General features: G+C 65.7%; 62 protein-coding genes (1 of these 62 only partly in view). 35 read left to right on the top strand and 27 right to left on the bottom strand.

Annotation, left to right across the window (positions count from 1 at the left end):
• Position 1 carries a 1-nt sliver of a hydroxymethylbilane synthase gene (gene hemC, locus EU800_RS17355; RefSeq protein ID WP_129634293.1) on the top strand. It extends 956 nt beyond the left edge of the window, so just 1 of its 957 coding nucleotides falls inside the window; its start codon lies off the left edge, out of view; the stop codon is cut by the window's left edge — 1 of its three bases falls inside, at position 1.
• Between the two features lie 389 nt (positions 2-390).
• Here hemC and ald read toward each other — a convergent pair whose 3' ends face one another.
• A complete protein-coding gene (gene ald, locus EU800_RS17350) occupies positions 391-1,512 on the bottom strand; it encodes an alanine dehydrogenase (protein ID WP_129634292.1) in 1,122 nt (373 codons plus the stop codon).
• 131 nt (positions 1,513-1,643) lie between these two features.
• On the opposite strand from ald, the gene EU800_RS17345 reads away from it, so the two are divergent.
• A complete protein-coding gene (locus EU800_RS17345) occupies positions 1,644-2,102 on the top strand; it encodes an Lrp/AsnC family transcriptional regulator (protein ID WP_129634291.1) in 459 nt (152 codons plus the stop codon).
• 26 nt (positions 2,103-2,128) lie between these two features.
• Here EU800_RS17345 and EU800_RS17340 read toward each other — a convergent pair whose 3' ends face one another.
• Positions 2,129-3,130: a polyprenyl synthetase family protein gene (locus tag EU800_RS17340; protein ID WP_129634290.1), complete on the bottom strand. Its 1,002-nt coding sequence runs from the start codon at positions 3,128-3,130 to the stop codon at positions 2,129-2,131.
• Positions 3,131-3,185: 55 nt separating this feature from the next.
• On the opposite strand from EU800_RS17340, the gene EU800_RS17335 reads away from it, so the two are divergent.
• The 3 genes from EU800_RS17335 (at position 3,186) to EU800_RS17325 (ending at position 4,472) form a co-directional block, all read left to right on the top strand.
• Entirely contained in the window at positions 3,186-3,407 is a 222-nt protein-coding gene (locus EU800_RS17335) for a DUF2007 domain-containing protein (protein ID WP_129634289.1), read from the top strand.
• A gap of 1 nt (position 3,408) precedes the next feature.
• Positions 3,409-4,176, top strand: a complete 768-nt coding sequence (locus EU800_RS17330; protein WP_129634288.1) for a tRNA1(Val) (adenine(37)-N6)-methyltransferase — start codon at positions 3,409-3,411, stop codon at positions 4,174-4,176.
• A 125-nt stretch (positions 4,177-4,301) separates the two neighbouring features.
• Positions 4,302-4,472, top strand: a complete 171-nt coding sequence (locus EU800_RS17325) for a YdcH family protein (RefSeq protein ID WP_129634287.1) — start codon at positions 4,302-4,304, stop codon at positions 4,470-4,472.
• Here the strand turns inward: EU800_RS17325 and EU800_RS17320 are convergent.
• Positions 4,447-5,340 (bottom strand): DMT family transporter, encoded by an 894-nt coding sequence (locus EU800_RS17320; protein ID WP_129634286.1) that lies wholly within the window; start codon positions 5,338-5,340, stop codon positions 4,447-4,449. The genes EU800_RS17325 and EU800_RS17320 overlap by 26 nt on opposite strands.
• 114 nt (positions 5,341-5,454) lie before the next feature.
• Between EU800_RS17320 and EU800_RS17315 the strand changes: the two genes are divergently transcribed.
• From EU800_RS17315 to EU800_RS17305, 3 genes are all read left to right on the top strand, one after another.
• Entirely contained in the window at positions 5,455-6,228 is a 774-nt protein-coding gene (locus EU800_RS17315) for a hypothetical protein (RefSeq protein ID WP_129634285.1), read from the top strand.
• Positions 6,229-6,388: 160 nt separating this feature from the next.
• The gene (gene gmd, locus EU800_RS17310) at positions 6,389-7,522 is read left to right on the top strand and encodes a GDP-mannose 4,6-dehydratase (RefSeq protein ID WP_129634284.1); all 1,134 of its coding nucleotides are present in this window, start codon (positions 6,389-6,391) and stop codon (positions 7,520-7,522) included.
• Complete coding sequence (locus EU800_RS17305; protein WP_129634283.1) at positions 7,519-8,493, top strand: GDP-L-fucose synthase; 975 nt, start codon at positions 7,519-7,521, stop codon at positions 8,491-8,493. Before gmd ends, EU800_RS17305 begins: the two co-directional genes overlap by 4 nt.
• 3 nt (positions 8,494-8,496) lie before the next feature.
• Here the strand turns inward: EU800_RS17305 and EU800_RS17300 are convergent, their stop codons facing one another.
• The 9 genes from EU800_RS17300 to EU800_RS17265 all read right to left on the bottom strand — a co-directional run bounded on the left by EU800_RS17300 (position 8,497) and on the right by EU800_RS17265 (position 16,682).
• Positions 8,497-8,976 carry an RNA pyrophosphohydrolase gene (locus EU800_RS17300; RefSeq protein WP_129634282.1) on the bottom strand — a complete coding sequence of 160 codons (480 nt, stop codon included), beginning with the start codon at positions 8,974-8,976 and terminating at the stop codon, positions 8,497-8,499.
• 110 nt (positions 8,977-9,086) lie between these two features.
• Positions 9,087-10,430: a S41 family peptidase gene (locus EU800_RS17295; protein ID WP_129634281.1), complete on the bottom strand. Its 1,344-nt coding sequence runs from the start codon at positions 10,428-10,430 to the stop codon at positions 9,087-9,089.
• Positions 10,431-10,437: 7 nt separating this feature from the next.
• Entirely contained in the window at positions 10,438-11,574 is a 1,137-nt protein-coding gene (locus EU800_RS17290) for a murein hydrolase activator EnvC (RefSeq protein ID WP_129634280.1), read from the bottom strand.
• The gene (gene gpmI, locus EU800_RS17285; protein WP_129634279.1) at positions 11,571-13,100 is read right to left on the bottom strand and encodes a 2,3-bisphosphoglycerate-independent phosphoglycerate mutase; all 1,530 of its coding nucleotides are present in this window, start codon (positions 13,098-13,100) and stop codon (positions 11,571-11,573) included. Before gpmI ends, EU800_RS17290 begins: the two co-directional genes overlap by 4 nt.
• Positions 13,101-13,214: 114 nt before the next feature.
• Complete coding sequence (locus EU800_RS17280; RefSeq protein WP_129634278.1) at positions 13,215-13,985, bottom strand: YdcF family protein; 771 nt, start codon at positions 13,983-13,985, stop codon at positions 13,215-13,217.
• Positions 13,986-14,045: 60 nt separating this feature from the next.
• The gene (gene rlmH / locus EU800_RS17275; protein WP_129634277.1) at positions 14,046-14,516 is read right to left on the bottom strand and encodes a 23S rRNA (pseudouridine(1915)-N(3))-methyltransferase RlmH; all 471 of its coding nucleotides are present in this window, start codon (positions 14,514-14,516) and stop codon (positions 14,046-14,048) included.
• Positions 14,516-14,896: a ribosome silencing factor gene (gene rsfS, locus EU800_RS17270; protein ID WP_242500613.1), complete on the bottom strand. Its 381-nt coding sequence runs from the start codon at positions 14,894-14,896 to the stop codon at positions 14,516-14,518. Before rsfS ends, rlmH begins: the two co-directional genes overlap by 1 nt.
• A gap of 208 nt (positions 14,897-15,104) precedes the next feature.
• Complete coding sequence (locus EU800_RS26940) at positions 15,105-15,242, bottom strand: hypothetical protein (protein WP_165354713.1); 138 nt, start codon at positions 15,240-15,242, stop codon at positions 15,105-15,107.
• Between the two features lie 117 nt (positions 15,243-15,359).
• Entirely contained in the window at positions 15,360-16,682 is a 1,323-nt protein-coding gene (locus tag EU800_RS17265) for a mechanosensitive ion channel family protein (protein ID WP_129634275.1), read from the bottom strand.
• 9 nt (positions 16,683-16,691) lie between these two features.
• Here EU800_RS17265 and EU800_RS26935 point away from each other — a divergent pair, with 9 nt between their 5' ends.
• The 4 genes from EU800_RS26935 (at position 16,692) to leuD (ending at position 19,590) form a co-directional block, all read left to right on the top strand.
• Entirely contained in the window at positions 16,692-16,850 is a 159-nt protein-coding gene (locus EU800_RS26935; RefSeq protein WP_165354710.1) for a hypothetical protein, read from the top strand.
• A 74-nt stretch (positions 16,851-16,924) separates the two neighbouring features.
• A complete protein-coding gene (gene leuC / locus EU800_RS17260; RefSeq protein WP_129634274.1) occupies positions 16,925-18,328 on the top strand; it encodes a 3-isopropylmalate dehydratase large subunit in 1,404 nt (467 codons plus the stop codon).
• 44 nt (positions 18,329-18,372) lie between these two features.
• Entirely contained in the window at positions 18,373-18,897 is a 525-nt protein-coding gene (locus EU800_RS17255; RefSeq protein ID WP_165354712.1) for an HdeD family acid-resistance protein, read from the top strand.
• Positions 18,898-18,984: 87 nt separating this feature from the next.
• On the top strand, positions 18,985-19,590 hold the full coding sequence (gene leuD, locus EU800_RS17250) for a 3-isopropylmalate dehydratase small subunit (RefSeq protein WP_129634272.1): 606 nt from the start codon (positions 18,985-18,987) through the stop codon (positions 19,588-19,590).
• A gap of 55 nt (positions 19,591-19,645) precedes the next feature.
• On the opposite strand, the gene EU800_RS17245 is transcribed toward leuD, so the two are convergent.
• Positions 19,646-20,425 (bottom strand): transcriptional regulator NanR, encoded by a 780-nt coding sequence (locus EU800_RS17245; RefSeq protein WP_129634271.1) that lies wholly within the window; start codon positions 20,423-20,425, stop codon positions 19,646-19,648.
• A 331-nt stretch (positions 20,426-20,756) separates the two neighbouring features.
• Here EU800_RS17245 and EU800_RS17240 point away from each other — a divergent pair, with 331 nt between their 5' ends.
• From EU800_RS17240 to EU800_RS17215, 6 genes are all read left to right on the top strand, one after another.
• Positions 20,757-22,409 carry an electron transfer flavoprotein-ubiquinone oxidoreductase gene (locus EU800_RS17240; RefSeq protein ID WP_129634270.1) on the top strand — a complete coding sequence of 551 codons (1,653 nt, stop codon included), beginning with the start codon at positions 20,757-20,759 and terminating at the stop codon, positions 22,407-22,409.
• 170 nt (positions 22,410-22,579) lie between these two features.
• Complete coding sequence (locus EU800_RS17235; RefSeq protein WP_129634269.1) at positions 22,580-24,385, top strand: tetratricopeptide repeat protein; 1,806 nt, start codon at positions 22,580-22,582, stop codon at positions 24,383-24,385.
• The gene (locus tag EU800_RS17230) at positions 24,381-25,208 is read left to right on the top strand and encodes a 4-(cytidine 5'-diphospho)-2-C-methyl-D-erythritol kinase (protein ID WP_165354716.1); all 828 of its coding nucleotides are present in this window, start codon (positions 24,381-24,383) and stop codon (positions 25,206-25,208) included. The genes EU800_RS17235 and EU800_RS17230 overlap by 5 nt, the downstream gene beginning before the upstream one ends.
• A gap of 193 nt (positions 25,209-25,401) precedes the next feature.
• Positions 25,402-26,406 carry an N-acetyltransferase DgcN gene (gene dgcN / locus EU800_RS17225; RefSeq protein WP_129634267.1) on the top strand — a complete coding sequence of 335 codons (1,005 nt, stop codon included), beginning with the start codon at positions 25,402-25,404 and terminating at the stop codon, positions 26,404-26,406.
• A gap of 88 nt (positions 26,407-26,494) precedes the next feature.
• The gene (dgcA, locus tag EU800_RS17220; protein WP_129634266.1) at positions 26,495-27,460 is read left to right on the top strand and encodes an N-acetyl-D-Glu racemase DgcA; all 966 of its coding nucleotides are present in this window, start codon (positions 26,495-26,497) and stop codon (positions 27,458-27,460) included.
• 9 nt (positions 27,461-27,469) lie between these two features.
• Positions 27,470-28,330 carry a D-amino-acid transaminase gene (locus EU800_RS17215; RefSeq protein WP_129634265.1) on the top strand — a complete coding sequence of 287 codons (861 nt, stop codon included), beginning with the start codon at positions 27,470-27,472 and terminating at the stop codon, positions 28,328-28,330.
• Positions 28,331-28,337: 7 nt separating this feature from the next.
• Here the strand turns inward: EU800_RS17215 and EU800_RS17210 are convergent, their stop codons facing one another.
• From EU800_RS17210 to EU800_RS17200, 3 genes are all read right to left on the bottom strand, one after another.
• Positions 28,338-28,700: a hypothetical protein gene (locus tag EU800_RS17210; RefSeq protein WP_129634264.1), complete on the bottom strand. Its 363-nt coding sequence runs from the start codon at positions 28,698-28,700 to the stop codon at positions 28,338-28,340.
• Between the two features lie 187 nt (positions 28,701-28,887).
• Complete coding sequence (locus EU800_RS17205) at positions 28,888-29,208, bottom strand: DUF1244 domain-containing protein (RefSeq protein ID WP_129634263.1); 321 nt, start codon at positions 29,206-29,208, stop codon at positions 28,888-28,890.
• A 22-nt stretch (positions 29,209-29,230) separates the two neighbouring features.
• Positions 29,231-29,974, bottom strand: a complete 744-nt coding sequence (locus tag EU800_RS17200) for an N-formylglutamate amidohydrolase (protein WP_129634262.1) — start codon at positions 29,972-29,974, stop codon at positions 29,231-29,233.
• 151 nt (positions 29,975-30,125) lie between these two features.
• Between EU800_RS17200 and pyk the strand changes: the two genes are divergently transcribed.
• The 4 genes from pyk to rplT all read left to right on the top strand — a co-directional run bounded on the left by pyk (position 30,126) and on the right by rplT (position 32,555).
• Positions 30,126-31,574 carry a pyruvate kinase gene (pyk, locus tag EU800_RS17195; protein ID WP_129634261.1) on the top strand — a complete coding sequence of 483 codons (1,449 nt, stop codon included), beginning with the start codon at positions 30,126-30,128 and terminating at the stop codon, positions 31,572-31,574.
• A 29-nt stretch (positions 31,575-31,603) separates the two neighbouring features.
• On the top strand, positions 31,604-31,837 hold the full coding sequence (locus EU800_RS17190) for a hypothetical protein (protein ID WP_129634260.1): 234 nt from the start codon (positions 31,604-31,606) through the stop codon (positions 31,835-31,837).
• A gap of 141 nt (positions 31,838-31,978) precedes the next feature.
• Entirely contained in the window at positions 31,979-32,179 is a 201-nt protein-coding gene (gene rpmI, locus EU800_RS17185) for a 50S ribosomal protein L35 (protein WP_129634259.1), read from the top strand.
• 13 nt (positions 32,180-32,192) lie between these two features.
• Positions 32,193-32,555: a 50S ribosomal protein L20 gene (gene rplT / locus EU800_RS17180; protein ID WP_129634258.1), complete on the top strand. Its 363-nt coding sequence runs from the start codon at positions 32,193-32,195 to the stop codon at positions 32,553-32,555.
• A 126-nt stretch (positions 32,556-32,681) separates the two neighbouring features.
• On the opposite strand, the gene EU800_RS17175 is transcribed toward rplT, so the two are convergent.
• The gene (locus EU800_RS17175; protein WP_129634257.1) at positions 32,682-34,634 is read right to left on the bottom strand and encodes a hypothetical protein; all 1,953 of its coding nucleotides are present in this window, start codon (positions 34,632-34,634) and stop codon (positions 32,682-32,684) included.
• 170 nt (positions 34,635-34,804) lie between these two features.
• Here EU800_RS17175 and pheS point away from each other — a divergent pair, with 170 nt between their 5' ends.
• The 3 genes from pheS to pheT all read left to right on the top strand — a co-directional run bounded on the left by pheS (position 34,805) and on the right by pheT (position 38,831).
• Complete coding sequence (pheS, locus tag EU800_RS17170; RefSeq protein ID WP_129634256.1) at positions 34,805-35,875, top strand: phenylalanine--tRNA ligase subunit alpha; 1,071 nt, start codon at positions 34,805-34,807, stop codon at positions 35,873-35,875.
• Between the two features lie 55 nt (positions 35,876-35,930).
• On the top strand, positions 35,931-36,344 hold the full coding sequence (locus tag EU800_RS17165; RefSeq protein ID WP_242500614.1) for an ASCH domain-containing protein: 414 nt from the start codon (positions 35,931-35,933) through the stop codon (positions 36,342-36,344).
• A gap of 78 nt (positions 36,345-36,422) precedes the next feature.
• On the top strand, positions 36,423-38,831 hold the full coding sequence (gene pheT / locus EU800_RS17160) for a phenylalanine--tRNA ligase subunit beta (protein ID WP_129634254.1): 2,409 nt from the start codon (positions 36,423-36,425) through the stop codon (positions 38,829-38,831).
• On the opposite strand, the gene EU800_RS17155 is transcribed toward pheT, so the two are convergent.
• On the bottom strand, positions 38,828-39,385 hold the full coding sequence (locus EU800_RS17155; protein WP_129634253.1) for a hypothetical protein: 558 nt from the start codon (positions 39,383-39,385) through the stop codon (positions 38,828-38,830). The genes pheT and EU800_RS17155 overlap by 4 nt on opposite strands.
• Positions 39,386-39,632: 247 nt before the next feature.
• Between EU800_RS17155 and EU800_RS17150 the strand changes: the two genes are divergently transcribed.
• Positions 39,633-40,082, top strand: coding sequence for a YtoQ family protein (locus EU800_RS17150; RefSeq protein ID WP_129634252.1), 450 nt, complete (start codon positions 39,633-39,635; stop codon positions 40,080-40,082).
• 147 nt (positions 40,083-40,229) lie between these two features.
• Entirely contained in the window at positions 40,230-40,769 is a 540-nt protein-coding gene (locus tag EU800_RS17145) for a hypothetical protein (protein ID WP_129634251.1), read from the top strand.
• Between the two features lie 34 nt (positions 40,770-40,803).
• On the opposite strand, the gene EU800_RS17140 is transcribed toward EU800_RS17145, so the two are convergent.
• Both EU800_RS17140 and rpsU read right to left on the bottom strand, forming a co-directional pair.
• The gene (locus EU800_RS17140; RefSeq protein WP_129634250.1) at positions 40,804-41,508 is read right to left on the bottom strand and encodes a glutathione S-transferase family protein; all 705 of its coding nucleotides are present in this window, start codon (positions 41,506-41,508) and stop codon (positions 40,804-40,806) included.
• 298 nt (positions 41,509-41,806) lie between these two features.
• A complete protein-coding gene (rpsU, locus tag EU800_RS17135) occupies positions 41,807-42,013 on the bottom strand; it encodes a 30S ribosomal protein S21 (protein ID WP_005614280.1) in 207 nt (68 codons plus the stop codon).
• Positions 42,014-42,130: 117 nt separating this feature from the next.
• On the opposite strand from rpsU, the gene EU800_RS17130 reads away from it, so the two are divergent.
• From EU800_RS17130 to aqpZ, 3 genes are all read left to right on the top strand, one after another.
• Positions 42,131-42,826: a COQ9 family protein gene (locus tag EU800_RS17130; protein WP_129634249.1), complete on the top strand. Its 696-nt coding sequence runs from the start codon at positions 42,131-42,133 to the stop codon at positions 42,824-42,826.
• 69 nt (positions 42,827-42,895) lie between these two features.
• Positions 42,896-43,885 carry an NAD(P)H-quinone oxidoreductase gene (locus tag EU800_RS17125; protein WP_129634248.1) on the top strand — a complete coding sequence of 330 codons (990 nt, stop codon included), beginning with the start codon at positions 42,896-42,898 and terminating at the stop codon, positions 43,883-43,885.
• 121 nt (positions 43,886-44,006) lie between these two features.
• Complete coding sequence (gene aqpZ / locus EU800_RS17120; protein ID WP_129634247.1) at positions 44,007-44,732, top strand: aquaporin Z; 726 nt, start codon at positions 44,007-44,009, stop codon at positions 44,730-44,732.
• Between the two features lie 33 nt (positions 44,733-44,765).
• Here the strand turns inward: aqpZ and EU800_RS17115 are convergent, their stop codons facing one another.
• The 3 genes from EU800_RS17115 to EU800_RS17105 all read right to left on the bottom strand — a co-directional run bounded on the left by EU800_RS17115 (position 44,766) and on the right by EU800_RS17105 (position 46,562).
• Positions 44,766-45,455: a YafY family protein gene (locus tag EU800_RS17115; protein ID WP_129634246.1), complete on the bottom strand. Its 690-nt coding sequence runs from the start codon at positions 45,453-45,455 to the stop codon at positions 44,766-44,768.
• A gap of 1 nt (position 45,456) precedes the next feature.
• Positions 45,457-45,843, bottom strand: a complete 387-nt coding sequence (locus tag EU800_RS17110) for a VOC family protein (RefSeq protein ID WP_165354711.1) — start codon at positions 45,841-45,843, stop codon at positions 45,457-45,459.
• 89 nt (positions 45,844-45,932) lie between these two features.
• Positions 45,933-46,562 carry a ribonuclease T2 gene (locus EU800_RS17105; RefSeq protein WP_129634244.1) on the bottom strand — a complete coding sequence of 210 codons (630 nt, stop codon included), beginning with the start codon at positions 46,560-46,562 and terminating at the stop codon, positions 45,933-45,935.
• 123 nt (positions 46,563-46,685) lie between these two features.
• Here EU800_RS17105 and EU800_RS17100 point away from each other — a divergent pair, with 123 nt between their 5' ends.
• Positions 46,686-47,468: a DUF1013 domain-containing protein gene (locus EU800_RS17100; RefSeq protein ID WP_129634243.1), complete on the top strand. Its 783-nt coding sequence runs from the start codon at positions 46,686-46,688 to the stop codon at positions 47,466-47,468.
• A gap of 124 nt (positions 47,469-47,592) precedes the next feature.
• Positions 47,593-49,077, top strand: a complete 1,485-nt coding sequence (locus tag EU800_RS17095) for a DUF6798 domain-containing protein (protein ID WP_129634242.1) — start codon at positions 47,593-47,595, stop codon at positions 49,075-49,077.
• Here the strand turns inward: EU800_RS17095 and recR are convergent.
• The 3 genes from recR to EU800_RS17080 all read right to left on the bottom strand — a co-directional run bounded on the left by recR (position 49,074) and on the right by EU800_RS17080 (position 50,824).
• The gene (recR, locus tag EU800_RS17090) at positions 49,074-49,673 is read right to left on the bottom strand and encodes a recombination mediator RecR (protein ID WP_129634241.1); all 600 of its coding nucleotides are present in this window, start codon (positions 49,671-49,673) and stop codon (positions 49,074-49,076) included. The two genes, EU800_RS17095 and recR, sit on opposite strands and share 4 nt — an antisense overlap.
• Positions 49,673-50,020: a YbaB/EbfC family nucleoid-associated protein gene (locus EU800_RS17085; RefSeq protein WP_129634240.1), complete on the bottom strand. Its 348-nt coding sequence runs from the start codon at positions 50,018-50,020 to the stop codon at positions 49,673-49,675. The genes recR and EU800_RS17085 overlap by 1 nt, the downstream gene beginning before the upstream one ends.
• A 306-nt stretch (positions 50,021-50,326) precedes the next feature.
• The gene (locus EU800_RS17080) at positions 50,327-50,824 is read right to left on the bottom strand and encodes a fasciclin domain-containing protein (RefSeq protein ID WP_129634239.1); all 498 of its coding nucleotides are present in this window, start codon (positions 50,822-50,824) and stop codon (positions 50,327-50,329) included.
• A 327-nt stretch (positions 50,825-51,151) separates the two neighbouring features.
• Between EU800_RS17080 and msrP the strand changes: the two genes are divergently transcribed.
• The 3 genes from msrP to msrQ are packed head-to-tail and all read left to right on the top strand — an operon-like array spanning position 51,152 to position 52,896.
• The gene (gene msrP, locus EU800_RS17075) at positions 51,152-52,078 is read left to right on the top strand and encodes a protein-methionine-sulfoxide reductase catalytic subunit MsrP (RefSeq protein WP_129634238.1); all 927 of its coding nucleotides are present in this window, start codon (positions 51,152-51,154) and stop codon (positions 52,076-52,078) included.
• A gap of 3 nt (positions 52,079-52,081) precedes the next feature.
• Complete coding sequence (locus EU800_RS17070; RefSeq protein ID WP_129634237.1) at positions 52,082-52,288, top strand: GDCCVxC domain-containing (seleno)protein; 207 nt, start codon at positions 52,082-52,084, stop codon at positions 52,286-52,288.
• A complete protein-coding gene (gene msrQ, locus EU800_RS17065; RefSeq protein WP_129634308.1) occupies positions 52,288-52,896 on the top strand; it encodes a protein-methionine-sulfoxide reductase heme-binding subunit MsrQ in 609 nt (202 codons plus the stop codon). The genes EU800_RS17070 and msrQ overlap by 1 nt, the downstream gene beginning before the upstream one ends.
• 288 nt (positions 52,897-53,184) lie before the next feature.
• On the opposite strand, the gene EU800_RS27265 is transcribed toward msrQ, so the two are convergent.
• The coding region (locus tag EU800_RS27265) for a hypothetical protein (protein WP_207209931.1) at positions 53,185-53,394 on the bottom strand (210 nt) is incomplete at its 5' end.

Below are 53,394 nucleotides of genomic sequence, written 5' to 3'. Positions count from 1 at the left end.
GGCTAAGGGGCGTGACCGGAAAACAACCAGTTTTATACCCATGGTATAGTTTCCCTCCTTCTGGGGTTGAATTTCGCGCCGCAAGTGCCATCTTGTTTTAAGATCGACAAACTGCAGAGGAGCGCGAGATGCATCCGAATCATGGATTCCAGATGCTCTTCGGTCGGCGCCGGCGCGGAAGCCAGATGATTTTCCTGGCATGGCCGAAAAGGTTCTTTCGTCGCATGGCCGCCTGACCCGGAGCCGAAGTGAGAGTCAGACCGCCCGCCGGAGAGATCCGGCGGGCGGCGTGCTTCCAGGGCCAGGTTTTTGAAGTGAGCGCGTCTCGTGCGGGCTCACCCCTGGGGTCTGCCGGCGATCGGCGTCGCGCAGCGGCGCACCGACACGCGTCTACTCGGCCGCCAGCGCAACCTCTGCGTCGATCCCGTCGAGGCCGAGCGCTTCGGCGACTGCGTCGCAGGTGATCCGTCCGTCCCAGACGTTCAGCCCCGCGCGCAGGTGCGGATTGCGCCGCAGCGCCTCCTTCCAGCCGAGATCGGCCATGCGCAGGGCATGGGGCAGGGTGGCGTTGTTGAGCGCGTAGGTCGACGTGCGCGCTACGGCGCCGGGCATGTTGGCGACGCAATAGTGCACGATTCCGTCGACCTCGAAGGTCGGCTCGGAATGGGTCGTGGGCCGGGACGTCTCGAAACAGCCACCTTGGTCGATGGCGACGTCGACAAGGACCGCGCCCGGCTTCATCTCGGCGAGATCCGCGCGGGTCACCAGTTTCGGTGCCGCCGCGCCGGGGATCAGCACCGCGCCGATGACGAGGTCGGCGGCGGCAACGAGTTCGGCAATCCGCGTACGGGTCGAATAGGCGGTCTTGGCGCGGCTCTCGAAATGCGTGGCAAGCCGCTCGAGCGCCTCCGGATTGCGGTCCATGATGGTGACATCCGCGCCGAGGCCCACCGCCATCTGCGCGGCGTTGAAGCCGACGACGCCGCCGCCGATCACGACGACCTTTGCCGGCGCCACGCCCGGCACGCCGCCGAGCAGCACGCCGCGGCCGCCATGCGCCTTCTCCAGCGCCGTGGCCCCGGCCTGGATCGACATCCGCCCGGCGACCTGGCTCATCGGCTTCAGCAGCGGCAGACCGCCCCAGGCATCGGTAACGGTTTCGTAGGCCACCGCGACGGCACCCGACTCCATCAACGCCTTCGCCTGGTTCGGGTCGGGGGCGAGGTGGAGATAGGTGTACAGCAGCTGGCCCGGCCGCAGCATCGCGCACTCGGCGGGCTGCGGTTCCTTGACCTTCACGATCATCTCCGCGGTGGCGAAGACCTCCGTCGCCGTGCCGAGGATCGTTGCGCCGACGGCCTCGTAGACCGAATCGTCGGCCCCGATTCCGACGCCGGCGCCGGTTTCCACCGCGACGGAATGGCCATGCGCGATCATCTCGGCGGCAGATTCCGGCGTCAGCCCGACGCGGTATTCATGGGTCTTGATTTCCTTCGGCACACCGATGCGCATAGCCGCTGTCTCCCTTGTGCAATTCTGTCAAGAATATCACGCTCTGCGTCGGTTTCGATTCATACATGGCGCGTCTCTCTGGCGTTTTGCGAGAAGATTTCCGAAGATTGGTCAAAACGGGAGGATGTCATTTGGACAGATTTGACGCCAACATCCTGCGCGAGCTGCAGCGGGATTCGCATATCGCGGTTGCGGAGCTAGCCGATCGGATCGGGCTCTCGACCTCGGCCTGCCACCGGCGGGTGAAGCTCCTCGAGCAAAGCGGCATGATCGACGGTTATTCGGCGCGGGTGAATCCGAAGGCTCTGGGGCTGGACCTCGAGGTCTTCGTCGACATCACGCTGACCTCGCAGAGCCAGGAGGCAATGGACGCCTTCGAAAAGGCGGTGCAGCTCTATGACGAGATCCTCGAATGCGTGCTGACCACCGGCACCGCGGATTACATCCTGCGCATCGTGGCCCGTGACGTGGCGCATTACGACATGATCCATCGCCGATGCCTCGCCCGGTTGCCCGGCGTGTCGGGAATGCAGACAAGCTTTGCCCTGCGGTCGATCAAGTCCTGGCGGGGCTACCCGGTTCCGGGATGAGCGGAAGGCGCTGCGAGACGGCAGGTTCAGCGCAGCCGCGCCACCACGTAATCTGCGAGGTCGGTCAGCATCTCGCGAATCTCGTCCGCGGGAAGAGCCGAAAGCGCAGTCTTCGCGCGCTCCGCCCAGCCGAGTGCCTCGCGCCGGGTGGCCTCGAGCGTGCCATGGGTTGCGAGCAGCGCCAGCGCGGTCTCGAGATCGCCCGGGCGTTGGTCGCCCTTCTCGATGACTCGGCGCCAGAACGCTCGTTCCTCGTCGTCGGCCAGCGCCACCGCCTTGATCACCGGCAGCGTCAGTTTGCGTTCGCGGAAGTCGTCGCCGACATTCTTGCCTGTCGCCGCGGCGTCGCCGCCGTAGTCCAGCAAGTCATCGACGATCTGGAAGCTGATGCCGAGCGCATCACCGTAATCACGCAGCGCCAAGACCTGTTCTTCCGGAGCCCCGGCCACCACGCCGCCGACCTCGCACGCCGCCGCAAAGAGCGCCGCGGTCTTTCCGCGGATCACCTGCAGGTAGATCGACTCGTCCGTGCCGAGGTCCTGCGCCGCGGTCATCTGGAGAACCTCGCCTTCGGCGATCACCGCCGAGGCGTTGGCGAGAATGTCCATCACCCTGAGGCTGCCGGTTTCCACCATCAACTGGAAGGAGCGGGCAAAGAGATAGTCGCCAACCAGCACCGAGGACTTGTTGTCCCAGAGCAGGTTCGCGGTCGGCCGGCCGCGCCGTTGCGCGCTCTCGTCGACCACGTCGTCATGCAGGAGTGTCGCGGTGTGGATGAATTCCACCGTTGCGGCGAGTTTCACATGGCTGTCGCCGGTGTAGCCGCACATCCGCGCCGTCGCGAGGGTCAGCATCGGCCGGAGTCGCTTGCCGCCCGCCTCGACCAGATGCGCTGTCACCTCGGGAATCCGGGGGGCGTGCTCGGAGGCCATCCGGGTGCGGATCAGCGCGTTGACCTGCGCCATCTCGTCCGAAAGCGCGGCGGCGAGGCGGTCATGCGGTTTCTGGCTGGGGTCGTCCAGGCTCATCACGGTCTTGCTATCCCGCTCGACAAGGCGGCGGGCCTTCTCTTAACTCGACGCCATGAAAGAGGTTTTACGCAGCACCGACCTTACAGTAATCGCCTTCGCGAAAACGCTCCTCGCTGGCGAGGATATAGACTGCTTCGAAATGGACGTCCATATGAGCATCCTCGAAGGGTCGTTGGGCATCCTGCCGCGGCGGCTCATGGTGGCCGACAGGGACCTGTTCCGCGCCCGCGTGGCCCTGCGCGACAACGATCTCGACGTCAGCGAGGACCGCTGAGATGGACGACATGCCGCTGACGCGGGATGCCTATCTCGGCGGTCGCCTGGCACTCTGGCAACCGGCAAAGGGCTATCGCGCCGGTATCGACCCGGTCCTGCTCGCGGCCGCCTGTCCGGCGGAGCCCGGGCAGAGCGTGCTCGAACTCGGCTGCGGCACCGGCACGGCCTCGCTCTGTCTGGCGGCGCGCGTTTCGGGGCTTGCGCTCACGGGAGTCGAGCGGCAGCCGGAGATCGCTGCGCTGGCGCGGCGCAACGCCGCGGAAAACGGCGTGGAGATGAACGTGGTCGAGGCGGACCTCGCCCATCTCCCGCCGGGTATCCGTCAGCGGAGCTTCGACCATGTGATCGCCAACCCGCCCTATTTCCGGCGCGAGAACTCGCATGCGTCGCCGCATGGCGCGCGGGAGGCGGCAATGGGCGAGGAGACGCCGCTCGCGCTCTGGATCGCAACCGCGGCCCGGCGGCTGGCAACAAAGGGCTGGCTCACGCTGATCCACCGGCCCGAACGGCTGGCGGACCTGCTCGGCACGCAGGACGGGCTGGGATCCGTTCAGATCCAACCGCTGCAACCGCGGGAGGGACGGGACGCGAGCCTGGTGATCGTCCGCCTTCGCAAGGGCGGCCGGGCGCCTTTGCGGCTGCACGCGCCGCTGGTGCTCCATCGCGGGCGGATGCATGAATTCGACGGCGAGGACTATTCCGAGGAGATCACTGCCGTGCTGCGCGGCGGCGCGGCCCTTCCAGCATTCGGCGCCGCAGCCATATAGGCATTTTCGGCAAGGTTTTGCAGAGCCCGTGCAAAATATTCACCTGTGATGCCGGTTCGGCGTGACAAGCCCAGAAAATCGTGCTGCACTTGAGGGGCGAAAGAACTTGAGAGGAGAAGTTGGCCATGTCCGAGTCCGCCCGCGTTGAAGAACTCCGCAAGAAACATTCCGCCCTGTCGGCGAAAGTGGAGGAAATTCAATCTGCCCCCGGCTCCGACGACCTCGAGATTGTAGAACTCAAGAAACAGAAGCTTCGAATAAAGGAAGAGATCACGCGGCTGACGTCCGCCTCCTGACGCGAGCGGCGCGTGCGCTGGCCCAGGCGGCCAGTGCAGCGCCCCCGGTGATCAATGCCGCCGCCAGTGCAAGGCGCGGCGTCGGTTCCGCAAGACCGGCAAGCACCAGTGCCAATGTCGAGAGCAGCGGCGCAGCGTAGCTTGCGACACCAAGAAGCTGTATATCCCCGCGCTTCACCCCGATATCCCAGACATAGAAGGCGATCCCGACGGGACCGAGGCCGAGCGCTGCGACGCTCGCCCAGGCGCGTGCCGTGGCCGGAAACACGGTGTCTTCCAGCGCCAGATGGGCGAGGCCCGAGAGAAGCGCCGTGGCCAGGCAGAAGACCGCGACCGTCTCGGTCGGGGCGTGGCCGATGCGGCGGGACAGCACGGAATAGCCGGACCAGAACAGGGCACAGAGCAGCGCCAGCCCGTAGCCGGGCAGGGCGTCGCCGCGCAGCCCGCCGCCGTCGCCGAGGATGATGAGAGCCGCGCCACCGAGGCCGAGCGCGCCGCCCAGCAGGTGGCCGGGGCGCAGGCGTTCGCCCGGCAGGAGCCCCGACATCAGCACGATGAGCAGCGGCCAGAGATAGGCGATGAGCCCTGCCTGTGCCGGAGGGGCCAGTCGGAGGGCCGAGAAATAAAAGAAGTGGTAGCCGAACAGTCCCGCCGTGCCGAAAGCATAGATCTTCCAGCCGACGCCGCGCAGCCGGTGCAGCCCGCCTGCCGCCAGCGTCCAGACAACGCCGATCGCACCGCCGATGGCGAAGCTCATCGCGGTGAGCTGAAGCGGCGGCACCGGCGCGGATCCGACGGTGAAGAGCGCCAGTAGCGCCCAGAGAAGGACGGCGAGGAAGCCGGTGGCGGTGGCGCGGGAGCGTGTCATGCTGCTCTCTTTCGGGGATCGCGCGGGGGCGGTCAACTCCCTGAAAGCGGCAACGAAATGTGAACGTCTCTCGGGCAGGATCCGCGCCACGGATGCACTCAGAACGAGGCGCGCATGACGCTGAGAGGACTCGTCCCGACGCTGGCCGCGATCGCGGCCGTCCCGGCGCTGGCCGGTGGCACGATCGCCGAACCCGCCTCGCTCCATTCCCGCGGCTCCCTGTTCCGGGGCGCGGGTGGTTTGGTCACGGTGTCCCGCCTGCCGGCCGAGCCCGATGGGCGAGTGCAGGCCGCCTCGCTCTTTGTCGGCCGGGTCGAGGCCGGCCTGTTCGCTCCACCCCGCCAGACGCCCGGCCGCACCTCGGCCCGGTCCGAAGCGGGCGCGTCCGGAGGAATGCTCCGGCTTGGAGGATCGCAGCGCGACGGGATCCTCGACATCATCGGCTTCGCTGAATCCCGCCGGCACGGCTACGACGCTGTCCAGCACGCCGCGACGGTCCCGCCACCTCGCCGGCCGACCGCCTTGTCCGTCGCCGAGATCTTCCTGTGGATCGAAGACACGCCCGAACAGCAGCACGCCATCGGCCGTTACCAGTTCATCCCGCAGACTCTCGCCCGACTGGTTCGCGACCTTGGGATCGACGAGCACGCGCTGTTCACGCCGCGCCTTCAGGACCGGCTGGCCGACCGCCTGCTCCTGGAGGCTGGCTTGCACCGGTTCCGGGCAGGCACGATCACCCGCCACCAATTCATGAACAACCTCGCCGAGATCTGGGCCGGCCTGCCGACCGCAAACGGCAGGTCGCATTACCACGGCTTTGCGGGCAACCGGGCGACCATGAGCTGGGCGCAGTTCGACGCCGCGATGGCGCAGGTGTTCCCCGGCTGACGGAGCCGCGCGGAGATGAGGCGCGTCCGGGTAGCGGGCACGCGGATCGGCGGTCTTTCCGCTTTCTCCACGGCCGGGTGCATTTGCGGATGGACCCCTGCTGCCGGGCGCGGCACCAATCGGCAGGAGACGAATCGGCGACAGGGGAGCAACACAATCCATGACCAAGACGGCCCTCATCACCGGCGTCACCGGGCAGGACGGCTCCTATCTCGCCGAGTTCCTGCTGGAAAAAGGATACGAGGTGCATGGCATCAAACGCCGCGCCTCGATGTTCAATACCCAACGGGTGGATCACATCTATCAGGACCCGCATGTCGACCATGCCCGCTTCATCCTGCATCACGGGGACCTGACCGACACGTCGAACCTGACCCGGATCGTGTCGCAGGTGCAGCCGGACGAGATCTACAACCTCGGCGCACAGAGCCATGTCGCGGTCAGTTTCGAGGCGCCAGAATACACTGCCGATGTCGATGCAATCGGCACTTTGCGGCTGCTGGAGGCGATCCGGTTTCTCGGCCTCGAGCAGCGGACGCGGTTCTACCAGGCCTCGAGTTCCGAGCTCTACGGGCTGGTGCAGGACATGCCGCAGCGCGAGACCACGCCGTTTCACCCGCGCTCGCCCTATGCCGTGGCCAAGCTCTATGCGCACTGGATCTGCGTGAACTACCGCGAGGCCTATGGCCTCTATGCCTGCAACGGGATCCTGTTCAACCACGAGAGTCCGCGCCGTGGAGAGACCTTCGTGACCCGGAAGATCACCCGCGGCCTCGCCAACATCGCCCAGGGGCTCGAGCAATGCCTCTACATGGGCAATATCGACGCGATGCGGGACTGGGGTCACGCAAGGGACTATGTCCGCATGCAGTGGCTGATGCTGCAACAGGAGGAGCCGGACGATTTCGTGATCGCCACCGGTCAGCAATACTCGGTCCGCCAGTTCATCGACTGGTCGGCGCGCGAGCTTGGCATCGAACTCCGGTTCGAAGGAGAGGGCGTTGGCGAGATCGGTGTTGTGGAGCGCGTTGAGGGCGACGCGGCGCCGGCGGTCAAGCAGGGCGACGTGATCCTGCGGATCGACCCGCGCTACTTCCGGCCCGCGGAGGTCCAGACGTTGCTGGGCGATCCGTCCAAGGCGCGGCAACGGCTCGGCTGGGTGCCCGAAATCACCGCGCAGGAGGTCTGCGCGGAGATGGTCGCGGTGGATCTCGCGAGCGCACGGCGGCATGCGCTGCTCAAGTCGCATGGTTATGACCTCCCGGTCAGCCGGGAAGGCGGATCAGCGGGATGAAGATCTATCTTGCGGGACACCGGGGCATGGTGGGCGGCGCGATCCTGCGGCGTCTCGAGGCTCAGCGGGCAGCGGGACGGCAGATCGAACTGGTGACGCGAAGCTCCGCCGAGCTCGATCTGACCGACCAGGCCGCGGTGCGCGATTTCCTCGCCGCCGAGCGCCCCGACCAGGTCATCCTCACGGCCGCGAAGGTCGGCGGCATCCATGCCAACGACAGCTATCCTGCCGCGTTCATCTACGAAAACCTGATGATCGAGTGCAACGTGATCCACCAGGCCTTTGCCGCGGGAGTGCGCAAGCTTCTGCAGCTCGGATCTTCCTGCATCTACCCGCGGGCCGCGCCGCAGCCGATGCGCGAGGATGCCCTGCTGACCGGCGTTCTCGAACCGACCAACGAGCCCTACGCCATTGCCAAGATCGCCGGGATCAAGCTCTGCGAGAGCTACAACCGGCAATACGGCACCGATTTCCGATCGGTCATGCCGACGAATCTCTATGGGCCCGGCGACAATTTCCACCCGGAGAACAGCCATGTGCTTCCGGCGCTGATGCGTCGCTTCCACCGTGCAGCGCAGCGCGGCGACGCGGAGGTGGTCGTCTGGGGTACCGGCCGGCCGATGCGGGAGTTTCTTCATGTCGACGACATGGCCGAGGCCGCGCTCTTCGTGCTCGGTCTCGATCCCGAGACCTATGCGCGCGAGACACGGCCGATGCTGAGCCATATCAACGTGGGATCCGGTACGGATGTCTCGATCCGCAACCTGGCCGAGCGGATCGCCGAGGTCACGGGCTTTGCCGGGCGAATCATCTTCGACTCGAGCAAGCCCGATGGTGCGATGCGAAAGCTGATGGACGTGAGCCGGCTGCAGCGGCTCGGCTGGCAGGCCCGCATTCCGCTCGATCGCGGCATTCGCGAGACCTATGACTGGTTTCTCGCGCAGGATGAGGCCACGCTGCGGGCGGAATGACCTTCACAGGTGATCCGCGAAGGCCGCAATCACTTGCTCGTAGACCCCACGCTTGAAGGGCACGATGTTGGCGACCAGTTCCTTCGCCGGCAGCCAGCGCCACTCGGAGAATTCCGGGTGCTCGGTGTCGATCCGGATCTGGTCGTCGCGGCCGAGAAAGCGCAGGAGGACCCATTTCTGCTCCTGGCCGCGGTATTTGCCCTTCCAGACTTTGCCGAGCAGGTGAGCCGGCAGGTCATAGCGCAGCCAGCCCTCGGTCTCGGCGACGAAATGCACCAGGTCGGCATGCACCCCGGTCTCTTCCCAAAGCTCGCGCAGCGCCGCCTCGCGCCAGTTTTCGCCCTTGTCGATCCCGCCCTGCGGCATCTGCCAGGCCGGCACATCGGAATCGAGCCGTTGTCCGACAAAGACATCGCCCTCGGCATTGGTGAGCACGATGCCGACGCAGGGGCGATACGGGAGCTTGGACGGATCCTTGGTCATGGCGCTCTTATCCGGCGCCGGCACTCCGCTGGCAAGAGGCCGGACGCAGCCCCGCGAATGGAACGGGCGGCCCGCCGGGCCGCCCGTCTTTCGAAACAGTCGCGATCGACTTATTGTGCCGGGTCGAGTGCCGAGAGGCCCTTGAGGATGTCGATGGCATAGGCGAGCTGGTAATCCTCCTCGCGCAGCGCCGCGGCGTCTTCCGCCTTCTGCTGTTCCTCTTCGATCTGCCGCCGCTCGTCCTCGGTGAGGCTGTCATTGTCGAGCCGGCCACGCAGGTCCGCCTCGGAGCGCGAGAAGCGGTTGACCGGCGTGTCATCTTCTTCCTCGGTCGCCGCCGGGTCGCGGCGCGGTTGCTCGACGACAATGTCGGGCGAGATGCCGAGCGCCTGGATCGAACGGCCCGAGGGGGTGTAATAGCGCGCCGTGGTCAGCCGCATCGCGCCGTCGCCCTTGAGCGGCATCACCGTCTGCACCGACCCCTTGCCGAAGCTCTTGGTGCCGACGACGATGGCGCGGCGGTGATCCTGCAGCGCGCCGGTGACGATCTCGGAGGCCGAGGCGGAGCCGCCATTGATAAGCACCACGATCGGCTTGCCCACCGCGAGGTCGCCTTCGGAGGCGTTGTAGCGGTCGCTGTCCTGCGGGTCGCGGCCACGAGTCGAGACGATCTCGCCCTTGTCGAGGAAGGCGTCCGACACCTTGATTGCCTGAGTGAGGAGCCCGCCCGGGTTGTTGCGCAGGTCGAGCACGAAGCCGTTGACCTTCTCCATGCCGCCAAGTTCCTCGACCGCTTCCTTGAGGCCGTCCTCGAGGTTCGGGTAGGTCTGGTCGTTGAAGGTGGTCACGCGCAGCACGACAGTGTCGCCTTGAGTGCGGGTCCGTACCGCGGTGAGCTTGATGGTGTCGCGCACGATGGTGACGTCGAAGGGCTCGTCCACGCCTTCGCGCACCACGGTGATGACGATCTCCGAGCCGACCGGGCCGCGCATCAGGTCCACCGCGTCATCGAGGGTCAGGCCGAGCACGCTCTCGCCGTCCACGTGTGTGATGAAATCGCCCGCCTCGATTCCCGCCTCGTCGGCCGGCGTGTCGTCGATCGGCGAGACGACCTTCACGAAGCCCTCTTCCTGCGTCACCTCGATGCCGAGACCGCCGAACTCGCCGCGGGTCTGCACCCGCATGTCGTCAGCGTCGTCGGGCGAGAGATAGCTCGAATGCGGGTCGAGCGAGACCAGCATGCCGTTGATCGCGGCCTCGATCAGTTCCTTCTCGTCGACATCCTCGACATATTGTGCGCGGATCCGCTCGAAGATGTCGCCGAACAGGTCGAGTTGCTCGTAGACCGAGCTGTTGTTCTGCGCTTCCTGGGCGATCAGCGGGCCCGCTATCTGCGTGGTCAGCACGCCACCTGCCACGATGCCACCGATCGCGGCCATCACGAACTTCTTCATGCGGTTCTCAGTCTCCCTGTATCGGGGCGAACCACGCGGCCGGATCCACCGGCACCTCGCCCTGTCTCAGTTCCATATAAAGCGTTTCGCTCCGCTCGGCGCCACCACCAACTTGGGCTTCCGCGACAAACTCACCCGCAGGTGCGCCGCCCATCAGCCCGAGCGGTGCGCCGGCCTGCACGACGTCGCCCGGCGCACCATAGACGATCCCGAGACCGGCAAGCACCAGAAGAATGCCGTCCGCGGGCTCAAGGATCATCACGTTTCCGTAGTCGAGAAGCGGGCCGAGGTAGCGGATCGTTCCCTCGGCGGGCGCCGTGACAAGTGCACCGGGGCGGGTGGCGAGAAGCCATCCGGGGCGCGCGACGCCGGCCGCGTCCGGCTCGTTGAAACCGCGCAGAAGGATCGATTGTACGGGGGGTGTCAGCGCACCCTTGAGGGCCAGGAAGTCGTCCGCGCCGGCGCCGGCTGGTCCGAGCGAGGTCAGGCCGGCGGCGAAGCTTTCGAGCGAATCAGCGGTCTCAAGAAGCTGGCGCATTGCCTCGGGATCGGCGGTGAAGCGGCGCGGCAGGTCGGTGCGTTCGGCCATCGCCCGGGAAAGCGCAGTGCGCGCGTCCTGGACGCCCTGCATGCCTGACTGGAGCGACTCGGCCGCGCTCTCCTGCAACGCACGCAGGACCGCGAGCTGACGCAGCTCGTTGCGCAGTTCCTCCGCTCGGGCGTCGATTTCCGGCGCGATCTCGCTGGCCAGCATGCCGGAGCGGGCGGTGCCGAGCGGTCCGGCTGGATGCAGCAGCAGGAGCGGCGCCGGCGCGCGCCCCATGGCGGCAAGCGCGCCGATGAACTGCGCGACCTCGACTTCGCGCGCCTCGAGCACCGCGCTCAGGATGCGCTCCTCGCGCGCGGCCTGCCGCATGCCGGCGCGCAGGGCGGCGAGACCTTCCTCGTAGGCCTGAACGGTTTCGGTCAGCGCGCGCACCCGGTCGCGGGCGCCCTCGGCCGCCTCCAGCGAGGCAGAGGCGGCCTCGATCCTCGCGATGGCCTCCTCGGCGAGCTGGACGGGGCCCGTCTCGGCGGATGCCGCGGGGGCCGCCAGGAGCGTCGCGGCAAGCCAGACCGCCCGGGCGAGACCGCCGTGGATCATCCGTCGATCAGGCTCTTGCCGGTCATCTCCGCGGGCTGCTCGAGCCCCATCAGCTCGAGGATGGTCGGCGCCACGTCGGCCAGCCGGCCCGAATGCAGCGTCGCGCCTTCGGGGCCATTGAACAGGATCACCGGCACGAGATTGGTCGTATGCGCCGTGTGCGGTCCGCCATCCTCGGCGAACATCGTCTCGCAATTGCCGTGATCGGCGATCACGAGCATTGCGCCGCCCGCCTTCTCCAGCGCCGCGACGACCTGGCCCAGCCCCGAATCCACCGCGTGGCAGGCGGCCTTGGCCGCGTCCAAGATGCCGGTATGGCCGACCATGTCGGGGTTGGCATAGTTGGTCACGATCAGGTCGTAGCCCTTCTCGATCGCCTCGACGAATTTCTCCGTCACCTCGGGCGCCGACATCTCCGGTTGCAGATCGTAGGTCGCGACCTTGGGCGATTTCGGCATGAAACGGTCCTCGCCGGGATAGGGCGTCTCGACCCCACCATTGAGGAAAAAGGTGACATGCGGGTATTTCTCCGTCTCGGCGAGGCGGAACTGCGTCTTGCCCTGCCTGGAGACCCACTCGCCCAGCGTGTTGACGATGTCCTGCGCCGGGAAGATCACGTCCATGTATTCGTTGTGGCGGTCGGAATACTCGACCATGCCGCAGACTGCGCCCCAAGTCGGCCGGGCGGAGGCGTCGAATTCATCGAAGTCCGGGTCGGCGAGGGCGGCGAGGATCTCGCGCGCGCGGTCGGCGCGGAAGTTGAGGAAGAGCAGGCCGTCGCCGTCCTTCGGCTGGACATAGTCCTCGATCTTCGTGGCCTTGATGAATTCATCCGTTTCGCCGCGCGCGTAGGCGGCTTCGCAGGCGGCGGCGCCGCTTGGGGCGTCGTAGTCGCCCTTGCCGGAAACGAAGAGGTCAAAGCCCTGCTGCACGCGGTCCCAGCGGTTGTCCCGGTCCATGGCGAAATAGCGGCCAACGACGCCGCCGACTTTTGCCCCGTCCGGTAGCGCGGCCTCGAAATCCGACACCTGGCCCGCGCCGGACTTCGGCGGCACGTCACGGCCGTCCGTCAGCGCGATGATCTGCACCGGGACGCCGGCTGCGGCGATCACGCGGGCGGCCTCTACGATGTGGCGTTGGTGCGAATGCACGCCGCCGGGCGAGACAAGCCCGGAGAGATGCGCCGTGCCGCCGGTCTCCTTGAGCTTGGCGATGAAGCGCTGCAGCGCTTCCTTCTTCGGGAAGGAGCCATCCTCGATCGCGAGGTCGATCTGGCCGAGATCCATGGCGACGACGCGGCCCGCACCGATATTGGTGTGGCCGACCTCGGAATTGCCCATCTGCCCGGTCGGCAGGCCGACATCGTTGCCGAAGGTGACGAGCGTCGCATGCGGCCAGTTCGCCATAAGCCGGTCATACGTCGGCGTTTCGGCCAGCACCGGCGAGTTACCCTCGACTTCCGGCGGCTTGGTGCCGATGCCCCAGCCATCGAGGATGCACAGAACGACAGGTTTGGGAATGCTCATGGGGAGGTCTCCTTGGTTGCCGCTTTCCTAGTGCCGTTGGCGCTCGATTGGAACCGATAGAGCGCCGCAGGGGTGGAAATCCGCAAATTCATGCGGCGCATGGCTGCGACCGGCTCAGCGCCGGGTCACGCCGTAGACGACGAGGCCGAGATACTCCTTGAGCGCAATATCCAGGCCGAGGAGATTTTCCGGAAGGAACCAGCCGAGATGGACGCCGCCGGCGGCGCGGAAATCCACCGGCCAGGCAACGAGGCCCGGCCAGCCCGCGCGCTCGAAGCTGCGATAGGCGCGCGGCATGTGAAAGGCGGAGGTTACCAGCAGCCAGGTGTCGCCCTGCGTCGGCGTCACCAGGTCGAGGGTAAAGGCGGCGTTCTCGGCGGTGTTGCGCGAGGCATTTTCGAAAGTCAGGCGCTCGGGTGCGATGCCGGCGCCGCGAAAGATGAGTTCGGCCGTCTCAGCGGACTTGCCGGGGACCGTCCCGAGATCGCGCAACGCGCCGCTGCCACCCGAAAAGACGACGTGCGCCTCCGGAAACCGTCGGGCGAGGGAGATCGCTTCGATGAAGCGCTCGCCCCCCTCGTTCACTTGCGGCTGGCCGTGGCGTGGCCACCGCTCGCCGCCGCCAAGCACGAGGATACCGGTGACGTTCTCCACCGGAGGATTGGCCGGATAGCGGGATTCGAGAGAGGCCAGCAGCCCGTCCGCAACCGGGAGGGTGCCGATAGCGAGGATCAGGGCAAGGAGAAGCGACGTCAGGGCACGCGTCGCGCGGAGACGGCCGCGCCACGCCGCCAGGCAAGCAAGCGCCGCGCCGACCAGGAGCCAAGTCTGGGGTTGCAGAACGCCCCAGACCAGCTTCGATGCAATGAAGAAAAGCGTATCCATGAAAGAATTATCCGGCGTCGACGCGGCATCGGTTCGGGACGCGATCGTTGCCCGCCCGGCTCAGGCGCGGTGATAGGGGCTTCCCGAGAGGATGGAAACGGCGCGGTAGATCTGTTCGGAGAGCATCACCCGGGCGAGCATGTGCGGCCAGACCATCTTGCCGAAGGAAAGCGCCAGATCGGCGCGGGCGACAAGCGCGGGATCGAGCCCGTCCGCACCACCGATCAGGAAGGCGAGATCCTGGCAGCCGGCATCCCGCCAGCCCGCAATTCGGTCCGCGAAAGCCGGGGAGGTGAGGTTCCTGCCACGCTCGTCCAGCGCAACAATCGCCGCACCCTTGGGCAGGGCCCGTTCCAGCAACGCCGCCTCACCGGATTTCGAGCCGCCCTTGCGCTCGTCGATCTCGGTCACCGACACTTTCGAAATCCCGAGGGGACGCCCGGAGCGTTCCGCACGCTGGCAATAGTCCGAGATCAACTCCGCCTCGGGCCCCGACCTCAGACGGCCGACGGCCACGATATGGAGCCGCATCAGGCCTGGGAGCCGGTCCGCTTGGCGCTTCCCGCGGGAAGCCACATCTTTTCGAGCTGGTAGAAGTCGCGCACCTCGGGCCGGAACACGTGGACGATCACGTCGCCCGCGTCGATCAGCACCCAGTCGCCGGTTTCCTTGCCCTCGACCTTCGAATTCACGCCGGGATCGACCTTGAGCCGCTCCACGAGCTTCTCCGAGATCGCCGCCACCTGGCGCGATGAGCGGCCCGAGCAGACGACCATGCTGTCGGCCATCTCGGACTTGCCGCGCAGGTCGATCACGACCACGTCTTCGGCCTTGTCTTCAGCGAGAGACGAAAGGATGCGTTCTAGCAACGTCTGAACCGTCGCCGTTTCGAACTCGTGCGGCATCGTCATGGATGCCTCTTCTGCCGCCGTTGGCGTGGCGGCCTCCGCATGGTGAGACAGGACATTGCCCTCCTGGTAACGCGCCGACCGTGTCCCGGCGCTGGACATATCTCCAACATAGCACCGGGATTGTGACGTCTCAACGACGGCGAAGGAAACGCGCGAAATTGCGCGTATTTCGCCACTCCGGGCGACGAATTGCGACATGAACGCGGGATTAGCGGGCAGATCTGGTCTCCGCCACGTCGCCGGACCACGGCGACAGCAGGCCCGCGGCACCCGCTTCGAAGGCGATGACCGCCAGCAGCAGGGCCGAGATCAGACCGATGTGAACATCTCTGTAGACCCGACGCATCGGAGGCCTCTTTCTGTTTAGAATGAATCAAGATGAATGGTCATAAAGGGCGGATGTGAGCGCAATCAAGGCCCGCGACGCCCTGTCGCACCCGTGGATTCGGTCTGCAATCGCCGCTCAGTCGGCGGCGGGCGGTTGGTCGGACGGGAGGATCCGCAGGTCGCGGCGCGGGAACGGGATGTTGATCCCGGCTTCCTTGAAGGCGTCCCAGAGCGCGAGGAAAACGTCGCCGCGCACATTGGTCAGCCCCTTGGTCGGATCGACGATCCAGAAACGGAGGACATAGTCGACCGAGCTGTCGCCAAAACCGGTGATGTGACAGACCGGGCTCTTGGACGACAGAACCCGCGGCACCGACTTCGCCGCCGTGATTGCAGTGCGGCGCACGAGGTAGGGATCATCGGCGTAGTCGGTGCCGAAATGGATGTCGAGCCGGACGAACTGATCGGAATGGCTCCAGTTCACGACCTGGCTGGTGATCAGGTCCTCGTTCGGGATCAGGTATTCCTTGCCGTCGCGGGTGACCACCGAGACATAGCGGGCGCCGAGCGACTGGATCCAGCCGAAAGTCTCTCCGAGCGAGATCACGTCGCCGGGCTTGACCGACTCGTCCATCAGGATGATCGCGCCTGAGACGATGTTGGAGACGATCTTCTGCAGGCCGAAGCCGATGCCGACGCCGATGGCGCCGGAAAGAACGGTGAAGCCAGTGGGGTCGAACCCGACCACGCGCAGGCCGAGGAAGACCGCCGAAACATAGAGAAAGGCCTGCAGCAGCTTGGAAAGCAGCACGCCCATGGAGGGCGAGATGTCGTCGTTGCCCCGCAACCGACGGGCACCTGCATTGGAGAGGACGCGCGCGAGAAAGAGCAGCGTGCCGGTTGCCACCACCGCCTGCAGCACGTTCAGAAGCGAGAGGCGGAAATTCTGGATCTGGATGGAAATCGAGTCGAGCAGTTGCGTCGTGTCGTCCAGAAGCCCTGTGAAATAGAGCGTGGCATAGATCCAGGCGCTCCAGTTGACCACGCGCCGCAGAAACGGGTTGGAGATGAACCGTGTGGTCAGGCCGATCAGCAGCCAGGCCAGCGAGATCGTTCCGACGACGACGAGGAGATAGCTGCGCGAGGGAAACAGCCCCATCACGTCGCGCATCACGAAGACGGTGAACCAGCAGAGCGCCGTGAAGGCGATGAGCGCCACACGCCGTTGCAACATGAGGAGCGCGCGAAGCTGGGACTTGCTGCGGCCTTCGAGCCGGCGGATCGCCTCGTGCAACCGCGCCGACAGCAGGAAGCGCGCGAGTTGGGCGAGCCCGATTAGCGCGGCGATGATGCCAAGCTGTAGCGACCGCGACGGCAGCAAGAGCAGCCGGCCCGAGGTTTCGAGTTGTTGTCCGAACGCCTGAAGCTCGGCGAGAAAAGCCTGGATGTCCTGCTCCATGGGGCAGGATTGCAGGCAATTTCCGCTCCGGGCAAGTGCCTGCCGCTTGCGGCGTGGGACGGGCTGGGCTATCGGGCAACAATGGCAATGAAGTTCGACATGGATGATCACGCGCGCCTGCCCTGGCGCTTCCACGGACTGACCGCCCGCGTAACCGGCCGCGGGTAAAGTCTTTCCGGCGCCGCGCGATGCGGCGCCCGCCCCTGTCTACTTCACATACCCGAACCGGGAGAGACCCCCCAATGACCGCCAAGACTCTTTACGACAAGATCTGGGATGCCCACCTGGCCCATGAGGCCGAGGATGGAACCTGCCTGCTCTATATCGACCGCCACCTGGTCCACGAGGTGACCAGCCCGCAGGCCTTCGAGGGGCTGCGCATGGCCGGGCGCAAGGTTCGTGCGCCCGAAAAGACCATCGCCGTGCCGGATCACAACGTGCCGACCACGATCGACCGCGAAACCGGGATCACCAACGAGGAGAGCCGCATCCAGGTCGAGGCGCTTGACACCAACGCTCGCGACTTCGGCATCAACTACTACCCCGTCAGCGACATCCGCCAGGGCATCGTCCACATTGTCGGGCCCGAGCAGGGCTGGACGCTGCCGGGCATGACGGTGGTGTGCGGCGACAGCCACACCGCGACGCACGGCGCCTTCGGCGCGCTGGCGCATGGCATTGGCACCTCCGAGGTCGAGCATGTGCTGGCCACTCAGACGCTGATCCAGAAGAAATCGAAGAATATGAAGGTGGAGATCACCGGTAAGCTGCGTCCGGGCGTCACCGCCAAGGACATCACGCTGGCGGTAATCGGCAAGACCGGGACGGCCGGTGGCACCGGCCACGTCATCGAATATTGCGGCGAGGCGATCCGCGCGCTCTCCATGGAAGGACGGATGACGGTCTGCAACATGGCGATCGAGGGCGGTGCGCGCGCCGGGCTGATCGCCCCCGACGAGACCACTTTCGAATATGTCATGGGGCGGCCGCACGCGCCGAAAGGCGCGCAGTGGGAGGCGGCGCTCGCCTGGTGGAAGACGCTCTACACGGACGAGGGCGCGCATTTCGACAAGGTGGTGACGATCAAGGGCGAGGACATCGCGCCCGTTGTGACCTGGGGCACCTCGCCCGAGGACGTGCTGCCGATCACCGGCAAGGTGCCGGCGCCCGAGGATTTCACTGGCGGCAAGGTCGAGGCGGCGCGGCGTTCCCTGGACTACATGGGGCTGGAGCCCGGCACGCCGCTCTCCGAGATCCCGGTCGATGCGGTCTTTATCGGGTCCTGCACCAATGGCCGGATCGAGGACCTGCGCGCCGCCGCCGAGATTCTCAAGGGCCGGAAGATCGCCGAGGGCGTGCGGGGCATGGTCGTGCCCGGCTCCGGCCTGGTGCGGGCGCAGGCCGAGGAAGAGGGACTCGCCGAGATCTTCGAGGCGGCCGGCTTCGAATGGCGCCTCGCAGGATGCTCGATGTGCCTGGCGATGAACCCGGACCAGTTGGCGCCGCAAGAGCGCTGTGCCTCAACCTCGAATCGCAATTTTGAGGGGCGTCAGGGCTTTAAGGGGCGAACGCATCTGATGAGCCCGGCCATGGCCGCGGCTGCTGCCGTCACGGGAAAGCTGACAGATGTCCGTGAGTTGATGTAGGCTCGGCGATGATGACCGCGAGTAGGCTGTCGGGAGTGAGCGCCATGAGTGAGTGGGCCAGGTGGCTGATCGCGGGTTTAGTGTCGATCGCGCTTGGAACTCTCGCTCTGGGCAATGCCGCGGCGGTTTCGATCGGCATCGTCTGGGTGACCGGCGCCCTGCTGGTGCTGGCCGGAGCGGTGCAGACCTATGTCGGCTTTTCCGATTCCGGACGGTTCAACAAGTTCCTGTCGGTCATGCTTGGCTCACTGATGCTGGCGCTCGGCCTCTCCTTCATGCGCAACCCGGAAGAGGGAACGATGGCGATCACCGCCGCGATCGCTGGCGTGATCGCCGGGGCGGGCCTCTATCGCTTGGGGTCTGCCTACCGCAAGCGCGAAGCCGGCTATTTCTTCGTGACACTGGTCACGGGGGCGCTCGCGACGCTGTTGGCCGGCGTCATCCTCGCCAATTTCCTGCATGCAAGTTCGCGATTGTTGGGGATCCTTCTGGGCGTCGAGCTTCTGTTCAACGGTGTGGCGCTCTCGATCCTTGCACTCTTCCTGCGCGCGAATTCCGACGAACTCTGAATATCACCGCGGCCCCGCCGGGCCGCGTTCCCCGTTCCCAGCCGCCGGCAAGCCGCGCGCTCCCGGCAGAGCAAGAAGGAAGAGAAAATGGACAAGTTCACTACGCTGACGGGCATCGCCGCCCCCCTGCCGCTGATTAATGTCGACACCGACATGATCATCCCCAAGCAGTTCCTGAAAACGATCAAGCGCGAGGGCCTCGGCATCAATCTCTTCGACGAGATGCGTTATGACGCCGATGGCAACGAGAACGAGGATTTCGTTCTCAACAAGCCCGCCTATCGCGAGGCCAAGATCCTCGTGGCTGGCGACAACTTCGGCTGCGGCTCCTCTCGCGAGCATGCGCCCTGGGCGATCAAGGATTTCGGCATCCGCTGCGTGATCGCGCCGAGCTTCGCCGACATCTTCTACAATAACTGCTTCAAGAACGGCATCCTGCCGATCGCGCTTCCGCAGGAAGATGTCGACAAGCTGATGGACGATGCCGAACGCGGCGCCAACGCGATCATCACCGTGGATCTCGAAAGCCAGACGATCACCGGCCCGGATGGTGGCGAGATCTCCTTCGAGATCGACGCGTTCAAGAAGCATTGCCTGCTGAACGGACTCGACGATATCGGGCTGACGCTGGAGAAGGCGTCGGCGATCGACGCGTTCGAGGCGCAGGCGGCGCAATCACGCCCCTGGGTGTGACGCCGCCGGGCTGAATATGGGCCGGCCGCGTCGAGCCGGCCCAATGTTCCCGTCCTCAGCCGCCTTCGTGCCGGAACAGGTCGCTCGAGCGGTCCAGGTGCTTGCGCATGGCATCGACGCTGCCCTCGGTGTCGTGCGCGGCGATCAAGGCAACGATTTTCTCATGTTCCGCAAGAGTCGTATCCTCATTGCCGGACCAGTGCAGCAGCGCCGTGTAATACTGCAGCAGCCACCGCAGCATCGCCTGCGAGGCGGCCCCCATGATCGGGTTTCCGGTCATCTCCGCGATCCGGGCGTGAAAGCGCATGTCGGCCTCGATGAAGCTCCGCGGGTCATCCAGGCACGCGCGCTGCGCCTCCAGGATCGTCCGAAGATCGGAAATATCGGCATCGGTCGCGCGCTCGGCCGCCAGGCGCACCATGCCCATCTCGAACATTCGCCGCGCTTCCTTCAAGTGCTCGAGCTGGTCGGGCTCCGACAGCAGAAGGATCTGTGCCACCTCGTCCATCCGTTCGAGCACGCTTTCGGGGGACAACGCGTTCACCCGGCTTCGGCCACCGTGAGAGATGGTGACGAGCCCCATCGTCTCCATCGATTGGAGCGCTTCTCGCACCGCCGGCCGGCCGACGCCAAAGCGCTGCATCAGGTTGCGCTCGGACGGGATGGGGTCGCCCGGCGCCAGTTCGCCGGAGGTGATCATTGCCCGGAGCCGATCGAACACCTCATGTGCGAGCTTTCGGCGAACGATCTTGTCCTCGACCGCCGGGATCTTCTGTTCGCCGGGATGGGTCAATCTCGCATCGGTTTCGGTCGGCTTGCTGGCATCCCTGGCCATCCTGACTCCCTTTCCCATCCCAGTGATCCGTCGTCAGGCCGCCGGTATGGCGTCCGCCCGAGCCCGAATGGCTCCTGCATTGCCCGAGGGCGGGGTCCCCGAAGTGCCCGTGTGACCGACGAAACTGGTACGACCATACGACATGTGGAAACACTATTGGGATTTCTGTTGCGCGGCAACAGCGTTGGCGGCGCGGCGGGAGACCCTCGCCGGGACTTTCTGCGCTGCGTCATTGCGGCGCGGCGTTGCGATTGACGGCGCAGTTTTCTGTCGGCTAGGGAGGGCCGACGCTAATATTCGTACAGCCAAAAAGCCGGAATCGGGGAGAGACATGAGCGAGACAGACCGCGAAACGATGGACTACGATGTCGTGATCGTGGGGGCCGGACCCTCGGGCCTCTCGGCCGCGATCCGGCTCAAGCAGCTCGATCCGGACCTGAGCGTTGTGGTGCTGGAGAAGGGATCCGAGGTCGGCGCGCATATCGTTTCAGGCGCGGTGATGGACCCTGCAGGGCTCGACGCGTTGATGCCCGACTGGCGGGACAGGGGGGCGCCGATCACGACGAAGGTCAAGCGCGACGAGTTCTACATGCTGGGCGAAGGCGGCGGGATCCGGCTGCCGAACGCGATGATGCCGCCGCTGATGAACAACCATCACTGCTATATCGTTAGCCTCGGCAATGTCTGCCGCTGGATGGCCGAACAGGCCGAGGAGATGGGAGTCGAGATCTTCCCCGGCATGGCCTGTTCGGAACTGGTCTACGGCGAAGCGGGCGAGGTCCGGGGCGTGGTCGCGGGCGAATTCGGCAAGCAATCCGACGGAACGCCGGGGCCGGCCTATGAGCCCGGCATGATTCTCAACGGCAAATACGTTTTCATTTCCGAAGGCGTGCGCGGCTCGCTCGCCAAGGAGATCATCGCGAAATACACGCTCGACGCAGAGTGCGATGTGCCGAAATTCGGCCTCGGCATGAAAGAGATCTGGGAGATCGACCCCGAGAAGCACCGAGAGGGCACGGTCACCCACACCATGGGCTGGCCGCTCGGGAAGAACGCCGGCGGCGGGTCCTTCATCTACCACATGGAGGGAAACCAGGTCTGCGTGGGCTTCGTGGTCCACCTGAACTATGCCAACCCGTATCTCTTCCCCTACATGGAATTCCAGCGCTTCAAGCACCATCCGATGGTCGCCGACCTGCTGAAGGGCGGCAAACGCGTGGCCTACGGGGCGCGGGCAATCTCCGAAGGCGGGTTCCAGTCGCTTCCCAGGACGGCCTTTCCGGGTGGTGTCCTGCTCGGCTGCTCTGCGGGGCTGATCAACGTGCCGCGGATCAAGGGGATCCACAACGCGATGCATTCGGGCAAGGCGGCCGCCGAGGCGGCGCAGGACGCGATCGCGGCGGGTCGCGCGGGCGACGCGCTCGAGAGCTACGACGCCGCGTTGCGGACCGGGCCGGTGGGGCGCGACCTGAAGCCGGTGCGCAACGTAAAGCCGCTCTGGTCGAAATACGGCCTGATCGGCGGGCTGACCCTTGGTGGAATCGACATGTGGCTGGGCTCGATGACCGGCTGGAACCCGTTCGGCACCATGAAGCACGGCAAGACTGATGCGGAGGCCACCGGCGCGGCGGCTGCCTACAAGCCGATCGACTATCCGAAACCAGACGGCACACTCTCCTTCGACCGGCTGACCAATGTGAGCTTCGCGATGACGAACCACGAGGAAAGCCAGCCGTGCCACCTGAAGCTCGCCGATCCGGAGCTGCCGGTGACCGTGAACCTGCCGAAATATGCCGGGCCCTCAGCGCGCTACTGCCCGGCCGGGGTCTACGAGTTCCTCGAGGAGGAGGGGCAGGCGCCGCGCTTTGTCATCAATTTCCAGAACTGCGTTCACTGCAAGACCTGTGATATCAAGGACCCGGCCCAGAACATCACCTGGACCGTTCCGCAGGGCGGAGACGGGCCGAACTATCCCAATATGTGACGAAGCGGCCCGGACCACGTCCGGTCCCGCCCTGTCACTGGCCTCGGGTTCGCCCTGCCGCTTCGCGACGCTGAGGACGTTTTGGGGAGAGACCGGGATCCAGTCCCGATGCGTCCCGCCGGGCCTGGACGCAGGCCGGCCTCGGGATTGCCTTTCACGATGGCGTCAGAATGGCGGCAAAGGGCGCGGCGCTTGCCACGCCTTATTGTTTCGCCCGGCTGGCGGAGCTAGGTTCGGACAACAGAGATCCAACCATAGGTCGCGCCTTGCCCCTGATCCGCTCCCTGCCGCTTGCCCTCGCGCTTTCGCTGAGCCTTGCCCTGCCCGCCGCTGCGGAGGATCCAGGCCGTGGCTTCGCCGGCGCCTTCCTGGCTGCCCGCCACGCCAGCTTCCACAGCGACTACTCCGCCGCGGCGGAGTATTACACCCGGGCCCTGGCGCGCGACCGCAACAACCCGGTGCTGATGGAGAATGTCGTCATGGCGTTCATCGGCCTCGGCGAGATCGACAAGGCCGAACCGGTGGCGCGGCGCATGCAGAGCATCGGGTTGGAAAGCCAGATCGCGAACATGGTGCTGATGGGCGTCGAGTTGAAGGCCGAGAACTACGAGGGCGTTGTCTCCGGCCTCGACGGCCCGCAAAAGGTGGGTCCGCTGGTCGACGGGCTGGTGCGCGGCTGGGGGCTGCTCGGCATGGGGCAGTCCGAGGAGGCGATGGCAGCCTTCGACGAGGCTTCGGTCTCTACGGGGCTGTCGGCCTTTGGCCTCTATCACAAAGCGCTTGCGCTCGCGATGGTGGGCGATTTCGAGGCTGCCGACGCGGTCTTTTCGGGCGAGTCGGGCGATCAGTTGCGCCTCACCCGGCGCGGTGCGATCGCCCATGCCCAGGTTCTGAGCCAGCTCGGACGCAACGAGGCGGCGATCGAGCTCATCGAGCTCGGCTGGACCAACGATATCGACCCCGGCCTGGAAGAGCTGCTGTCACGGCTCAAGGCGGGCGAGACAATCCCCTTCAACATGGTGCGCAATGTTCAGGACGGTCTGGCCGAGGTCTTCTACACCGTCGCCGGCGCGCTCGAGGGCGAGGCGTCGGACGCCTATACGCTGACATATGCGAGGATGGCGGAATATCTGCGGCCCGACCATGTCGACGCCATCCTGGTCAGCGCCACCCTTCTGGAGCAACAGGAGCAATACGAACTGGCCACCGCGGCCTTCAATTCGGTGCCGCGCGACGATGCGGGGTTCCATGTGGCCGAGATGGGCCGGGCGGCGGCGCTGCGCGCCTCCGGCCGCAACGAGGCCGCCATCGAGGTGCTGGAACAGCTCGCCGAAACCCATGGCGACATCCCGATCGTCCAGATCACGCTCGGCGACAACCTGCGCGCCGAGGAACGCTACGAGGAGGCCGGGAAGGCCTATGACGCCGCCATCGCGCTCTTCGACGAGGAACAGCCGGGGCAGTGGATCGTCTACTACGCCCGGGGCATCTCCCGCGAACGCACCGATCGGTGGGCCGAGGCCGAAGCCGATTTCCGCAAGGCTCTCGAACTCAATCCGGGCCAGCCGCAGGTTCTGAACTATCTCGGCTATTCCCTTGTCGAGATGCAGGAGAATCTCGACGAGGCGCTGGAGATGATCGAGGAGGCGGTCGCGGCGTCCCCCGGATCGGGCTACATCATCGACTCGCTCGGATGGGCGCTCTACCGGCTCGGGCGTTACGACGAGGCCGTCGGGCACATGGAGCGGGCCACCGAGCTGATGGCCACGGACCCGATCGTCAACGACCACCTCGGCGATGTCTACTGGGCCGTCGGTCGCAAGATCGAGGCGCAGTTCCAGTGGCACCGGGCACTGTCCTTCGACCCCGAACCCGAAGAGGCCGAGCGCATCCGGCGCAAGCTGGAAGTCGGGCTTGACGTGGTCCTAGAGGAGGAAGGCGAAGCGCCGCTGGCCGTGGCCAATGGAGCGCATTGACGAAGCCGCTCCGGCCAAGGTCAACCTCGCGCTGCATGTCACCGGACGCCGGGCGGACGGCTATCATTTGCTTGATTCCCTTGTCGTCTTTGCGGATGTTGGCGATGTAGTCTCGGTCGCTGCCGCACCCGAGACAACGTTCGCGGTGACCGGGCTGAGAAGCGCAGCTGTGCCCGTCGACGGAAGCAACCTCGTCCTGAAGGCGGCGGCGCTGATGCCCGGCGCTCCGGCCGCAATCACGCTTGAAAAGATCCTACCGGCCTCCTCCGGGATCGGCGGCGGATCGGCTGACGCGGCGGCGACGCTGCGGGCGTTGGCCCGCCTGCATCACCGGCCGCTGCCGCCGCGGGATGCCTTGCTGGCGCTTGGCGCCGATGTCCCGGTCTGCGTCGGGGGGCAGGCCGCGCGTATGTCGGGCATCGGCGAGGATCTCGCGCCGGTGCCGGCCTTGCCGCCCCTGCCGGCGGTGCTGGTCAATCCCGGCGTCGCGCTCTCGACGCCCGAGGTCTTTCGCGGCCTCGACTGCCGCGAGAACCCGCCGATGGGCGCCGTGCCCGATGGCCTCACCGACGCGGTCGCGCTTGCCGCCTGGCTGATGGCGCAGCGCAACGATCTCGAACCGCCGGCACGCCGGCTGGCACCGGAAATCACTCAGGTGCTGACCCAGCTCGCTGCCCTTCCGGGTTGCCTCTTGGCGCGGATGTCCGGGTCGGGGGCGACCTGTTTCGGGTTGTTTGGCACCGATGCGGCGGCGCGCGCTGCGGCGGAGGCGCTTGCCGGCACCGATCCGGACTGGTGGGTTGTGCCGACGCGCCTCGCGTGAATCTCAAGGATGCATGTCCGAATCGGGGCGGATTTCGTGGGTTTTCAAACTGCATAATGTATAGGCAGTTGAATTCTGTGCGACTTTTCTCTGAACTTACGGGAAATCCTCTCGGATCCCTGGTTTTGGGTCAGTAAGTCTGACAAAATTTCCCAGGGCGTCGCGTGCAAGCTTGCGCGCCAAGGAGACGACGATGATCAAGACACCCTACCTGCTGTTTCTCGGTGACGCGCCGGACCAACTCGCCGCCAAGGTCGCCCGTGGAATCCGGGACTGGCGCCCCGAATTCGCAATCGGCCAGTTCCGTATGGAGGGCTGCAAGGCCGATCTCGGGCTGCCCGACATGACGCTCGAAGAGGCGCGCGAAGCCGGTGCCGAAACCATGGTGATTGGCGTGGCAAACCGCGGCGGCGTGATTTCGCCGGAATGGCGGCATGTGCTGGCCGAGGCCCTGCTCAAGGGGTTCGACCTTGCCTCCGGGTTGCACAACCTGCTGGCCGATGAACCGGAGCTCGTCGAGATCGCCCGCGCCGAAGGGCGGGAGTTGCACGACGTGCGGGTTCCGGAAGTCGACTATCCGATCGCCAATGGCCGCAAGAGGAGCGGCAAGCGCTGCCTTGCCGTCGGCACCGACTGCTCGGTGGGCAAGATGTACACCGCGCTGGCGATGGATGCCGTGATGCAGGAACGCGGGCTCAAGGCGAGCTTTCGCGCCACCGGCCAGACCGGAATCCTGATCACCGGCGACGGCGTGCCGCTCGACGCTGTGGTGGCAGACTTCATGGCTGGTGCGGTGGAGTGGCTGACGCCGGACAATGACCCCGACCACTGGGACCTGATCGAGGGGCAGGGGAGCCTGTTCCACGCCTCTTATTCGGGGGTGACACTGGCGCTGGTCCATGGCGGCCAACCTGACGCGCTGATCCTCTGCCACGAACCGACTCGGGAACACATGCGGGGCCTGCCGGACTACGCCCTGCCCTCGCTCGAGGAACTCAGGGACCTCTCGCTGTTGCTGGCGGCGCGGGTCAATCCGGAGGTGCAGGTGATAGGGATCTCGATCAACACGCAGCACATGTCCGAGGACGAGGCGGCGGCCTACCTTGCCGAGGTCGAGGCGGAGATGGGACTGCCGACGGTCGATCCGTTCCGCAACGGTGCGGACCGCCTGGTCGATGCGCTGATTGCACTTGGCTGACGGAGCCCGTCGCTGAGGGCGGAGGGTTTGAGGTTTCAGGCCTCCGGCGGGGAGATTAACGAGAAGAAGAAGGCAACGGGGCAGGGCAATGAAGATTGAAGTGACGCGGGACGTGTTCCGGCTTGCGCAGGTCTTTACGATTTCGCGAGGATCGCGGACCGAGGCAAAGGTGCTGACAGTGCGGGTCTCGGATGACGAGGTCGAAGGGTGGGGCGAATGCGTGCCCTACGCGCGCTATGGCGAGAGCCTGGAGAGCGTCACCGAGGAGATCGAGGGCCTGCCCAAAGATGTCGACCGTGCCGCGTTGCAGGACCTTCTGCCCGCGGGTGCGGCACGGAACGCGGTGGATTGCGCGCTTTGGGATCTCGAGGCGAAGCGGGCCGGAAAACGGGTCTGGGAACTGGCGGGGTTGCCGGCGCCGGGGCCGATGGTAACGGCCTTCACGCTGTCGCTCGATGAACCCGAGGCGATGCGGGCGGCGGCGGCGGAGCATGCGCACCGTCCGCTCCTCAAGATCAAGCTCGGCACGCCCGATGACATGGCCCGGCTCGAGGCGGTTCGGGCGGGTGCGCCGGGGCCGAAGATCATCGTCGATGCCAACGAGGGCTGGACGGCGGAGATCTATGCCGAACTCGCGCCGCATCTGGCGCGGCTCGGTGTGGCGATGGTCGAACAGCCGCTGCCTGCCGGCTCGGATGATGGGCTGATCGGGCTCGACCGTCCGGTGCCGCTCTGTGCAGATGAATCGGTGCATGACCGCGCTTCGCTCGCCGGGCTGGCCGGCAAATATGACCTGATCAACATCAAGCTCGACAAGACCGGCGGGCTGACCGAGGCACTCGCCCTGCGTGCCGAGGCAGAGGCCGCCGGTCTCGGCATCATGGTGGGTTGCATGGTGGGCTCTTCGCTGGCAATGGCGCCGGCGGTGCTGGTGGCGCAAGGTGCCGCCGTGGTGGATCTTGACGGGCCGCTGCTTCTGGCCGAAGACCGGGCGACGCCGCTTGTTTACGATGCCGCGGGGGTGCACCCGCCCGCCGCGGCGCTTTGGGGTTAGGAGAGAGCCATGAGCCGTATCGTCTATGTGAACGGGGAATATCTTCCCGAGGAGGAGGCGAAGGTCTCGGTCTTCGACCGCGGATTCCTCTTTGCCGACGGCGTCTATGAGGTGACTTCGGTCCTCGGTGGCAAGTTGCTCGATTTCGAGGGGCATGCTCGGCGGCTGCGGCGTTCGCTCGATGAGCTCGACATGCCCACTCCGGAAGCGATGGATGATCTGCTGGAGATTCACCGCGAACTGGTGGCCCGCAACTCGATCGTCGACGGGATGGTCTATCTCCAGATCACCCGGGGCGCGCCAGCCGATCGGGATTTTGCTTTCCCGGGCGCGGAAGTGCCGCCGACGCTGGTGCTCTTCACCCAGTCCAAGCCGGGGCTCGCCGAGAGCCCGGCCGCGGAGCGCGGCATCCGGGTGATCTCCATACCCGACATCCGCTGGGGCCGGCGCGACATCAAGACGGTGCAGCTTCTCTACCCGTCGATGGGCAAGATGATGGCGAAGGCGGCGGGGGCCGACGATGCCTGGATGATCGAGGACGGTGCCGTCACCGAAGGCACGTCCAACAACGCCTATATCGTCAAGGGCGGCAAGATCATCACCCGCAATCTCGGTACCGAGATCCTGCACGGGATTACCCGCGCCGCCGTCCTGCGTTTCGCGCGCGAAGCGCAGATGGAGGTCGAGGAACGGCCCTTCACGCTTGCTGAAGCGCAGGAAGCCGACGAGGCCTTCATCACCTCGGCCTCGACCTTCGTGATGCCGGTTGTGGCCATTGACGACGCCACGCTCGGGGACGGCACGCCGGGGCCGGTGGCGCGGCGGCTGCGCGAGATCTATCTGGACGAGAGCCGCAAGACGGCGATCTGATCGGCGCCTAGCTGGGGATCGGTTCGACGAAAAGGTCGATGCGCTGCTGTGGCGCGAGATCGGGCAGACGCAGCAGCAGCCTGTCGCGGAAGAGCAGCTCCTGGCCGGCGCCGTTGCGCGCCGGGCGTGTCGCGAAGTCGGCGTGGTCGATGTCCTCGAAGACCTCTTGCGGCAACTGCACCAGCAGTGCCTCTGCCCGCGGGTCAAACCCCTTCAACGTCACTGCCTCGCCGACATACGGGTCGAGCGGCAGGCCGCCGTCAGGAGAGCCTGCGGCCAGTTGCAACCCGTCGAGCCGCTCCCCCAGGAGAGACGCGGCAGCAAGCGCGATCGACAGCGCGACGATTGCGAGCGGCAGCAATTCAAACATGGTCTTCCCTTTGTCCCCGCCGGACAGGGTAGAGATTTCAAGTCGGATCCGTCAAATTTTCGTCAGGACAGCCGCGTTTGCGTCAACAATCCCGCCTGAATTGGCGGTGCCGTTTCCACTCCTGTCCAAATCGGCGCGACCCGTGCAGCCGGAAAATGACTGAAGCGGCGCGAATCGCGTGCCCGGCTCAGCCCTTGTCGGGCGTGCCGACATTCTCTCGGAACGCCCTTTCGAAAGCCGTTTGCTGTTCCGGTTCGGCCTCGGTCTGGTGCTGTGCCTTCCACGCGTCATAAGGCATGCCGTAGAAGGCCGCGCGTGCCTCTGACTTGTCCATGTCGATGCCGCGTTCGTTCGCTGCCTCCTGATACCAACGAGAGAGGCAGTTCCGGCAGAAGCCGGCGAGGTTCATCATGTCGATGTTCTGGACGTCCGGGCGGTCCTGCATCAGGTGCCTGCGCAGCCGACGGAAGGCGGCGGCCTCGATTTCTATCCGGGTCTGTTCGTCCATGTCATCTCTCCCTTCCCTCCGGTCACGCGCCGCAATCCTCCAGCGCCGCCGCGAGCAGCGGCGCGAGGCGGCGGCCCCAGCTCTGCTGCGCCTCGACCGATCCAAGCAGGTCCTGCCGGAGTTCGATCAGAACATGCGGTCGGTCGTGGCTCAAGGCGTGGCGGTCGATCGAATCGCCGGGCTGGTGGCCGGCATAGGGCTGGTTGTCGCCGACGCAGATATCGCCCTCGGCGCGAAGCCGCGCGATTGCTGCTAGCGAGAGCGCGTTCTGCGGCGCGGTGTGCAGGACCGCGACGTGCCAAGGCCGTGGCGGGCGTCCCCTGAGCTGCGGCGTGAAGCTGTGCACCGCGACGATCACCGGTCGGGCCCGCGACGCCGCGAGCCGGCCGAGCTCCGCGTGATAGGGCCGGTAGCACAGCTCCTTCCGGCGCTCGATCTCGGCCGGCCCGGCCTTCCGGTTGCCCGGGATGATCGTGCCGTCATAGAGCTTCATCAGAAGCGTCGGGTCGTCCTCGCCGCGGTTCGGGTCGATCACCAGCCGCGAGAAGTTCGAGGTGATGAGCGGCGCGTCGAGCGCATCGGCCAACGCGTGGGCGGTGCCCGCCGCGCCCGGATCATAGGCGATATGGCGCGACATCTCCGATTGCGGCAAGCCGAGCGTGCCGCCGTTCACCTGTGGTGGTACGGTGTTGGTGGCGTGATCGCAGGTAACGAGCCAGCGGCTCCCGCGGGTTTCGCCATGTGTGTGGAAGGCGTGATATGTCATTGGCAGGTTATGTTTCGTCGGCAATGGTGTATTGCGAAGGCGGGCGGAGCGCCAGAGTCCTGCGGGGTGGCATGTTGTGTATTTTGGCGCTAACACTCGCCTCGGGATACGCAGGCTCGGGACCCCTGCCGGAAGAATGGAAAGGTTGCCCATGCGACGGATGCGCAATGTGAAGATCGTGGCCACTCTTGGCCCGGCTTCTGACGACTACGACACGATCCGGAGGCTGTTCGAAACCGGCGTTGACGTCTTCCGGCTCAACATGAGCCATGGGTCGCACGAAGAAATCCGCGAACGTCACACAGTGATCCGTCAGATCGAGCAGGAGCTTGGCCGGCCGATCGCAATTCTCGCTGACCTTCAAGGGCCGAAGCTTCGCGTCGGCGTCTTCTCCGGCGACAGCGAGGAGTTGGTCGAGGGGGCGAAGTTCCGCATGGATCTCGACGAGGCAGAGGGCGACTCGAGCCGCGTGCGCCTTCCGCATCCGGAGATCTTCCAGGCTTTGCGCCCGGGCGCGACGCTGCTGGTCAATGACGGAAAAATCCGCCTGCGCGTCGACAAGTGCGGCGAGGATTTTGCCGATTGCACGGTGGTGACCGGCGGCACGATCTCCAACCGCAAGGGCGTGAACGTGCCCGACGTGGTGTTGCCCGTGGCGGCGCTGTCCCCCAAGGACATTGCCGATCTCGATTTCGTCTGTGAACTCGGAGTCGACTGGGTGGCGCTGTCCTTCGTGCAGCGCCCCGAAGACGTCCTGCACACCAAGGAACTTGTGAACGGCCGCGCGGCGGTGCTTTCCAAGATCGAGAAACCTTCGGCGGTCGAGTGCTACGAGGACATTCTCGAGGTCTCCGACGGCATCATGGTCGCCCGTGGCGACCTGGGTGTGGAACTCCCGGTCCAGGCGGTCCCGCCGATCCAGAAGCGGCTGATCCGGGCCGCGCGGGCCGCGGCCAAGCCGGTGATCGTCGCCACACAGATGCTCGAATCGATGATCGAGAGCCCGGTGCCGACCCGCGCCGAGGTCTCCGACGTCGCCAACGCGATCTACGAGGGCGCGGACGCGGTGATGCTCTCGGCCGAATCCGCCGCTGGCGAGTATCCGCTCGAGGCCGTGCGCACGATGAACGCGGTGGCGGTCGAGGTCGAGCAGGGTCAGATGTATCGCGACATCATCGAGGCGGCGCGCGTCGTCGACCGGACCTCGACGGCCGACAGCATCGTCGCGGCGGCCCGCGAGGTGGCCGAGAACACCGGCGTCAAGGCGATCTGTTGCTTCACCCATTCCGGCACCACTGCGCTCAAGACCGCGCGCGAGCGGCCGCGGGTACCGATTCTTGCGCTGACGCCCTTTACCAACACCGCGCGTCGGCTCTGCCTCTCCTGGGGCGTGAACTGCTTCATGACGAATGGTGACGTCAGCCGCTTCAAGATGGCGGTGGTCTCGGCCGCGCGCGCCGCCCGCGCCGGGCAGTTTGCAAATGCCGAGGACAATATCGTCGTCGTCGCCGGCGTTCCCTTCAACATTCCCGGCTCGACCAACATCCTCCGGGTCGCCCCCTGCGACGAAAGATTGATTTTCAACACGGATCCCGAATAATCGCATCTGACGCGATAAAGGGGACGAGCGTGGTAGTTGATCCGGACCTGATCTTTGTCATTGGTGCGGTTCTCGGGTTGCTGGCATTTCTGGTAGCCCTGAACGCCTACACGCATGGGCGTGGCCCCACCCTGCCGTTGCTGGTGTTGCTGGTTTCGGCGGGGATGATCGGCTACGCGGTGTCGCAGAAGCAGTCGGGGAGCTACTCCTTCGAAGCGATTCCGGGCGTTTTCATGAAAGTGCTGCGCGGCGGTCCGGGCTGACATTCGCCGATCCCAGACTGTCGGTTTTCTCTTGCACGCGAGAAAGACCGGGCCTATACGCCCGGCTTCAACCGCTGCGGTGGGCCGAAAGTGGCATGCCTGCCGGAGCGGAAAGACCAAATCCAACAAAGGAGCTGGCAAATGCCCAAGATGAAGACCAAGTCCGGGGCCAAGAAGCGGTTCAAAGTGACCGCGACCGGCAAGATCAAGACCGCCCAGGCCGGCAAACGTCACGGCATGATCAAGCGGACGAACAAGTTCATCCGCAACGCTCGCGGCACCACCACCCTCTCGGAGGCGGATGCCAAGATCGTCAAAAAATACATGCCCTACGCGCGCTGAGGAGATTTGAGAGATGTCCCGAGTCAAAGGCGGAACCGTCACCCACGCACGTCACAAGAAGGTCCTGAAGGCCGCGAAGGGCTATTACGGCTCGCGTTCGCGCAACTTCAAGACCGCCACCCAGGCCGTCGACAAGGCCAACCAGTATGCAACCCGCGACCGCAAGGCCCGCAAGCGCCAGTTCCGGGCACTTTGGATCCAGCGGATCAACGCTGCGGTGCGCGCGCATGACGAGGCGCTGACCTATTCGCGCTTCATCAACGGGCTGGCGAAGGCTGGCATCGAGGTGGACCGCAAGGTGCTGGCCGACCTCGCCGTGCACGAGCCCGATGCCTTCACCGCGATCGTCGACAAGGCGAAGGCTGCTCTGGCCTGATCCGTCGGACGGATCGAGATCGAAGACCCGCGGGGCCGCAGGGCCGCGCGGGTCTTTTCGTTTTGGTCAAGCGCCGTCGCTGTAGGTGAAAGTTCGGACCGTCGTTCCAACCAGCCGATTCCCGTCTCAGGGGCCGCCGACGGTCACCTCGATCATCCCCATCGCCGAACTTGTCGCGTTCGTGACCATGTAGGGAAGGCGGAGCTGCCCAGTGAACCCGGGATGGGGTTCCAGCACCCAGGCATTTCCCTCACGCGACAGCGAGGCGTTCGCCACTCCACGCACCGGGGCGGCGATCATCCCATCGCTGAGCGCGGTCAGAACCGGATGGGCGTCGCCGGGTGCGAGATCCAGACTGCGGTCCGGCGCCACCACCGGTGGCTCACCGGGCCGCGCCACTTGACCCCGCGACAGCGCATAGAAGGAGCCGGCCGCGACATCCTTGAGCCCAAAGGCGCGGACCATGTACCATGCCGCCTCGGGTGGCTCGGGATCGGTGAATCCGGTATCCGTAACCGGCGCATCCGGCGTCAGCGGGAGGAAGGGCCCACTCTGTGCCTCCGCACGGTAGACCCGGTAGCCGAGAACGTCCGGATCCGGTGAAGCCTGCCAGGAAAGTTCGACCGCGGTTCCGCTCCGCCGTGCCGTCACGGGCCCCGGTGCAGCCAGCGGGAAAGGGTGCAGCGTCGGATCGCCCAGCAGGTTCACCCAGACCGGGTTGCGCCAGACGTACTGGCCGGTCGGCAGGTATTCCATCGTGTCGGGGTAAGGCTCCTCGGGCACGCCGTTGTTGACGGTGCGCATGTGGCTCTCGCCCATCGACCGGCCGAGCGCCATCGGGTTCAGCCACCAGGCAGGCCGGCTGCCCCACCCCACCGCGAGCGGGTAGAAGGGCTGGGCAAGCAGCATCGCCATCGCGTTTTCGCCGTTCTGGATCTTCTGCTTGTGGCTGCCGAAATTGATCGCAAAGACGGCCTTGTTTGAAAAGCGTTGCGCATAGAGCCGGCCTGCGTAATAGCCGAAGTCCACCCCGATCAACCAGGGATGCGCCTGGCCGGCATCGTGATGGCCGCCCGTCTCCATCGCCTCAGGGCCGACGATGTTCTGAACTCCGTTGATCTCGACCTGCAAGTACCCAGTCTTGCCATAGCCCTGCCGGATGTCACCGATATAGCCCATGCGCCAGGCATGGTTCTTGTCGAAATAGTTTCGCAGCAGCTTGATCTCGTTTTCGCCGCGCCGGATCCGCGAGAAGTCGATGCGCCCCACCTGCATGTCGATTTTTCCACCGAGCACGTAGTTCGGCCGCAGCAGGCCGTTGCCATCGTCTGGCCATTCGCCGTCGAGATCGGCGTAGAAGAGGTCGCTGGCATGGGGAACCGCGTCGTGGCCGTCCGGCGCGGCCCGTCCGCTGAGCACCATCGGCACGCTGCCGACGAGGATCAGGGCGTGGTCGACGAAGGGATCGTCCCAGAAGCGCTTTCGCACCTCGTCCTTTAGAGTGCGGGCCATGGCGAGCGTGGCCACGGCGTCCTGCGTGTCGCCGCGCGGGCTGGCAATCCTGGAGACCTGCCAGCCGTCGCCGACGAGATCCATCTCGAACCGCTCCAGCCAGGCGGCGAGCGGTTCCGCTACGGTCTCGTCGACGACAAGGAACACCCGGCCGCGACTATCCTGCGCCGGCACCTCGACGCCGGTCGCCCAGATCCCGGCGTCAATGATATGTCCGTCGCGGATGTCCTCGCGCTGGACGCGGTACTCATAGGCGATGCCGGGCCGGGTCGTCGCGTCGCGATAGCCGAAGGCGGCGCCGACACGCGGCGCAATGGTCTTCCAGCTTGCCATCCCGGTCTCGCCAAGTTCGCGCCGCATGACCACGACATTGCCGGCACGGGGCGGATTTGCGTCCGGCCAGCGCAGCTCCACTGAGCTGCCATCGGGTGCGATCTGGCCCTGGAGCGGCAGGAACCCCACCGCGTTGGACTGCGCCAAGGCGGCGCCCGGCAGGGCGATACCGACGGCCAGGAGCCCGGCGGCAAGCCACGACAGGCAGGCGCGGGACAGGCGGGGAGGGCGCATGGGCAGGCTCCGGGTCTGGTTGCGCGCTCAGCATATCGACCCTGTGCGCCATTGCCAGCCCGCAGCCCCTGTGCCCTGCGGTCTTGCCTTCGCAGGCCCATGTGATAGGCCCGGCCGGGAATTCCGCCGCGCGTTCGGCCGCGGCGTGCCGGGACGAAATGGAGCCAGCCATGGAAGAGCTGAGGCAGAAATACATCGCCGCCATTGCGGCCGCCGCCGACGAGGGCGCGCTCGAGTCGCTCCGGGTGCAGGCTGTGGGCAAGAAAGGCGAAGTGAGCCTGAAAATGCGCGAGTTGGGCAAGATGAGCCCGGAGGAGCGGCAGGTCGCGGGCCCGGCGCTCAACGCGCTCAAGGAAGAGATCAATTCGGCTCTGGCTGCCAAGAAGGCGGCACTTGCGGATGTGGCGCTGGAGGAACGGCTCAGGGCCGAGTGGCTCGACGTGACGCTGCCCGCGCGCACCCGGCGCGTCGGTTCGATCCACCCGGTCAGCCAGGTGACCGAGGAAGTCACCGCGATCTTCGCCGACATGGGCTTCGGCGTTGCGGAGGGCCCGCAGGTCGAGGACGACTGGCACAATTTCGACGCGCTCAACATTCCGGGCCATCACCCCGCGCGGGCCGAGATGGATACTTTCTACATGGCGCGCGCCGAGGGCGACAATCGTCCGCCGCATGTGCTGCGCACGCACACCTCGCCGGTGCAGATCCGGTCGATGATGAAGCATGGCGCGCCACTCAGGATCATCTGCCCCGGCCGTGTCTATCGATGCGATTACGACCAGACCCATACGCCGATGTTCCACCAGGTCGAGGGCCTCGCCATCGGCCGGGACATCTCGATGGCCAACCTGAAATGGGTGCTGGAGGAATTCTTCTCCGCCTTCTTCGGAACGCATGTCGAAACCCGTTTCCGCGCCTCGCACTTCCCCTTCACCGAGCCGTCGGCGGAGGTCGATATCCGCTGCTCCTGGGAGGGCGGCACCGTGAAGGTCGGCGAGGGCGACGACTGGCTGGAAGTGCTCGGATCGGGGATGGTTCACCCGAAGGTGTTGACCGCGGGCAATATCGACCCGCTGGCCTGGCAGGGCTTTGCCTTCGGCATCGGAATCGACCGGCTTGCGATGCTGAAATACGGCATCCCGGATCTCCGCGCCTTCTTCGACAGCGACCTGCGCTGGCTGCGCCATTACGGCTTCGCGTCGCTCGATGTGCCGTCGATCCATGCCGGGATCAGCGCCTGATCCGCAGCGCCTGGCTCGAGCCATGGGGACCGCTGCACTCTTTGGGGACAAGGAGGTGACCGTGTCGACCGATCTTGAGCGCCGCTACCCCGGCGCGGAGACCTTCACCTTCGGCGATTCACGCGCACTCTGCGACGAGCTGCTGGCGCTGGTGCGCTCGGGGGTGAAGACCGCTACCTGTGGCGCCCTGCGCGATTTCGAGGCAGGCGGCGAGGCGATGCCGGAGCCCGGCCGGCGTGACATTGCGCTCGACTGGGACGGCCGGCCGGCGCTGGTGATCGAAACCCTCTCGGTCGAGATCCTGCGCTGGTGCGACGTGCCGGAGGATTTCGCCCTCGCAGAAGGCGAGGACGACAGCCTCGACGGCTGGCGTTATGGTCACGAGAGGTATTTCCGGCGCAACGGTGGCTTCGACCCTGAGATGATGCTGGTCTGCGAGCGCTTTCGGCTGATCGAGGATCTGGCCTGAGCCGCCCGCCGCCCCTTCACCCCCGCCCGCGATTGGGCTAAGCACACGCGACTTCAGACGATCCATGGGACGCTCCCGATGAAATTCACTCTCTCCTGGCTCAAGCAGCACCTCGACACCGAGGCCACGCTGGACGAGATCCTCTACGCGCTGACCGATCTCGGGCTCGAGGTCGAGGGCGTCGAGAACCCGGTGGAGCGGCTCGAGGCCTTTACAATCGGCAAGGTGCTGCATGCCGAGAAGCATCCGGACGCCGACAAGCTCCGGGTCTGCAAGGTGCTGACCGACGAGGGCGAGCTTCAGATCATCTGCGGCGCGCCCAATGCGCGGGACGGGATCACCGTGGTGGTGGCCAAGCCCGGCACCTACGTGCCCGGCATCGACACCACTATCGGCGTCGGCAAGATCCGCGGCATCGAGAGCCATGGCATGATGTGCTCGGAGCGCGAGATGGAGCTGTCGGACGAGCATACGGGGATCATTGAGTTGCCCTCCGGCGAGGTCGGCGAGCGGTTCACCGACTGGCTGGCGAAGAACCAGCCCGAGCGGGTCGATCCGGTGATCGAGATCGCGATCACCCCGAACCGGCCCGACGCGCTCGGCGTGGCGGGCGTCGCACGGGACCTTGCCGCGCGCGGCCTCGGGACGCTTATCGCGCGTGAGGTCGACCCGGTGCCGGGAAGCTTCCCCTGTCCGATCTCGGTCAGCATCGACGAGGACACGCGGGACGCCTGCCCGGTCTTCTATGGCCGCGTCATTCGCGGGGTGAAGAACGGACCCTCGCCGAAATGGCTCCAGGACTACCTGCGCGCCATCGGCCTCCGGCCGATCTCGACCCTCGTCGATATCACCAATTTCTTCACCTATGACCGAAACCGGCCGTTGCACGTCTTCGACGCCGACAAGGTCGAGGGGAACCTTCGGATTCACCGCGCGAAGGGCGGCGAGACGCTGCTCGCGCTCGACGACAAGGAATACACCTTCGAGCCGGGCATGACGCTCATTTCCGACGACACGGGCGTCGAGAGCATCGGCGGCGTCATGGGCGGGCTGCCGACGGGCTGCACCGCGGAGACCGTCAACGTCTTCCTCGAGGCGGCCTTTTTCGACCCGATCCGCACCGCCTATACCGGCCGTGCGCTGAAGATCAATTCTGACGCGCGGTATCGTTTCGAGCGCGGCATCGACCCTTGCTGGACGCCAATGGGTATCGAGCACGCGACGCGGATGATCCTCGATATCTGCGGCGGCGAGGCGTCCGAGGTGGTGGTTGCCGGCGAGATCCCGGATGTGTCGCGCGCCTACCGGCTTGATGCGAAGCGGGTCGAGAGCCTCGTCGGCATGGAAATCCCCGAGGCGGAGCAGCGTGCAACGCTTCAGGCGCTCGGCTTCCGGCTCGAGGGCGACATGGCGCATGTGCCCTCCTGGCGGCCGGATGTTCTGGGAGAGGCCGATCTCGTGGAGGAGATCGCCCGCGTCGCCTCGCTCACGAAACTCGAAGGCAAGCCGATGCCGCGCGCCGCTGCAGGCGTGCCGGAGGCGGTGCTGACCCCGATGCAGCGCCGCGAGGCGGCTGCCCGCCGCACTATCGTCACGCTCGGCTACAACGAATGCGTGACCTATTCCTTCGTTGATCGGGAGGCCGCAGCGCTCTTCGGCGGCGGCACGGACGCCACCGCGCTCGAGAACCCGATCTCTTCCGACATGAGCCACATGCGGCCGACACCGCTGCCGGGCCTTCTGCAGGCTGCCGCACGCAACCAGGCGCGCGGCTTCGCGGACCTGGCGCTCTTTGAGGTTGGCCCGGGCTTCCACGGCGGCGAACCCGAAGAGCAGCAGCAGCTTGCCTGCGGCCTCCTGGTGGGGAATACCGGACCGAAGGACGTGCATGGCGCCCGCCGCCCGGTCGATCTCTTCGACGCCAAGGCCGATATCGAGGCGGTGCTCGCCGCCATCGGCGCACCGGCAAAGGTGCAGGTCCTGCGCACCCTGCCGGACTGGCTGCACCCGGGCCGCGCCGGAGCGATCTGCCTCGGACCGCAGAAGGTGCTCGGCGTCTTCGGAGAGCTGCACCCGCGGGTGCTGGAGGCGCTCGACGTCAAGGGCCCGGCCGTTGCCTTTTCCGTCGATCTCGCCGCCGTCCCGTTCCCGCGGTCGAAAGGAACGAGCCGTGGCGCGCTGGAGCTGGCAGACCTTCAGGCGGTCGAACGCGACTTCGCCTTCGTCCTCGATGCCGGGGTCGAAGCGCTGACGGTGGTCAACGCGGCGGCCGGCGCGGACAAGGCGCTGATCGAGGAGGTGCGCGTCTTCGACGAATTCCACGGACCGAAGGCCGAGGCGCAGATGGGCGCGGGCAAGAAATCGCTCGCCATCACCGTGCGGCTGCAGCCGACAGAACGGACGCTGAAGGAGGCCGATATCGAGGCCGTGAGCCGGAAGGTGATCGAAAAGGTGACCAAGGCCACGGGCGGCGTGCTGCGGAGCTAGGCCAGGTAGCGCACGCCTGCGGCGAAGAGCCTGCGCAGCGAGCGGCCGAGGCCGAATCCCGGTGCCGTGCCGAGCGTGAAGAACGCGTCGACCTCGTCCCGTTTCAGCCGGTACTCCCAGTTGAGCGAGCAAACGCCGTCATTGCCCACCGCAGTGGTGCTCTCGTAAGTAGCGCCGTTGATCACCATCCAGACATGCCCCGCTCGGGACCGCACGCGCCGGCCCTCGTGGTCGCGCCGGTGTTCGGCGGCGCGGAAGCCGGCGCGGACGACATCGTCGTTCCGGGGCGCGTATGTGGCGTAGTCGACCTCGGTATAGCCATTGTCCCGCAGCCATGACCACTGCCGTCGGCTGCCGGCAGGAATGTCATGCCGCCCGATCGTGGTGTGATAGATGATGTATTCGAAGAAGCCGGAGCAATCGAGCTGCCGGATGTCCTCCGGTCTCGTGCTGATCGGCCGGACCTTGCCGACCATCCCGCGCATCTCGTATCGAATCGGCGCTGCGAGCAACCGCTCCAGGCGATCAATCAGTTCACTGGTGTTGAAGTCCATCGAATGTTCCTCATGAAAAGGGCCTGCGGACGTCGCCCCCGGCCTCGCGAACGGAATCCAGGCGTTCGTCAAGCCCGTGGCCGATCCGTCATTGTAGCATGAAGCGGCGCCAATCCGGATCGGCGCGGAGAGGTTCCATTCCCCGGCTCCACTTGCGATCCGCATGTCCGGACGTATCTGATGGACCGAGAGAAGGTCGCATAGGTGCCGGCTCGCGCCGGACGCCGTCGCGCCGGAAGGAGGGACAATGACCATTAGGGTATATCTGTCGGGTGAGATTCACACCGACTGGCGGGATCAGATCGTGGCAGGGGCGGAGGGGTTGGATGTCATCTTTGACAGTCCCGTCACCGACCACGCCGCGAGCGACGATTGCGGCGCGGTGATCATGGGAGAGGAGCCGTCGAAGTTCTGGCACGACCACAAGGGTGCGAAGCTCAATGCGATCCGGACGCGGCGTGGCATCGGGCTGGCGGATGTGGTGGTGGTCCGCTTCGGCGAGAAATACAGGCAGTGGAATGCAGCCTTCGATGCCGGCTATGCCGCCGCGCTCGGCAAATCGCTGGTGGTGATGCACGGGGCGGAGCACCAGCACGCGCTCAAGGAGGTCGACGCCGCGGCGCTTGCCGTGGTCGAGACGCCGGAACAGGTCGTCGGGATCCTGCGCTACGTTCTGACCGGGGCGCTGCCGGGCTGACGCAGGTACGGGTTTGGGATGCGTCGTGCTGCGGGATCGAACGGAGCGGGCCGGGCAATCGGTCTCGGCGCCTCGCGGAGCTTCAGCTCTTCTTCAGGCTTTCTCCCTAGGACGGTGCCGGACAGAATCGGAAGGGAGTTGTCCGGCATGACCGCCACCGCATCCGTCGCTTCAGCCGTCGCTCAAGCCGTTGGCCGGTCCGGCGCGGCGGAGCCCCAGAAACCCGCCGCATCGTTCTCGCCAAACGATCGGTCGTCCGACGGATCGTACCGGGTGCGGGAGATCATGGCGGATTATGATCTCGATGCCATCTCGCCCCGCGAGGTGGACGAGCTGGCAGATCGGTTGCATGCCTCCGGCGCGTGCGACTTCAAGGACCTCATGAAGCTCTGGACGATGGGCGAACGGTTTCATTCCTATCTCCAGGACGCCATGTCGGAGCATCCCGGAGCCGACATCGCGTTTGACGGGACCCGAAAGTGCAACCTGCGCGCAATCGCCGACGCACAGCTCAACTTCGCCCGGCGTTCAGGAGATCCCACTGAAGCCTGGGAGGAGTTCATTTCGTTCATTGATGAACTTCAGGATGCCGGGCGAGCGGCCCCGGACGGAACGCTGGGAGCGTCATCTGCGCAGCGGGGCCGCCTTGTCGAGGCCGCCATCCAGAACAGCGCCGGCACAGCCTGAGCGCCGGCCGCCCTGCCGGAGTGCTGGGATCCAATCAGTCCCGCGGCGGCACCAGTAGCCCGCGCTGCACCGCCGGGCGGGCGAGGAACCTCTCGCGGAAGGCGAAGACGCTGGGATAATCCTCACACCGGATATCGCCACAGGCATGGTAACCGACCTCCAGGGTCCGCAGCCAGGGAGCCATCGCGATGTCGGCGATGGAGAACGTGTCGGCGATCCATTCACGACCTGAGAGCCGGGTCTCGAGCACCTGCAGAAGCCGCAATGTCTCGGCGCGATAGCGCTCGAGCGGCAAGGGATCCGTGACGTCCCGCCCGCCGAACGCAAAGAAGAAGCCGAACTGCCCGAACATCGGTCCGATCCCGCTCATCTGGAACATCAGCCATTGGGTGATGATGTGCCGGTCCCGCGGCGTGTCGCCGAGGAGCTTGCCGGTTTTTTCGGCGAGGTAGAGCAGAATCGCCCCGCTCTCGAAGAGCCCGATCGGCGCACCGTCCGGGCCGTTTGGGTCGATGATCGCGGGGATCTTGCCATTCGGATTGAGCGACACGAATTCCGGGCTCTTCACGTCCTCAGGCTTCAACGTGACGCGGTGCGCCTCATAGGGCAGGCCGAGTTCCTCGAGGGCGATGGAGATCTTCAGGCCGTTCGGCGTGGGGAAGGAATAGAGCTGGATGCGGTCGGGGTGCTCGGCCGGCCAGCGCGCGGTGATCGGGAACGCGGACAGGTCGCGGGTCATGGGGCTATGCTCATTCATGGCGCATCCTTTCGTTTGGCCCAGAGGTAGGCATTCGCTGCGCTTGAGGGAAGGCCCGAGTGCCGTGTGGCGGGAGGAAAGCGGTTCTGCGAAAGGCGTCCGGCGCGACCGCGTCCCAGGTGCATGTGCAAAAAAAATTTGCGGGCAGCCGGGACCGGTCAGCATTGCTCCCGCAAAAAAAGAAAACCCCCGGAGTGTACGCCGGGGGCCTCGTGACTGGCGTCCGCCAAGTCGATCTTTGATGCGCCTCAAGACGGCGCCGTGGGTCTCGCTTCCGATCTCAGAGGAGCCCTTCGCGCTGCGCTTTCTTGCGCGCCAGCTTGCGTGCACGGCGAATCGCCTCGGCTTTCTCGCGCGCCTTCTTCTCGGAAGGCTTCTCGAAGTGCTGCTTGAGCTTCATCTCACGGAAAACGCCTTCCCGTTGCAGCTTCTTCTTCAGAGCGCGGAGCGCCTGATCGACGTTGTTGTCGCGAACACTGACCTGCATGTGGTTGTCACCACCTTTCCTGTTAGAGTTGCATTGGCTGCAGGAGCGGCCCCTATAGCAAAGCATAGCTGCCCTGTCTACCGTGCCCGTAACGAATCCCCACTGCGAGAGGCTTTCATGACCGAAAAAGACACGCGGGCCGCACGGATGTCGACGCTGCTGGACGCCGCGCTCGTCCACGTCTCCTTCGACGGCTGGAGCGACGGGACCTTCGCCGCCGCCTGCCGGGATGCCGGGATTGATCCTGCGGAGGCGCGCATCCTCTTTCCGCGCGGCGCGTTGGACCTCGCGCTGGCCTATCACGCGCGCGGCGATGCCGAGATGCTGCGGCGTCTCGAGCGGGAAGACCTGCCCACCCTGCGCCTGCGCGACCGGATCGCCATGGCCATCCGTTTCCGCATCGAGGCGATCGAGGATCGCGAGGCAGCGCGCCGGGCCACGACGTTCTTCGCGCTGCCCGGAAACGCCCTCGACGGCGCCCGTGCCATCTGGGACACGGCCGACCGGATCTGGACCGCGCTCGGCGACGAGGCCGACGACATCAACTGGTACACCAAGCGCGCCTCGCTCGCGGGGGTCTATTCGGCGACACTGCTCTATTGGCTCGGCGACGAGAGCGAGGGACATGCGCGCAGCTGGGAGTTCCTCGACTCCCGCGTCGACGACGTGATGAACCTGGAGCGCGTCCGCGCCAGGATTACCGGCAATCCGGTCATGAAGCTGATCTTTGCCGGCCCGAACTGGCTTGCAGGTCAGGTTCGCGCGCCGAAGCGCGGCGAGGAGGCCTTCCCCGGCCGCTGGCCGGGCGCGTAGCTACCGCCCGCGCGATTGCACCCGCCGCGTGGAGAGGGCAAAGATCGGGCCAACCGAAAGGAGCCCGACATGTCCCTTCCCGAAACCATGCGCGTCATCGAGATCACCGAACCCGGCGGGCCGGAGGTTCTGAAGCCTGCGGAACGTCCGCTGCCACGACCCGGCCATGGCGAAATCCTGATCCGCAACGCCTGGGTCGGGGTCAACCGGCCGGATGCGTTGCAGCGTGCAGGGCTCTACAAGGCGCCGCCGCAGGCCAGCGACCTGCCGGGGCTGGAATCCGCGGGCGAGGTCGTGGCGGTGGGGCCAGGTGTCGCCCGGTGGAAACCCGGCGACCTTGTCTGTGCGCTGCTGCCGGGCGGTGGCTATGCAGGCTATGTCACCACGCCCGCCGCCCATGCGCTGCCGGTGCCCGCCGGCATGGACCTGCGCATGGCGGCCTGCCTGCCGGAAACTTTCTTCACCACCTGGTCCAATGTCTTTGAGCGCGGCGGGCTCCGCGCGGGCGAGATCTTCCTTGTGCATGGCGGATCGTCCGGCATCGGCACTACCGCGATCCAGCTGGCAAATGCCTTCGGCGCGCGCGTTTTTGCCACCGCCGGCTCGCCGGAGAAATGCGCTGCGTGCGCGCGGCTCGGTGCGGAGCGGGCGATTAATTACCGCGAGGAGGATTTTGTCGAGATCCTGCAGGCCGAAGGTGGCGCGGACCTGATCCTCGACATGGTTGGCGGCGACTACCTTCCGCGCAATGTGAAGGCGCTGGCCGACGAGGGACGGCTGGTGCAGATCGCCTTTCTCAAGGGATCGAAGGTCGAGCTGAATTTCGCGCAGGTCATGATGCGCCGGCTCACCATCACCGGCTCGACGCTGCGTCCGCAATCGGACCTTGCCAAGGCGCGGATCGCCGAGGCGCTCGGATCGCAGGTCTGGCCCCTGCTTGACGCTGGCCGGATCGCGCCGGTCATCGATTCCGAGTTTCCGCTGGAAGAGGCCGCCGCCGCCCATGCGCACATGGAAAGCTCGGGCCATATCGGCAAGATCGTCCTGAAAGTTTCATAGACGGAAACAAAAAACGTCTTCGCCGAGGATCGTCGGGGATCCATAAGATCTCCACGGGCGCCGTTCACGGATACTTCGGCGGCGGCTCCGGATTCTTTCGTCTTGCTCATGGAAAATCGACATGTCCAAGAAACTTATCGCGGAATTCCTCGGCACCTTCTGGCTGGTTCTCGGTGGTTGTGGCAGCGCGGTTCTCGCTGCCGGGGTCCCGGATGTGGGGATCGGCTATCTCGGCGTTTCCCTCGCCTTCGGCCTGACCGTGCTGACCGGCGCCTATGCGCTCGGTAACATCTCCGGCGGCCACTTCAATCCCGCCGTGTCGCTCGGCCTGATGATGGCCGGCCGGTTCGACAGCAAGGAATTGCTGCCCTACTGGGCGGCTCAGGTTGTCGGCGCGGTGGTGGCGGGCTTTGTCCTGTGGATCATCGCCAGCGGCCAGGCCGGTTTCTCGCCCATCGGGAATTTCGCGCTCAACGGCTACGGATCGGCCTCGCCGCAGGGCTATGGGCTTTTCGCCGGGCTGGTGACGGAGATCGTGATGACGGCGATCTTCCTTGTGGTGATCCTCGGGGCTACCTCGCCTATGGCGCCGGCAGGTTTCGGAGGGCTGGCGATCGGCCTCTGCCTGACCCTCATTCACCTGATCTCGATCCCGGTGACGAACACCTCGGTGAACCCGGCGCGCTCGACCGGCGTCGCGCTTTTCGGCGGCGGCACCGCGATCGCGCAGCTCTGGCTCTTCTGGATTGCACCGCTCATCGGCGCAGCGCTCGGAGCGTTTCTCTGGAAACTGACCGCGCCTGAAACCGTCGCGGACGTCCTTGAGACGGAGCCGGAAGGATACTGACAGAACTGTCGCCCGCCACTTCGGCGGGCGACTTCAACCGCGGCGCTGCGCCTCCATCCGGCGATAGAACTCGCTCAGGCTCTTCTCCCGTTCGGCCCGGAAACGAGCGCCGGTCTCGGCGAGCGTCGTGATCCGGTCGAGCCGGAACATGCGGAAATCCTCGCGCAGCTCGCACCAGGCGACGAGCGTCCATACCTTGCCCCAGAACCATAGGCCGAGCGGCCGTAGCTGCCGCTCGGTTTCCGCTCCCTCGGCGTCGACATAGCTGACGGCAAGGACGGCACGGCGTTCCACCGCCGCCTCGATGGCGTCGATCCGCGCGCGCAGTTCGTCGGTCAGCCCCGGCGCAAAGGAATGCACCTGAACGGCTGCCGCCCGCGCCCGTTCTGCCTCCGGCAGCACCGCCGATATCTTGACCAGTGCTTCTTCGGCGCCTCGCGCCATCGCCACGCCGCCCCAGGCGCGCACGAGCCGTGCCCCGGCCACCAGCGCCACGATCTCGTCACGAGTGAACATGAGCGGCGGCAGGTCGAAACCAGAAAGGAGAACGTAGCCGACGCCAGCTTCGCCCTCCACCGGCACGCCGGAGGCCTGAAGGTCGGCAATGTCGCGATAAATCGTCCGCTCCGAGACCTCCAGGCGCTCGGCAAGTTGCCGGGCCGTGACGAGCCGACCGCCGCGCAGATACTGCACGATCTGGAACAGGCGGTCGGCCCGTCGCATGTCAGGCGGCCTTCGCGGCTTCGAAAAGCCCGATGCGGTTGCCGTCCGGGTCGGCGGCGTAGACGAAGCGCCCCGGCGGGATGGTCACGACCTCGGAGAGCAAGCGGCCGCCGGCCGCGGTGCAGCGCGCCGCCGCCTCTTCGACGCTCCCGTCGACGATGAGAAAGACCACCGGCCCGCGGTCGGACGGTCCGGGTTCACCGACGAAGAGGTTGGCCGACACGCCCGTCCCGCGGTTTTCGGTTTGAAGAAAGGCGACGGTGTCGCCGCCCATCTCGACTTCGAAAAGATTGCCACCGGTGGTCTTGGCGTAGAAATCCATGCCGGCGGAGAGGTTGCTGACCGGGATTTCTGCCCAGACGTTGAAATTGGCAGGGGTGAAGCTCATGGCATTTCCTTTCTCGAGCTCTGTTGCCCCATCCTTCTCGCACAGCCCTCCTGACAGCATCCTGTCAGGAGCTTTCGCCGTTCGCGCGGTTATCGCAACGGGGCGAGCAGCGCGTCGTTGAGCGTGCAATCTTTCACGACGTCGGGACCGCAGGCGCGTGGCTCCAGCGCTTTCGTGAGACATATCCGCGCCTCCGCGATCCGACCCGCCTTGCAGGTCACCGTCACCATGTCAGGCACGAGCGAAGGATTGGCCTCGAGCCATGCTTCTTCCACGACCGAAGCCGGCAGCGCGACCGTTTCGTCAAGCTTGCGGAAAACCTCGGGCCGGACAACGCTTTCATAGGCGTCCCGGGAGGCCGTAAAATAGGCCTCCGAGGACAGTCCGGAACAGCGCCCGTGCTTCTTCCATTCATACCACGCAAGGCCCGCCGACCCCATGATATCGGCCATCCCGGCCGTTTGGCCGCGGGACGGGTCACGTTTCGATGTTCGGCAATAGCTCGGCCACCCGGTTTCGTATTGTGGCCAGAGACCATGCAGAAGCCAGCCATGCCCCTGTCCCGGAGCGCATTGGTCCCGGCCCTTGGCGTCGCCCTCCAGATCGCAGAAATTCGGCGTCCAGGTCAGCGCCATGACGTAGTAATCGAAATCACCCGCCCTCTCGCCCTCCGCCAACGCCGCTCCCGCCAGCGCGACCCAAACAACCATCCAGCGCATTTGGACTTCCCTTTCCCGACTGCCGGGCTTATATCCGGCCCAATCCCCGAAATCGAGGAATAGCGGCTCAAAGGAGCCGCGGCCCAATCCAGGCCACGGGAGAATTTTGCTGAGGAGGCAGACATGAACAAGCCGATCATGGCAAAGGCGACCGCCGTCTGGTTGGTCGACAACACGACGATCAGCTTCAAGCAGATCGCTGAATTCTGCGGCCTGCACGAGCTCGAAGTGCAGGGCATCGCCGATGGCGACGTGGCTGCCGGCGTCAAGGGATTCGATCCGATCGCCAACAACCAGCTCACGCAGGAAGAGATCGACGCGGCCGAGAAAGACCCTCTGCACAAGCTGAAGCTGAAGTTCAATGCCGCCGCCGTCGGCGAGGAGAAGCGCCGCGGACCGCGCTACACGCCGTTGTCCAAGCGGCAGGACCGGCCGAACTCGATCCTCTGGCTCGTAAAGTTCCATCCCGAGCTGACCGACGGGCAGATCTCGAAACTCGTCGGCACAACGAAGCCGACGATCCAGTCGATCCGCGAGCGCACCCACTGGAACATCTCCAACATGCAGCCGATCGACCCCGTGGCGCTCGGCCTGTGCAAGCAGTCCGAACTCGACGCCGCCGTGCAGAAGGCAGCTGCGAAGCGGGCCGCCGAGGGCGAGGTGATGAGCGACGACGAGCGGCGCAAGCTGGTCTCGACCGAACAGTCACTGGCCGCCGATCCAGAACCTAGGATCCCCACGGCAATCTCGGGGCTCGAGACCTTCACGTTGGGCGGCGATCCGCGCGGTGACGATGAGGATCGCGACCAGGATCCGATCGTCGATGCCGACAGCTTCTTCAACCTGCCCGACCGGGACGAGGACGAAGACGAGGACGAGGACGAGGACGACGAGGCCACGCGCTGATCGACCGGACCGGGTCCCGACCTAACGCCTCAAGCGCGGCATCCCCGGCCTTGCGTCGCCGGGGATGCATCGCTTTACCTTTGGAAGCGGCCGGACATTGGCTGCGCCCTGAGGAGCCGTGTCGATGAAAGCCGCCGCACCGGTGCCGCTTGTCGCCATCCGACTCGGCCTCGTGGTCATGTTCATCGCCGCCACCGTGACAGCGCCGCTCTATTTCCAGAACCAGAACACGAAATTCCTGCACGGGCTCGCGACGGCCTTTCCCGAGCGGCTCGGCGCCGACTGGACCGCAGCGACGCGCGACGGTCTGCCGGTCTTCAGTGCGCTGGTCCATGCCGTTGCCTCCGCCTCGAGCCCGCTGGTTTTCTACCTGATCGAGGCGGCTCTTCTTGCGATCATGTGCCTCTCGCTGCTCGAGATTGCCCGCCTGAGTGCTCCGAGGCACCGAGACTCCCCTGTCTTCCTGCTGATCGCGGCTTCGGTCCTCGTCGCGTTGGTCCACCCGCCTCAGGAAACCAGCCTGCGCGGCGTTGCCCAGCAATACATGATGCACGGGTACCTCCAGCCATCGGAATTCGGCATTCTGTATCTGCCCGCCCTGCTGTTGGCCGTCGCGCGCCGGCCTGTTGCGCTCGTCGTGATGGCCGTTCCGGCGGCGATCCACCCGGCCTATATCCTGATCTCGGCCATCGGCATCGCAGCCATCCTGTGGGATCGCCGACGGGCCGGCGCGCAACTTCCGCTGTTGTTCCTCGCACTAGCCCTTGCGCTGCTCGTTCTGCCTCCGGTCGATCTCGCGCTTCGCTTCGCGCCGACAGATCCGGAAAGCTTCGCCCGGGCCAATGACATTCTGGCCTTCGAGCGCATCCCGCATCACTCCGATCCGCGGCTATGGGCCGACTTCGACGCGCTGCGCAAGCTTGGGATCGCGCTGGCCGCGCTGGCCGTTGCGCCGAACCGGCTGACGCGGGTGTTGCTCTTCGCGCTGCTCGCTGTCGCCCTGGGCGGGGCGGGCTATGTCGCGCTGACCGGCAATGCCGAGATCGCCCTCATGGCCCCGTGGCGTGCCTCGATCGTCATTGTGCCGGTTGCGGACGCGATCCTGCTCGGCTGGGTCCTGGAGCGGATCCTTGACCGGGTCCGCGACCGCAGGCTGGTCGCGGGCCTCGCGGCGCTGGCCTTTGGCTGGGCCGGTTTGGCTGCGGCCGGAGGAATGGCGATCAAGTGGCGCGACTTCGCCGGGGCACAATTCCCCGATCACATTCGGTTCGCGCACGAAAATTATTCGCCGGGGGACATCTACCTGACTTCGCCGGACATGGCCGATTTCCGCCTCGATGCGATGGTCGCGCAATTCGTGACCCGCAAGACCCATCCCTATCTCGATACCGAGGTGATCGAATGGGACCACCGGCTGCGCCTCGCAGAACGGGTATTCCCGTCCGATGGGCCGCTCCAATGTGGCGCACTTGACGAGGTACTGGCGCTCTACGAGATCAGCCATGTGCTTGTGGCGAAGGATAAGCTGCCGCAACCGCCCTGCGCGCGGCTTGCGCCGCTCTTCGAGGGCGAGAGCCATTCGGTGCTGGCGATCCGCCCGCCCGGCTAGAGCGCCTTGCGTGCCTTGAGCGCGGCCGTGATCGTGCCGTCGTCGAGATAGTCGAGTTCACCGCCGACCGGTACGCCCTGTGCCAACGAAGTGACGGTGACGCCGAGAGGCTCAAGCGCCTCGGCGATGTAATGCGCCGTGGTCAGGCCATCGACCGTGGCATTGAGCGCCAGGATCACCTCGCGGATGCCTTCGTCACCCACGCGCGCCACGAGCCGGGGGATGCCGAGTTCCTCCGGTCCGATGGAATCGAGCGCCGAGAGCGTGCCGCCGAGTACATGGTAGCGGCCGCCGAAGACTGCGGCGCGTTCCATCGCCCAGAGATCGGCGACATCCTCGACGACGCAGATCTCGCCCGTCGAGCGTTTGGGCGAAGCGCAGATCGCGCAGGTCTCGCCCGTTCCGATATTGCCGCAGACGACGCATTCGCGCGCCGAGACGGCGACCCGCTGCATCGCCTCGCCGAGCGGCAGGAGCAGCTGGCCGCGCTTCTTGATCAGTTGTAAAACCGCGCGACGCGCCGACCGCGGCCCGAGGCCGGGCAGGCGGGCCATCAGGTCGATCAGGTCCTCGATGTCGCGCGGCGGCTCCGCCATCAGAGGCCGGGGATGTCCATGCCGGCCGGCAGGCCCAGCTCGGAGGTGAGCTTCTCCATCTCTTCCTTGGATTTCGCCGACGCCTTGCCCTGGGCATCCTTGATCGCGGCGAGGATCAGGTCTTCGACGACCTCCTTCTCGTCCGGATTGAAGATCGACGGGTCGATCTCGAGCCCGGTCAGCTCTCCCTTTGCCGTGGCCCGCGCGCGCACCAAACCTGCGCCGCTCTCGCCGATGACCACGGTATTCTCAAGCTCGCTCTGGAGCGCGGCCATCTTGCCCTGCATCTCCTGCGCCTTCTTCATCATCTTGGCCATGTCGCCGAGATTGCCGAGCCCTTTCAGCATTGGTGTTCCCCTCTGGTGCTGTCTCGTTTGGCTCCTGAATGCCCGGATGCGCCGCCGGAGGCAAGCGCGTCAACGATTCGGAGAGGATCGCTCCGTCTGTCGCTGCTACCGCGTGGGGCCGAGGGCTTCCGAGGATTTGGTGCGGATGCTCAGGGGCTCTTGCATCGCCCGGCAGGACTTCTTTGGCGACTCATGCAAAGGCCCGTCCGCGCGTGAGTTGATGCGCGGACGGGCCGGACCGTGTTCGGCTGATGTGCCAGTCTAGCGGAAGGCGCGACATTGGCCGCGCCCTCCCGGCGTCAGGGATCAGCTTTCGGGCAGGATCACCTTGTCGACGACATGGATGACGCCGTTGGAAGCCACGATGTCGGCCTGGGTCACTTCGGCATCGTTAACCATCACGCCCTTGCGGCCATCGACCATGAGTTCACCGCCATTGACGGTCTTGGCGGAAACGGTCTGACCGGCCAGCTCGCCCGACATCACCTTGGCGGGGACGACATGATACGTAAGAATCGAGACCAGTTGGTCCTTGTTCTCCGGCATCAGCAGCGATTCGACCGTGCCGTCCGGCAGGTCGGCAAAGGCAGCGTCAGTGGGCGCGAAGACGGTGAAGGGTCCATCACCCTTCAGAGTGTCGACGAGGCCGGCGGCAGTGACGGCGGCGACGAGGGTCTGGAAGCTGCCGGCGTCGACGGCCGTGTCGACGATGTCCTTCTTCATGCCGTGGTTGTCGGCGAATGCGGCGGAGCCGGCGGCCAGGGTGGCGGCGGCAGCGAGGGCAACGAAAGTTCTGCGGATCATAGCTGTGTCTCCTTGTGTCTCGATGTTCACGCCCCTCTCGGACGTTGGAGGATTTACGTCACGGGGCTCGACGTGGATGTGGCGGATTTTTCGAAGAATGATCTGGACGCGGGCGGTGCGCGCGCTAAGCCGCAGGCGTTGAGGATTTCAATTCACCATTTGTTGAGAGCCGGTGACCTTCCGCGCCCCGACTTGCGCTATCCTGGCGCCCGGACCGCGACCCGTCCGGTGCGCTGACGTCTTTCAACGATTGCGTGAAAATTGATGTCAGGTTGCACGCCCGCGCATGATTTGCGCTATCTAGGTTGGAGAATTTGGAGGGAACGCATGGCTGGACGCTGGAAGAACGATCTCAACTGGTCCGACGTGACACCGAAAGCCGCCTGGCAAACCCGGCGGCAGATCATGTCCGCCGCGGGTGCGCTCATGGCCGGCGGCCTTGCAGGGCCGGCGCTGGCCGGCCTTGGGGCGGTCGCCTCGGACTATTCGACGGATGCCGAACCGAACCCGCTGGAGCATATCACCAGCTACAATAACTACTACGAGTTCGGTACGGGCAAGGATGACCCGGCGCGCAACGCGCACACTCTGACGACCGAAGGATGGCAGGTCGAGATCGACGGGCTTGTCGAGAAGCCGGGCACCTGGACGATGGACGAGATCCTGAAGAACGCGACGCTGGAGGAGCGGATCTATCGGCTTCGTTGCGTCGAGGGTTGGTCGATGGTGATCCCCTGGGCGGGCTTCGAACTGGCCGACCTTCTGGAGCGCGTCGGCGTGCAGCCCTCGGCAAAATACGTGGCCTTTGAGACCGCGCTTCGCCCTGACGAGATGCCGGGAGTGCGCTCACCGGTGCTCGACTGGCCCTATGTCGAGGGGCTGCGGCTCGACGAGGCGATGCATCCGCTGACCATCCTCGCCACCGGGGTGTACGACGAGCCGCTGCCGAAGCAGAACGGTGCGCCCATCCGCCTCGTGGTGCCGTGGAAATACGGCTTCAAGTCGATCAAGTCGATCGTGCGGATCACGCTCACTGCGGAGGAGCCGCCGACAAGCTGGAACAAGGCAAATGCGCGAGAATACGGTTTCTACTCGAACGTCAACCCGGAGGTGGACCACCCGCGCTGGAGCCAGGCGACCGAACGGGTGATCGGCTCGGGATTCCTTGCCAAACGGGTGCCGACAAAGATGTTCAACGGATATGACGAGGTGGCCGGGCTCTATTCCGGCATGGATCTCAAGAAATACTACTGATCCATGGTTGAACGGAACGCCACGATCACCTGCCCGGAATGCGGCGCCACCGCCGTCGAGCAGATGCCGACGGATGCCTGCCAGTGGTTCTACGAGTGCCGGAGCTGCCACGCATTGCTCAGGCCCAGGCCGGGCGATTGCTGCGTCTTCTGTTCCTACGCAGACATTCCCTGCCCGCCGGTTCAGGCGGGCGAGGGGTGTTGCGCATGATGGACCGTATCAACGGCATGCTTCGGAATGTGCCCACGTGGCCGCTCTACCCGCTCGGCGCGCTGCCGGTGGTCTGGCTCTTCTGGTCGGGGCTCACGGGCGGGCTCGGCGTCGACCCGGTCAAGTCGATCGAACACCAGCTCGGCCTCTGGGGGCTCTGGTGGCTCATCGCCGCGCTCGCGGTGACGCCGCTGATGCGCTACGCGGGCCTTCGACTGGTGAAGTTCCGACGCGCCATCGGGCTCATGGGCTTCTACTACATATCCGTGCACCTGCTAGTCTGGCTGTTCCTCGACGTGCAGATCCTCGCGCTGATGTGGGCCGACATCCTCAAGCGACCCTACATCACAATCGGCATGGCCGCGTTCCTGCTCATGGTGCCGTTGGCGGTGACCTCCAACAACTGGGCGCTGCGCCGACTCGGCCCGGTCCGCTGGCGCCGCCTCCATCGACTGACCTATCTGGTGGTGCCACTCGGAGCAGTGCATTTCGTGATGCTGGTGAAGGGCTGGCAGATCGAGCCGCTTGTCTACCTGGCAGGCGTCCTAGCCTTGCTGGCGCTGCGGCTGCGGCGCCCGAGGCAGCGGCAGCGCGCGCCCGCGACCTGAGAGCCCAAGTGCTGCCAAATGTCTGTTCGGTGCGGATGCGTCACCGCTCCCTGCATTCCTCAACTTTCTCGCATGAGTCGAACTTTGACCGCTGCCTTCGGCTTCGTACCGGTTCAATCGAGTAGCGCCCGGGCCGCGATTCCGGGCCGAGCGACAGGATTCTGTGGACGACTCGGTGGAGAACTCCGGATTCCTATGTCTCTACTCTTCGAAACACAGCAGTGACCCTTGGGAAGCCCCCTGTCTGTGCGTCCCCCAAAGCGCTCCTGCCGAAAGTAAATATATATTTCAATCGGTTGTGCTGAATGTCGAAAAAAGTTCATGTTTCATGCTCGAAAGGGGTTGCGGCCCCCGGTCCGCAAACGTAAATACCCCTTCACCGGCGCTGCTGAGGCGGTTGTTGGTGACGGACTGGTGGTTCGCGAGGGTGATCGGTTCGGGATAAATCTGAGGACATGGGCAGGCTGTTGCGCTTAGGGAATTAGGCGCATCGGTTGG

The organism is Tropicimonas sp. IMCC6043 (genome assembly GCF_004146235.1).
GTDB lineage: Bacteria > Pseudomonadota > Alphaproteobacteria > Rhodobacterales > Rhodobacteraceae > Tropicimonas.
The sequence above is the reverse complement of the archived record's forward strand: the minus strand, read 5'-3'. Positions and strand labels throughout refer to the sequence as shown.

Excerpts from the sequence above, each read along its gene's own strand:
- EU800_RS17280 (WP_129634278.1), bottom strand. The coding sequence starts at position 13,985 with ATGGATACGCTTTTCTTCATTGCATCGAAGCTGGTCTGGGGCGTTCTG.
- EU800_RS17200 (WP_129634262.1), bottom strand. The coding sequence starts at position 29,974 with ATGACATATCACGCCTTCCACACACATGGCGAAACCCGCGGGAGCCGC.
- rplT (WP_129634258.1), top strand. The coding sequence starts at position 32,193 with ATGTCCCGAGTCAAAGGCGGAACCGTCACCCACGCACGTCACAAGAAG.
- EU800_RS17265 (WP_129634275.1), bottom strand. The coding sequence starts at position 16,682 with ATGGAGCAGGACATCCAGGCTTTTCTCGCCGAGCTTCAGGCGTTCGGA.
- EU800_RS17215 (WP_129634265.1), top strand. The coding sequence starts at position 27,470 with ATGAGCCGTATCGTCTATGTGAACGGGGAATATCTTCCCGAGGAGGAG.
- leuD (WP_129634272.1), top strand. The coding sequence starts at position 18,985 with ATGGACAAGTTCACTACGCTGACGGGCATCGCCGCCCCCCTGCCGCTG.
- EU800_RS17320 (WP_129634286.1), bottom strand. The coding sequence starts at position 5,340 with ATGACACGCTCCCGCGCCACCGCCACCGGCTTCCTCGCCGTCCTTCTC.
- EU800_RS17080 (WP_129634239.1), bottom strand. The coding sequence starts at position 50,824 with ATGATCCGCAGAACTTTCGTTGCCCTCGCTGCCGCCGCCACCCTGGCC.
- ald (WP_129634292.1), bottom strand. The coding sequence starts at position 1,512 with ATGCGCATCGGTGTGCCGAAGGAAATCAAGACCCATGAATACCGCGTC.
- EU800_RS17255 (WP_165354712.1), top strand. The coding sequence starts at position 18,373 with ATGAGTGAGTGGGCCAGGTGGCTGATCGCGGGTTTAGTGTCGATCGCG.
- msrP (WP_129634238.1), top strand. The coding sequence starts at position 51,152 with ATGGCTGGACGCTGGAAGAACGATCTCAACTGGTCCGACGTGACACCG.
- pheS (WP_129634256.1), top strand. The coding sequence starts at position 34,805 with ATGGAAGAGCTGAGGCAGAAATACATCGCCGCCATTGCGGCCGCCGCC.
- EU800_RS17175 (WP_129634257.1), bottom strand. The coding sequence starts at position 34,634 with ATGCGCCCTCCCCGCCTGTCCCGCGCCTGCCTGTCGTGGCTTGCCGCC.
- EU800_RS17210 (WP_129634264.1), bottom strand. The coding sequence starts at position 28,700 with ATGTTTGAATTGCTGCCGCTCGCAATCGTCGCGCTGTCGATCGCGCTT.
- pheT (WP_129634254.1), top strand. The coding sequence starts at position 36,423 with ATGAAATTCACTCTCTCCTGGCTCAAGCAGCACCTCGACACCGAGGCC.
- EU800_RS26940 (WP_165354713.1), bottom strand. The coding sequence starts at position 15,242 with ATGCGTCGGGTCTACAGAGATGTTCACATCGGTCTGATCTCGGCCCTG.
- aqpZ (WP_129634247.1), top strand. The coding sequence starts at position 44,007 with ATGTCCAAGAAACTTATCGCGGAATTCCTCGGCACCTTCTGGCTGGTT.
- EU800_RS17305 (WP_129634283.1), top strand. The coding sequence starts at position 7,519 with ATGAAGATCTATCTTGCGGGACACCGGGGCATGGTGGGCGGCGCGATC.
- dgcA (WP_129634266.1), top strand. The coding sequence starts at position 26,495 with ATGAAGATTGAAGTGACGCGGGACGTGTTCCGGCTTGCGCAGGTCTTT.
- gmd (WP_129634284.1), top strand. The coding sequence starts at position 6,389 with ATGACCAAGACGGCCCTCATCACCGGCGTCACCGGGCAGGACGGCTCC.
- EU800_RS17115 (WP_129634246.1), bottom strand. The coding sequence starts at position 45,455 with ATGCGACGGGCCGACCGCCTGTTCCAGATCGTGCAGTATCTGCGCGGC.
- EU800_RS17095 (WP_129634242.1), top strand. The coding sequence starts at position 47,593 with ATGAAAGCCGCCGCACCGGTGCCGCTTGTCGCCATCCGACTCGGCCTC.
- EU800_RS17335 (WP_129634289.1), top strand. The coding sequence starts at position 3,186 with ATGAAAGAGGTTTTACGCAGCACCGACCTTACAGTAATCGCCTTCGCG.
- EU800_RS17300 (WP_129634282.1), bottom strand. The coding sequence starts at position 8,976 with ATGACCAAGGATCCGTCCAAGCTCCCGTATCGCCCCTGCGTCGGCATC.
- EU800_RS17130 (WP_129634249.1), top strand. The coding sequence starts at position 42,131 with ATGACCGAAAAAGACACGCGGGCCGCACGGATGTCGACGCTGCTGGAC.
- EU800_RS17325 (WP_129634287.1), top strand. The coding sequence starts at position 4,302 with ATGTCCGAGTCCGCCCGCGTTGAAGAACTCCGCAAGAAACATTCCGCC.
- EU800_RS17245 (WP_129634271.1), bottom strand. The coding sequence starts at position 20,425 with ATGGCCAGGGATGCCAGCAAGCCGACCGAAACCGATGCGAGATTGACC.
- msrQ (WP_129634308.1), top strand. The coding sequence starts at position 52,288 with ATGGACCGTATCAACGGCATGCTTCGGAATGTGCCCACGTGGCCGCTC.
- EU800_RS17330 (WP_129634288.1), top strand. The coding sequence starts at position 3,409 with ATGGACGACATGCCGCTGACGCGGGATGCCTATCTCGGCGGTCGCCTG.
- pyk (WP_129634261.1), top strand. The coding sequence starts at position 30,126 with ATGCGACGGATGCGCAATGTGAAGATCGTGGCCACTCTTGGCCCGGCT.
- EU800_RS17150 (WP_129634252.1), top strand. The coding sequence starts at position 39,633 with ATGACCATTAGGGTATATCTGTCGGGTGAGATTCACACCGACTGGCGG.
- EU800_RS17295 (WP_129634281.1), bottom strand. The coding sequence starts at position 10,430 with ATGAAGAAGTTCGTGATGGCCGCGATCGGTGGCATCGTGGCAGGTGGC.
- EU800_RS17315 (WP_129634285.1), top strand. The coding sequence starts at position 5,455 with ATGACGCTGAGAGGACTCGTCCCGACGCTGGCCGCGATCGCGGCCGTC.
- EU800_RS17085 (WP_129634240.1), bottom strand. The coding sequence starts at position 50,020 with ATGCTGAAAGGGCTCGGCAATCTCGGCGACATGGCCAAGATGATGAAG.
- EU800_RS17155 (WP_129634253.1), bottom strand. The coding sequence starts at position 39,385 with ATGGACTTCAACACCAGTGAACTGATTGATCGCCTGGAGCGGTTGCTC.
- EU800_RS17140 (WP_129634250.1), bottom strand. The coding sequence starts at position 41,508 with ATGACCCGCGACCTGTCCGCGTTCCCGATCACCGCGCGCTGGCCGGCC.
- EU800_RS17070 (WP_129634237.1), top strand. The coding sequence starts at position 52,082 with ATGGTTGAACGGAACGCCACGATCACCTGCCCGGAATGCGGCGCCACC.
- EU800_RS17235 (WP_129634269.1), top strand. The coding sequence starts at position 22,580 with ATGGCGGCAAAGGGCGCGGCGCTTGCCACGCCTTATTGTTTCGCCCGG.
- gpmI (WP_129634279.1), bottom strand. The coding sequence starts at position 13,100 with ATGAGCATTCCCAAACCTGTCGTTCTGTGCATCCTCGATGGCTGGGGC.
- EU800_RS17290 (WP_129634280.1), bottom strand. The coding sequence starts at position 11,574 with ATGATCCACGGCGGTCTCGCCCGGGCGGTCTGGCTTGCCGCGACGCTC.
- EU800_RS17110 (WP_165354711.1), bottom strand. The coding sequence starts at position 45,843 with ATGAGCTTCACCCCTGCCAATTTCAACGTCTGGGCAGAAATCCCGGTC.
- dgcN (WP_129634267.1), top strand. The coding sequence starts at position 25,402 with ATGATCAAGACACCCTACCTGCTGTTTCTCGGTGACGCGCCGGACCAA.
- rlmH (WP_129634277.1), bottom strand. The coding sequence starts at position 14,516 with ATGCGGCTCCATATCGTGGCCGTCGGCCGTCTGAGGTCGGGGCCCGAG.
- EU800_RS17105 (WP_129634244.1), bottom strand. The coding sequence starts at position 46,562 with ATGCGCTGGATGGTTGTTTGGGTCGCGCTGGCGGGAGCGGCGTTGGCG.
- leuC (WP_129634274.1), top strand. The coding sequence starts at position 16,925 with ATGACCGCCAAGACTCTTTACGACAAGATCTGGGATGCCCACCTGGCC.
- rpsU (WP_005614280.1), bottom strand. The coding sequence starts at position 42,013 with ATGCAGGTCAGTGTTCGCGACAACAACGTCGATCAGGCGCTCCGCGCT.
- EU800_RS17205 (WP_129634263.1), bottom strand. The coding sequence starts at position 29,208 with ATGGACGAACAGACCCGGATAGAAATCGAGGCCGCCGCCTTCCGTCGG.
- EU800_RS17145 (WP_129634251.1), top strand. The coding sequence starts at position 40,230 with ATGACCGCCACCGCATCCGTCGCTTCAGCCGTCGCTCAAGCCGTTGGC.
- EU800_RS17340 (WP_129634290.1), bottom strand. The coding sequence starts at position 3,130 with ATGAGCCTGGACGACCCCAGCCAGAAACCGCATGACCGCCTCGCCGCC.
- recR (WP_129634241.1), bottom strand. The coding sequence starts at position 49,673 with ATGGCGGAGCCGCCGCGCGACATCGAGGACCTGATCGACCTGATGGCC.
- rpmI (WP_129634259.1), top strand. The coding sequence starts at position 31,979 with ATGCCCAAGATGAAGACCAAGTCCGGGGCCAAGAAGCGGTTCAAAGTG.
- EU800_RS17240 (WP_129634270.1), top strand. The coding sequence starts at position 20,757 with ATGAGCGAGACAGACCGCGAAACGATGGACTACGATGTCGTGATCGTG.
- rsfS (WP_242500613.1), bottom strand. The coding sequence starts at position 14,896 with ATGACGATGCCGCACGAGTTCGAAACGGCGACGGTTCAGACGTTGCTA.
- EU800_RS17125 (WP_129634248.1), top strand. The coding sequence starts at position 42,896 with ATGTCCCTTCCCGAAACCATGCGCGTCATCGAGATCACCGAACCCGGC.
- EU800_RS17100 (WP_129634243.1), top strand. The coding sequence starts at position 46,686 with ATGAACAAGCCGATCATGGCAAAGGCGACCGCCGTCTGGTTGGTCGAC.